The sequence below is a fragment of the Treponema primitia genome, assembly GCF_046533075.1.
Taxonomy (GTDB): domain Bacteria; phylum Spirochaetota; class Spirochaetia; order Treponematales; family Breznakiellaceae; genus Termitinema; species Termitinema primitia_B.
Window position 1 is genome coordinate 1 of sequence record NZ_JAJQRB010000034.1, and the last position, 57,671, is coordinate 57,671.

Sequence of the window (57,671 nt, forward strand, 5' to 3'; positions counted from 1 at the left end):
AAGATGAATCAAAACAGGGAAAGGTGGTGGACATTTGCCTCAAGGAAATTGAAAATACCACCCCCTTTTTTATCGGCATCCTCGGGGAGCGATACGGCTGGGTGCCTTCTCCGGAGGAGCGCCGCCTGATAGAGAAAAACACCGATGTTTTTACGGAATACCCTTGGGTAAACGGTGAATTGGACAAAGGTACCAGTATTACGGAAATGGAAATCCAGCAAGGGGTGTTGCGGGTAAACGGAAAGGTAAATTCTTTTTTTTACTTCCGTTCCCCAGAAATGAAAACAAGCGGAAAATTCCGGGAAAAGAGTGGGAGCGATGAGGAAAAAAAGCTGGCGGACCTTAAAAAAGCATTGCGAGAGCAGCAGGACTACCCGGTAAAGGAATACAGCTCCGGTGAAAACTTAGGCGACATGGTTGAAAAAGACTTTAAAGCCCTGGTAGATAAACTCTTTCCCCAAGGCGCCTTAACGCTTTTTGAAAAAGAACGGATGGAACAGCAATCCTTCTTAAAGAGCCGAACCCGGGTGTATGTTTCCCCCGGAGATCCTCAACGGAACTTAGATGATTTTGTAAACGCATCCGGGGACGAAGCGGACCGAATTGTGGTAGTTACCGGGGAAAGCGGTATAGGAAAAAGCGCCCTTATCGCCAACTGGATACAAAACAGAGAGAATAAAAGTGAAAAAATCTTGTATCACTTTATTGGCAATTCCGGTTCCGAAGGGGATTACCGCAAAATAATCAAATACCTGATCAATGACATTATCGAAGTATGCCGGCTTCCGCCGCTTGAGGAATCACCGAAAGGAAATAAGCTTACAGAGAATCTGCAAAATCTGCTCTGGACAGCGGCAAAAGCAACAAAACTTATTCTAGTCCTTGACGGCATGGATAAACTTGACGATATCGACAATGCGAAACTCCTTAACTGGCTCCCCGCCTTCCCGCCGAATGTCCGGGTTATTTTTTCTACCCAATCGGATGACAAAACCATGGAAGTTTTCAAACGCTGGAACTACCCCTGTATCGCAGTTGAACCCCTTCCGGTGGAAGAGCGGAAAACCCTCATCACCGATTATCTAGCGTCATTTGCAAAAAAGTTAAAACCTGATCAGATTGATCGCATTGTTCAGGACAAGGAAAATGAAAACACTCTTGCCCTGCGGACACTTTTGGATGAGCTACGGGTCTTTGGGGTACACGAGGAAATTGACGCCCGTCTTAATGCCTATCTTGCCGCACCGGATTTGGAAAGTTTCTACGACAAGGTCGTTGACCGTATAGAAAAAACGTACACCGCTGCCTCCGGTGATAACAAAAGCTTTGCAAGTAACGTTTTCGCCCGTTTGTTGTCTTCCCACGCCGGTACTAACCACAGTTTCGCGGGTGAAGTACTCGCACTCCTGGCGTCTTCCCGCGCCGGTTTAAGCGAGTCTGAGATATTGGGGATAAGCGGAGCCGCTCCGCTCTACTGGTCGCAATTATACAACGGTATGTCCGGGCATCTTACCAAACGGAACGGGCTCATACGATTCGATAACCGGTTTATACAAGAGGCAGTTACAAAGCGCCTGAAAGACGGTGGGGAGGAATATCGCCGCCGTATCGTTTCCTACATGGAAACAGCCTCGGATATTTCCCTCAAGCGGAAGTGTGATGAACTACCCTATCAGTATTTTGAGTTAAAAGAATGGGATAAACTCTACGCCTTCCTGCTTGATTTTGAGGTATTTGATTACATCAATAGAAAGAATGAATATGAGCTGGGAGAATACTGGCGTGCATTGCAAAAGGAGAATAAGGAAAAGTATTCGCCCGCAAAGTATCTTGACCTTGAAGGGGACGGTAAAGATAGAGAAGCTATTGGGGGATACTACAATGATATTGGGAATTTTGTCAGTGATGTATTGGCGGATTACGTTCTGGCGCTGGAATCCTGCCAAAAAGCCCTTACCATTAGGAAAGAAGCTCTTGGCCCGGAGCATCCTGACACTGCAACATCATATAATGATATAGGCATAAAATACTGGGGCATGGGAAACAATGAAAAGGCACTGGAATTCTACCAAAGAGCCCTTGCAATTAGGGAAAAAGTTCTTGGCTTTGAGCACCCTGATGCTGCAAGATCGTATAACAACATAGGTGTGGTATACATGGAAATGGGAAACCATGAAAAGGCGCTGGAATTTTTTCAGAAAACCCTTGCCATTAGTACAAAGGTTCTTGGCCTTGAGCATCCTGATATTGCAGCATCGTATAACAACATAGGCATGGCATACAGTGCCATGAGAAACAAAGAAAAGGCGCTGGAATTCCACCAAAAAGCCCTTGCCCTTAGGGAAAAAGTTTTTGGCCTTGAGCATCCTGGTACTGCAGGATCGTATTACAATATAGGCGTGGTATACCGCGAAATGAGGAACAAAGAAAAGGCGCTGGAATTTCACCAAAAAGCCCTTGCCATTAGGGAAAAGGTTCTTGGTCTTGAGCATCCTGCTACTGCAACATCGTACAACGACATAGGCTTGGTATACAGCGCCATGGCAAACTATGAAAAGGCGCTGGAATTCTCCCAAAAAGCCCTTGCCGTTCAAGAAAAAGTTCTTGGCCCTGAGCATCCTGATACTGCAGGATCCTATAACAGCATAGGCTTGGTATATAGCGCCATGGGAAACTATGAAAAGGCGCTGGAATTCCACCATAAAGCCCTTGCCCTTAGGGAAAAAGTGCTTGGCCTTGAGCATCCTGATAATGCATTGTTATATAACAACATAGGCTTGGTATACAGCGCCATGGCAAACTATGAAAAGGCGCTGGAATTCTACCAAAAAACTCTTGCCATTCGGGAAAAAGTGTTTGGTCTTGAGCATCCTGATACCGCAGCATCGTATGTCAACATAAGCGAGGTATACTACATCAAGGGAAACAATGAAAAAATGCTGGAATTCTCCCAAAAAGCCCTTGCCATTCAGGAAAAAGTTTTTGGCCCTGAGCATCCTTCTACCATTGCATCGTATAACAATATAGGCATGGTATACAGCAAGAGGAGAAACTATGAAAGGGCGTTGGAATTCTACCAAAAAGCCCTTGCCATTCAGGAAAAAGTTCGTGGCCTTGAGCATCCTGATACTGCATTATCGTATAACAACATAGGCGAGGTATGTTACGACATGGGGAACAAAGAAAAGGCGTTGGAATTCTTCCAAAAAGCCCTTGCCATTAAAGAGAAAGTGTTTGGCCTTGAGCATCCTTCTACTATAGCATCGTATAACAACATAGGCGTGGTATACGACCGCATGAGAAACCATGAAAAGGCACTGGAATTCTACCAAAAAGCCCTTGCCAGTAGAGAAAAAGTTCTTGGCCCTGAGCATCCTGATACTACAGGATCGTATAGCAACATAGGTTTGGTATACTGGAAAATGGGGAACAAAGAAATGGCGCTGGAATTCTTTCAAAAAGCCCTTGTCATTCAGGAAAAAGTCCTTGGCTATGAGCACATTGATACTGCAATATCGTATGATTCCATAGGCGAGGTATACAGCGCCATTGGAAACAAAGAAAAGGAACTGGAATTTTACCAAAAGGCCCTTGTTGTTTGGGAAAAACTTCGTGGTCTTGAGCACCCTGATAATGCAGCATTGTATAACAGTATAGGTGCGGTATACAGCGCCATGGGGAACAAAGAAAAAGCGCTGGAATTCTACCAAAAAGCCTTTACCATTCGGGAAAAGGTTCTTGGTAAAGACCATCCCAATACGGTGCAGATATTTCAAAGAATAGCGGAACTGCGTAAGTTAATGGGTACTACCTAAGAAGCAAATGACCATCATAAGGAGATTGAGCCGATGAGCGATAAGAGAAAACCAGACCCAATTGAAGAACGTCAAATCCGCGTATTCATCTCGTCCACATTTAAGGACATGCAAGCCGAGCGGGATTACCTTGTGATGAAGATATTCCCCGCCATACGCCGCTACTGTGAAGAGCGGGACATTTCCTTTCTGGAGCTTGACCTCCGCTGGGGCATCAGCGAAGAGGAATCAAAACAGGGTAAGGTGGTGGATATATGCCTAAAGGAAATTGAAAATACCACCCCCTTTTTTATCGGCATTTTAGGTGAACGCTACGGATGGGTACCTTCTCCGGAGGAACGCCGCCTGATAGGGGAAAACACCGATGTTTTTGAGGAATACCCCTGGGTAAACGATGAACTGGATAAAGGAACCAGTATTACGGAAATGGAAATCCAGCAGGGGGTACTGCGGATGAACAAAAAAATAAACGCCTATTTTTATTTCCGTTCCCCGGAAATGAAAACAAGTGGGAAATTCAGGGAAAAGAGCGGGAGTGATGAAGAAAAAAAGCACGATGCCCTTAAAAAAACACTACGGGAGCAGCAAGACTACCCGGTAAAAGATTACCGTTCTATTGAAAACTTAGGTGACATGGTTGAAAAGGACCTCAAGGCCCTGGTGGATAAACTTTTCCCCCAGGGCGCCCTAACGCTGTTTGAAAAAGAACGGCTGGAACAGCAATCCTTTTTAAAGAGCCGTACCCGGGTGTATACCCCCAGCGGAGATACCAGGCAGAAGCTGGATGATTTTGTAAAGACATCCGGGGAAGGAGCAGAGAGAGCCTTGGTAGTTACCGGGGAAAGCGGTATAGGCAAAAGCGCTCTCCTTGCCAACTGGATACAGAACCGGGAGAATAAAAGTGAGAAAGTCCTGTATCATTTTATCGGCAATTCCAGTTCCGAAGGAGATTATCGCAAAATAACTAAATACCTCATCAATGACATTATCAAAGTCTGTGGACTCCGCCCTGCTGAAGAAAAGTCCCGCATGGATAATGATGCGCCCAAAGGAGCGGATAACCTTAAAGACAATTTGCAAAATCTGCTCTGGACTGCGGCGGAAAAGGAAAAGCTTATTCTGGTTCTTGACGGCATGGACAAACTTGACAACATTGATAATGCGAAACTCCTCAACTGGCTCCCTGCCTTCCCGCCTGATGTACGGATTATTTTTTCCACCCAATCGGATGACAAAACTCTGGAAGTTTTTAAACGCCGGAACTACCCCTATATCGCAGTTGAAGCCCTTCCGGTGGAAGAGCGGAAAACATTTGTCACCGATTATTTAGCGTCCTATGCCAAAAAGCTACGGCCCGATCAAATTGAACGCATAGTCATGGACAAGGAAAGTGAGAATACCTTTGCCCTGCGGACACTGTTGGATGAGCTGCGGGTCTTTGGGGTACATGAAGAAATTGACACCCGCATTACCAACTACCTGGCTGCGCCGGATTTGGAAAGCTTCTACGGCAAGGTCGTTGACCGTGTAGAAAAAACCTACACCATCGCCTCCGGTGATAGTAAAAGCTTTGCGGCTAACGTTTTCGCCCGTCTGCTGTCTTCCCGGGACGGTACTAAGCAAAGCTTTGCGGGTGAAGTTCTTGCACTGCTGGCGTCTTCCCGCTCCGGTTTAAGCGAGTCCGAGATTCTGGGGATAAGCGGCGCCGCTCCGCTTTACTGGTCGCAGCTATACAACGGGATGTCCGGGCATCTTGCCAGACGGAACGGGCTCATTCGATTCGACAACCGGTTTATACAAGAGGCGGTTACCAAGCGCCTGAAAAACGGCGGGGAGGAATATCACCGCCGCATTGTTTCCTACATGGAAACCGCCCCTAATATTTCCCCCTACCGGAAGTGTGATGAAATGCCCTACCAGTATTTTGCGCTAAAAGAATGGGACAAACTCTACGCCTTCCTGCTTGATTTTGAGGTTTTTGATTATATCTTTACAAAAAATGAATATGAACTGGGAGAATACTGGCGCGCCTTGCAAAAGGAGAACAAAGAAAAGTATTCGCCGGCAAAGTATTTTAATCTTGAAGGGGACGGTACAGATAAAGAAACTATTGGGCGCTACTACAATAATATTGGAGTTTTTGTATGTAAAGTATTAGCGGATTACGGTTTAGCATTAGAATTCTCCAAAAAAGCCCTTGCTATTAAAGAAGAAGTCCTTGGCCCGGATCATCCTGATACTGCAGCATCGTATACCAATATAGGCTTGGCATACAGCAACATGGGAAACTATGAAACGGCGCTGAAATTTCAACAAAAAGCCCTTGCCATTCAGGAAAAAGTTCTTGGCCTTGAGCATCCTGATACTACGGGATCGTATAACAACATAGGCGGGGTATATTGGAACATGGGAAACTATGAAAAGGCGCTGGAATTTTTTCAAAGAGATCTTACCATTAGTGCAAAGGTTTTTGGACTTGAGCATCCTGATACTGCACAATCGTATAACAATATAGGTACGATATATGGGGACATGGGAAATTATGAAAAGGCGCTGGAATTTTTTCAAAAGGCCCTTGCCATTAGAGAAAGATTTCTTGGCCCGGATCATCCTGATACTGCAGCATCGTATGGCAGCATTGGTGGGGTATACCGCGACAGGGGAAACTATGAAAAGGCGCTGGAATTCCAACAAAAGGCACTTGCTATTCGGGAAAAAGTTCTTGGCCCGGATCATCCTGATACTGCAGCATCGTATAACAACATAGGCAATGTATACTTCTGCATGGGAAATTATGAAAAGGCGCTGGAATTCCAACAAAAGGCACTTACCATTCAGGAAAAAGTTCTTGGCCCGGATCATCCTGATACTGCAATACCCTATAACAACATAGGCAATATATACCACATCATGGGAAACCTTGAAAAGGCGCTGGAATTCTACCAACAAGCCCTTGCCCTTCGAAAAAAAGCTCTTGGTCTTGAGCACCCTGATACTGCAGGATCGTATAACGACATAGGCGTGGTATGCAACGCCATGGGAAACAAAGAAAAGGCGCTGGAATTCCACCAAAAAGCTCTTGTTATTAGGGAAAAAATGCTTGGCCTTAAGCACCCTGATACTGCAACATCCTATGGCAATATAGGCTTGATATACGAAGATATGGGAAACAATGAAAAGGCGTTGGAATTTCACCAAAAAGCCCTTGCCATTCAGGAAAAAGTTCTTGGCTTTGAGCATCCTGGTACTGCACATTCGTATACCAACATAGGTATGGTATACAGCAACATGGGAAACCATGAAATGGCGCTGGAATTTCACCAAAAAGCCCTTGCCATTAGGGAAAAAGTTCTGGGCACTGAGCATCTTGATACTGCACAATCGTATAACAACATAGGTGTGGTATACAGCAGAAATGGAAACTATGAAAAGACACTGGAATTCTTGCAAAAAGCCCTTGCCATTAGGGAAAAAGTTTTTGGTTTTGAACATCTTGATACTGCAGGATCGTATACCGGCATAGGCTTGGTATACCACTTTATGGGAAACTATGAAAAGGAGCTGGAATTCTACCAAAAAGCCCTTGTCATTCGGGAAAAGGTTCTTGGCCTTGAGCATCTTGTTACTGCAGCATCCTATAAAAATATTAGTCTGGTATACAGCGACATGGGAAACAAAGAAAAAGCACTGGAATTCTACCAAAAAGTCCTCACCATTCAGGAAAAAATTCTTGGCCGTGAACACCCTGATACTGCGACATCCTATACCACCATAGGCTCGGTATACCGGGACATGGGAAACAATGAAAAGGCGCTGGAATTCTTTCAAAAAGCCCTTGCCATTCACGAAAAAGTTTTTGGACTTGAGCACCCTTCTACTGCAGACTCCTTTAACAACATAGGTCTAATATACGGCGCCATGGGAAACTATAAAGCGGCATTGGAATTCTTCCAAAAAGCTCTTGGTATTAGAGAAAAAGTTTTTGGCTTTGAACATTCTGCTACTGCAGCATCGTATAGTAACCTAGGCTTGGTATACAGGGATCTGGGAAACAAAGAAGAGGCGCTGAAATTTGACCAAAAAGCCCTTGTTATTCAGGAAAAGATTTTTGGCAAAGACCATCCTAATACGATGTAGGTATCTCAACAAGTAGCCGATCTGCGTAAACTAATGGGTACTACCTAAGAAGCCAATGACCATCATAAGGAGATTGATCAAATGGACGATACAAGAAAAACAAACCAAACGGAAACGGCTTCCGATGGTTCTTCCAACCGGAAGCCTGATGAACTACCCCGCAAGTATTTTGAGCTAAAAGAATGGGACAAACTCTACGCCTTCCTGCTTGATTTCGAGACCTTTGATGCTCTCTATAAAAAGAATAAAGATGAGCTGGGTGAATACTGGCGCGCTTTGCAGAATGAAAATAAGGAAAAATATTCTCCGGCAAAGTATCTTGATCTTGATAATAATGGTACAGATAGAGAAACTATTGCGCGATACTACACTATTGGATTTTTTGTCAGCACCGCATTGGCGGATTACGTGCTTACACTGGAATTCTACCTAAAAGCCCTTGCCATTGCGGAAAAAGTTTTTGGCCTTGAGCATATTGCTACGGCATTATTCTACAACAACATAGGTTTGGTATACGGCGCCATGGGAGACAATGAAACGGCGCTGGAATATTTTCAAAAAAATCTTGCCGTTTGTGAAAAGGTTCGCGGCTTTGAGCATCCTGATACTGCAGAAGCCTATGACAACATAGGAATGATATACAGCGGCATAGGAAACAACGAAACGGCGCTGGAATTCTTCCAAAAAGATCTTGCCATTTGTGAAAAGGTTCTTGGCAAAGATCATCCGAATACGGTACAGGTATCTCAACGAATAGCCGATCTGCGTAAGTTAATGGGTACTACCTAAGAAGGAAAGCCAGAAGGAGATTACACAAATGAGCGATAAACGAAAACCAAACCCGATTGAAGAACGCCAAATCCGTGTGTTCATATCGTCCACATTTAAGGATATGCAAGCCGAACGGGATTACCTGGTTATGAAGATATTCCCCGTCATCCGCCGTTATTGCGAAGAGCGGGATATTTCCTTCCTTGAACTTGACCTCCGCTGGGGCATCAGTGAAGAGGAATCGAAACAGGGAAAGGTGGTGGACATTTGCCTAAAGGAAATAGAAAACACCACCCCCTTCTTTATCGGCATTTTAGGTGAACGCTACGGATGGGTACCTTCCCCGGAGGAACGCCGCCTGATAGGGGAAAACACCGATGTTTTTACTGAATACCCCTGGGTAAGCGGTGAACTGGATAAAGGAACCAGTATTACGGAAATGGAAATCCAACAGGGGGTACTGCGGGTAAACGGAAAGGTAAACTCCTTTTTTTATTTTCGTTCCCCGGAAATGAAAACAAGCGGAAAATTCCAGGAAAAGAGCGGGAGCGATGAGGAGAAAAAGCTTGCGGACCTTAAAAAAGCATTACGGGAGCAGCAAGACTACCCGGTAAAGGATTACAGCTCCGGTGAAAACTTAGGCGACATGGTTGAAAGGGACTTCAAAGCCCTGGTAGATAAACTCTTTCCCCAAGGCGCCTTAACGCTTTTTGAAAAAGAACGGCTGGAACAGCAATCCTTTTTAAAGAGCCGAACCCGGGTGTATATCCCCAGCGGAGATACCCAACGGAAGTTGGATGATTTTGTAAATGCATCCGGGGACGAAGCGGGACGCATTTTGGTAGTTACCGGGGAAAGCGGTATAGGGAAAAGCGCTCTTATCGCCAACTGGATTCAGAACAGAGAGAAGCAGGACGATAAAATCCTGTATCATTTTATCGGCAATTCAAGTTCTGAAGGGGATTACCGCAAAATAACTAAATACCTGATCAACGATATTATCGAAGTCTGCGGCCTTCCGCCGCTTGAGGAATCGCCGAAGGAAGATAAGCTGACAGAAACTCTGCAAAACTTGCTTTGGACAGCAATGGAAAAGGAAAATCTTATTCTGGTTCTTGACGGCATGGACAAACTTGACGACACAAACAATGCGAAACTCCTCAACTGGCTCCCCGCTTTTCCGCCGAATGTCCGGGTTGTTTTTTCCACCCAGACGGGGGATAGAACCATGGAGGTCTTCAAACGCCGGAACTACCCCTGTATCGCAATTGAATCCCTTACGGTGGAGGATAGAAAAACCCTGGTTACCGATTACCTAGCGTCATTTGGAAAAAAGTTACGACCCGATCAGATTGAACGCATAGTCCTGGACAAGGAAAGTGAAAACACCCTTGCCCTGCGGACACTCTTGGATGAACTGCGGGTCTTTGGGTTGCATGAAGAAATTGACGCCCATCTTAATGCCTATCTTGCCGCATCGGATTTGGAAAGCTTCTACGGCATGGTCGTTGACCGTATAGAAAAAACGTACATCGCCGCCTCCGGTGATAGCAAGAGCTTTGCGGGTAACATTTTTGCTCGATTGATACCTTCCCGCAACGGTACTAACCAAAGCTTTGCAGGTGAAGTTCTCTCGCTCCTGGCGTCTTCCCGCGCCGGCTTAAGCGAGTCTGAGATATTGGGGATAAGCGGAGCCGCTCCGCTCTACTGGTCGCAATTATACAACGGTATGTCCGGTCATCTTACCAAACGGAACGGGCTCATACGATTCGACAACCGGTTTATACAAGAGGCGGTTACAAAGCGCCTAAAAGACGGTAAGAAAGAATATCGCCGTCGTATCGTTTCCTACATGGAAACAGCCTCCGATATTTCCCCCTACCGGAAGTGTGATGAAATGCCCCACCAGTATTTTGCGCTAAAAGACTGGGAAAAACTCTACGCTTTCCTGCTTGATTTTGGGGTATTTCATTATATCCATAGAAAGAATGAATATGAGCTGGGAGAATACTGGCGCGCTTTGCAAAAAGAAAACAAGGAAAAGTATTCGCCTACAAAGTATCTTGACCTTGATGATGGTTCAGATAGAAAAGCTATTGGGGGATACTACAATGATATTGGAGTTTTTATCATTAAAGTATTGGCGGATTACGGTTTAGCATTGGAATTCTCCCAAAAAGCCCTTGCCATTAAGGAAGAAGTTCTTGGCCCTGAGCATCCTGATACTGCAGATTCGTATACCAACATAGGCCTGATATACAGCGATATGGGAAACTATGAAAGGGCGTTGGATTTCCAACAAAAGGCCCTTGCCATTAGAGAAAAGGTTCTTGGTCATGAACATCCTGATACTGCAGCATCCTATAGCAACATAGGCGGGGTATACAGCCACATGGGAAACAATGAAAGCGCGATGGAATTCTTCCAAAAAGCCCTTGCCATTGAGGGGAAAGTTTTTGGCCTTGAGCATCTAGAAACTGCAATATCTTATAGCAACATAGGCGTTGCATACGGGGGCATGGGAAATAAAGAAAAGGAGTTGGAATTCCACCAGAAAGCCCTTGCCATTCGGGAAAGATTTTTTGGTCTTGAGCATCCTGATACTGCAGCATCCTATAGCAACATAGGCGGGGTATACAGGTACATGGGAAACAATGAAAGGGCGCTGGAATCCCACCAAAAAGCCCTTGCCATTCGGGAAAAAGTTCTTGGTCTTGAGCATCCTGATACTGCAGTATCATATAACAACATAGGCTTGCTGTACAGCGATATGGGAAACCATGAAAAGGCGCTGGAATTCTACCAAAAATCTCTTGCCGTTCAGGAAAAAGTTCTTGGCTTTGCGCATCCTGATACTGCACATTCGTATACCAACATAGGTATGGTATACAGCAACATGGGGAACCATGAAAAGGCGCTGGAATTTTTGCAAAAAGCCCTTGCCATTCGGGAAAAAGTTCTTGGCCTTGAGCATCCTGATACTGCAGCATTGTATAATAACATAGGCTTGGTATACAGCGGTATAGGAAACAAAGAAAAAGCGATGGAATTCTTCCAAAAAGCCCTTTCTATTCGGGAAAAAGTGCTTGGCCTTGAACATCCTGATACTGCAGGAGCGTATGCCAACATAGGCATAGAATACCGCGACATGGGAAACTATGAAAGGGCGCTGGAATTCCACCAAAAAGCCCTTGCCATTAGTGAAAAAAATCTTGGCCCTGAACATCCTGATACGGCAAGATCCTATTCCAGCATAAGTTCGGTATACTGCCACATGGGAAACTATGATGCGGCGCTGGAATTTGACCAAAGAGCCCTTGCCATTAGAGAAAAAGTTCTGGGCCTTGAGCATCCTGATACTGCAACATCCTATAACGACCTGGGCCTAGCATACAGGGATATGGGCAACAAAGAAGGGGCCTTGGAATTTTTGCAAAAAGCCCTTGCCATTAGGGAAAAAGTTCTGGGCCCTGAACATCCTGAAACTGCAGCATCCTATAACAACATAGGTGTGGTATATAGTAACATGAGAAACAATGAAAAGGCCCTGGAATTCCATCAAAAAGCCCTGGCCTTTAGGGAAAAAGTTCTGGGCCCCGAGCATCCTGATACTGCAGGATCGTATACCAACATAGGGTCGGTATACCTCAACATGGAAAACGATGAAAAGGCGTTGGAATTCTTCCAAAAAGCCCTTGCTATTGATGAAAAAATTTTTAGTCTGGAGCACATTAATACTGCAAGATCGTATAACAACATAGGCGCGGCATACCACATCATGGGAAACCATGAAAGGGCGCTGGAGTTTTACCAAAGAGCCCTTGTCATTCGGGAAAAAGTGTTTGGCTTTGAAAATCCTGATACTGAACAGTCGTATAACGCCATAGGCCGGGTATACAGGGACATGGGAAACAAAGAAAAGGCATTGGAATTCTCTCAAAAAGCCCTTGCCGCGCAGGAAAAAGTGCTTGGCCTTGAGCATCCTGAAACTGCAGCATCCTATAACAACATAGGCTTGGTATACAGCCACATGGGAGACAAAGAAAAAGCCCTGGAATTCTCCCAAAAAGCCCTTTCCATTCGGGAAAAAGTGTTGGGCCTTGAGCATCTTGATACTGCAGCATCCTATAACAACATAGGCACGATATACAGCGGCATAGGAAACAAAGAAAAGGCCCTGGAATTCTACCAAAAGTCCCTTGTCATTCGGGAAAAAGTGTTGGGTCTTGAACACATTGATACTGCAACTTCGTATAACCTCATAGGCTTGGTATACATGGACATGGGAAGCAATGAAAAAGCGCTGGAATTTTTTCAACAAGCCCTTGTTATTAGAGAAAAAGTTTTGGGCCTTGAGCATCCTGATACTGCATTTTCGTATAGAAACATGGGACTGGAATACAGACGGATGGGTAACAAAGAAAAGGCGCTGGAGTTCTACCAAAAAGCCCTTGCGTTTAGGGAAAAAGTTCTAGGCTCTGAGCATCTTGATACTGCGGCATCGTATAATACCATAGGCTCGATATACGAAGACATGGGCGACAAAGAAAAGGGGTTGGAATTCTCCCAAAAAGCTCTTGCCATTAGGGAAAAGGTTCTTGGCCTTGAACACATTGATACTGCATCATCATATAACCACATAGGTTTTGTATACAGCGACATGGGCGACAAAGAAAAGGCGCTGGAATTCTTCCAAAAGACTCTTGCCATTCGGGAAAAAATTCTTGGCCTTGAGCATCCTGATACTGCAACATCGTATTACACCATAGGCTTGGTATATCGCGACATGGGAGACAAAGAAAAGGCGCTGGAATTCTCCAAAAAAACTCTTGCCATTAGGGAAAAAATTCTTGGCTTTGAGCACCTTGATACTGTCGAATCGTATAACAATGTAGGCTGGGTATACAGCGTCATGGGAAACAAAGAAAAGGCGCTGGAATTCTACCAGGAAGCCCTTGTCGTTAGGCAAAAAGTTCTAGGCCTTGAACATCCCGATACTGTAAAATCATATAACAACATAGGGTCGATATACATCGACATGGGAAATAAAGAAAAGGCGCTGGAATTCTACCAGAAAGCCCTTGCCATTAGGGAAAAAATTCTTGGCCCTGAGCACCCTGATACTGCAGCATCGTATAACACCATAGGCATGGTATACCGCGCTATGGGAAATTATGAAAATGCGTTGGAATATTTCCAAAAACTACTTGCCATTAGGGAAAAAGTTCTTGGCCCTGAGCACCCTGATACTGCAGCATCGTATAACACCATAGGCATGGTATACCGCGACATGGGAAATAATGAAAAGGCGCTGGAATTCTTTCAAAAAGCCCTTGTCATTCGGGAAAAAGTTCTGGGCATAGAGCATCTTCATACTGCAGGATCGTATAACAACATAGGCTCGGTATACAGTGCCATGGGAAATAATGAAAAGGCGCTGGAATTCTTCCAAAAAACCCTTGCCATTCGGGAAAAGATTCTTGGCAAAGATCATCCCAATACGGTGCAGGTATTTCAACGAGTAGCAGAGCTGCGCAAGTTAACGGGTACTGCCTAAGAAGCAAACTGACAGAGGGAGATTTACCGGATGGACGACATAAACGAAACAAAAGTGTATATCCCCAGTGGATATCCCTCCAATACAGAAACCCTGCGGGAGCTAGACGATTTTGTAGACGCATCAGGAGAAGACGCAGACCAGGTTTTTATCATTACCGGGGAAAGAGGTATGGAGAAAAGCGCCCTTCTTGCCAACTGGCTGCAAACCAGGCGGAATAGGGGTGATAAAGTCCTGCATCACCTTATCCGCAATGCCGGTTTCGAAGGGGATTCCCGATACATATGCGGAAGCCTCATCAGCAAAATTACGCAGCTCGCCGGGCTTCCCCCTGCCGGGGACCTGTCCATCCTGGATGGAGGTGCGCCAATAGGAACCGATGCGCTTACAGAAAATCTGCAAAACCTGCTCTGGGCTGCAGCGAAAAAAGAAAAACTGATTCTGGTCCTTGCGGGTATTGATAAAATTGACGATACGGACAATGCAAAACTCCTCGACTGGCTCCCCGCCTTCCCGCCCAATGTGCGGGTTATTTTTTCTACCCTGGCGGGGGACAAAACCATGGAGTCCTTCAACTACCGGAACTACCCCTGTATCGAACTTGAACCCCCTCTGCGTACCACCCTTTCTGACGCGCCAAATTTGAAAAACTTCTACGGCACGATCCTTGACCGTATAGAAAAAACGTACAGCCTCGATACTAACAAAGGTTTTGTTGGTGAAGTTCTCGCGCTCCTGGCAGCTTCCCGCGCCGGTTTAAGCGAATCGGAGATTTTGGGGATAAGCGGCGCCGATTCACTCTCCTGGTCTCAATTATACAACGGTATGCCGGAGTATCTTGCTGAACGGAACGGGCTCATAGTATTCGACAACCGGTTTATACAGGAGGCTGTTACAAAGCGTTACCTGAAAGAAGGCGGGGAGGAATACCGCCGCCGTATCGTTTCCTACATAAAAACAGCGCCCGATATTTCTTCCGGCCGAAAGTGTGATGAACTGCCCTATCAATATTTTGAGCTAAAAGAATGGGCCCAACTCTACACCTTCCTGGTTAATTTTGAGGTGTTTGATTATATCTATACAAAAAATGAATATGAGCTGGGAGCATATTGGTCTGCTTTGCAGAGGGAGAACAAAAAAAGGTTTTCACCGGAAAGGTATCTTGTACTGTATTATGAAGGGGACCCTGAAGATAGAAAAACTGTTGGTGGATACTACCATAAAATCGGATGTTTTGTCCTTAATACCTTTGAGAATTATGTTCTGGCGCTGAAAATTTTCCAAAAAGCCCTTTTTGTTCGGGAAAAAGCTTTTGGCCGTGGGCACCTTGATACTGCACTATCCTTCAACAGCGTAGGGTTGATATACAGCAAGACGAGATACTATGACGAGGCGCTGGAATCCTATCAAAAAGCCCTTGTTGTTTTTGAAAAAATTTTTGGTCCCGAGCATCCTTCTACTGCCATATCCTGCAACAACATAGGCTTGGTATACAGGGATTTGGGAAATTATGAAAAGGCGCTGGAATTTTTCCAAAAAGCCCTTGCCATTCGGGAAAAGAGTTTTGGCTTTAAACATCCTTCTGTCGTTGATTCATATAACAACATAGGTATGGTTTACAGGGACATGGAAAACAATGAAACGGCCCTGGAATTTTTCCAAAAAGCCCTTACCCTAAGGGAAAAAGTTTTTAGCCCCGGGCATCCTTTTATCGTAGATTCGTATATCAACCTGGGGGGTTTATACCGTCTGGATAAAAACTATGAAAAGGCATTGGAATACTTCCAAAAAGCCCTTGCCCTAAGGGGCAAGATTTTTGGTCTTAACAACCCTTCTGCGGCACTATCCTATACCACCATAGGGGAGCTATATTTCGAGATGAAAAATTATGAAAAAGCACTGGAATTTTACCAAAAAGCCCTGGCCATTAATGAACGATTTTTTGGCCCTGAGCATAACGAAACCGCATCTTTGTATATCAACATAGGCGTGGCATACAACAAAATGGGAAACAATGAAAAGGCGCTGGAATTCTACGAAAAATCTCTTACTTCGAGAAAATGATTGTCAAAGGGAGATTTACTAGATGGGAAACATAAGAGAAGCAAATCCGCATTGACAGAGAATTATTGATAATATATTATTGTCAATATGGAACGGGAAACATTAAAGAAATTCGCTTTGGATGAATTCAAGAAACAAGCTCCGGAGGAAATTGCAAAGGACGAAAAGAGGTTGCATGAATTTATATTAAAAAGTATCAACGAGCCGCTTTTGGATAAATTGGTGGATGAGTACTGTCAAAAGAATCCGGAAGAGTTCGCCGTATTGAATGTACTTAGTATCAGCGATGAAAAGTTAAAAGAAATTACAGAGAAGACTAATACGGCAGGTGCGCTTGAGAGAATTAAATACATAAAAATCATCAACAATGCGGGGCTTGCATATCAGGGAGATGTTCTGACTAAGTTATTGATGACATGACGATGCCATTTCTGGACGGCGCTTGCGGGATTAAAGACCAGCATTGGGTAAGGCGGTACTCCCCATAGCCTAAACGACTTGACAGATAATTATTGATAATGATAGTATTATCAATATGGATAGTTTACTATTAAAAGAATTGCTGATTGACGAGTTGGCCAGGAAGGTTCCCGCAGAAAAAATTTCGGACAAATCAAAGTTACGGGAATTTGTGTTGGCGAATATAGACAAACCTCTGGTCGATAAATTAGTTGCCGAATTTTGCGGAAAAAATCCAGAAGACTTTGCGGTGCTAAATGTATTTAGCTTTAATGATGCGGAACAAAATACGGACGAAACGCAGGAAAGTATTAAATATAAGTTAGCCATAAACCGGGCAGGACTGAACTACAGGAAAAAGGAAATAGACAGCGCCTTCAACAAACTTGATACCTTAGTTAAGGGCTGCTAATTCGGTTGGTGTGTTTTGTTGAATTAATGGGTGTGTCAGGATACGCTCATTTTTTGTCCAGGGGGTGTAAAAGATGGGTGATACAAAAGAAAACGACCAAATTGATACCCGTCTTAATGCTTATCTTGCCGCGCCGGATTTGGAAAGTTTCTACGACATGGTCGTTTACCGTATAGAAAAAACGTATACCGCCGTTTCCGGTAATGGCCAAAGTTTTGCGGGTGAAGTTCTGGCGCTGGAATTCTACCAAAAATCCCTTGCCATTCGGGAAAAGGTTCTTGGCAAAGATCATCCTAATACGGTGCAGGTATTTCAACGAATAGCCGATCTGCGTAAATTAACAGGAGAAAAATAATGAATACAGAAGCCCTGGTCAGCCAAATCGCCATCGCCCTTATCCTGTTTGGCGCCCTTTTTTACCGTTGCTGTAAACCGGTAAAGGATGGTACAAAAGAACTTCCCCGTATAGTATTTTTTACTGCCGTTTTTATTGCAGGGTTTATACTTAATTGGATAGGGAGCAGCCGCATCTATAGCGAAGGCAGTGATCCGGGGGAAATCATAAAGATCGGTTCGGCAATTATCACCACCTTACAAATGTTTGTTCTTAATACGGGAATGGATAGAATTGAAATTCTGTCTGTAGGAAATTTATTGTATGGCATTGCTTACATCCTCTGTTATCTTGCCGCGGTGATTTGTACCGTGCTGTTTGCCGTACATCTATTCTTTAAAAACCTTTGGAACACCCTATCCCTGTTCTTCCTTAGACACTCATCAAAGAAAACATGGATCATCGCCGGAAAGGGTATCCATCAGGAAACCCTCCTTAACAGCCTTACACCGGAACAAAAGGGGAGTACTATCATTATCCCCAATGAGAACAATGAGGAAGTAAAAAAAGAGTATATTGACCGGGGTTTTCTTGTCATCAATGGGAAATTTGGTATAGGGATACTTAAAAAAGCAGGGTTCCTTAATTCAAAGGAAACAATCCTTATTGCTATTTCCGATGATGATGTTGAAAATCTTGAAATAGCCAGGACCATAACAGAATACCTTAACGCCCCTTCGGATAACGCCGGTGAAAAGCTGCATTTTTCCGCCCACATTATGTATACCAATATTGAAAGGGTGGAACATTTTAAATTTAGTGAAAACGCAGGCGGGAAGATTCAATTTTTTAATCCCTACGAAATAACAGTGCGTTCCTTTTTGTTTGATAACCCTATTACCAAATTTATTCCTCTTGAACGTATAGACACCGAAAAAGCCCGCTTAAAAGACGATTTTGATTTTCTGCACGTCTTTATAGGTTTTGGAAAAATAAACCGTGAATTTCTTAAACAGAGCATCGCCGCAAACCAAGTTTTAGGGATTGATTATCATGCCCTGGTGATTGATAAAGATATAAAGGATAGTCAAAGCACTTTTATGAACCAATGCCGGGGAATTTTTTCCGGCGGAGAGGAGTGGGACAATGAAAAGTATTTTCCGGCGCCCCGTGAAAAATACAGAATTGATTTTATGGAATGCAGCGCCTTTTCAAAAAAAATGTATGATACGATAATAAACCGTGTCAAAGACGCCGGTTCTTCATCGGTGGTTGTTGCTTTGGGGAATGTCCAGTTAAGCGCGGAAATTGCCATGGAATTTCGTCAGCGATGCTACGAGGAGAGTATAAAAGAAGGTATAGCCATCTTTATCCACGCGAAATATTTTTCCCCCATTATTGCCGAGGATGTACTCAATGGTGATGCCGAAATCAAGATAGAACCCTTTGGTTTTGAAGATGCAATTCTTACCCTTGACCATATTGAGAATAGGGACATGGACATCCTTGCAAAACACATTGCGGTAAATTATGCAGGCGCCGGTACTAAAGAACCGGCTGAAAAAATGGATGAACTTATCAACCTCAAATGGTGTAAAATTGGTAACTTCAAGCGTGAATCAAACCTTTCCGCCGCTCTTTCAATCCGTATAAAACTGAACATGATGAACCTTGACCTGGTTTATGACAAGCCGGAAATGCAAGATGCGGGGGAAGAATTCAGACGTGTTTACGGATTTGAACAGGCTCAAAAACTACGGGCGGCGGAGGTATTGGAACGCGATGCTGACGGCAGCATTGTAGATACCACCCGCAATAACCTTGCCCGGCTTGAGCATCAAAGGTGGAATGCCTTCCATTTTGTAAAGGGCTGGATACCAATGCCAAAAGATATGGTTCGTGGGAAGAACTTACGGCAAAGCGAACGTACAAAAGAACACGCTTGTTTAACTACCTTTGAAGGTTTGGACGAATTAGCTAAACTGCAGGCAGAGCTGAAATGCAAAGATGATCCAAATTTAGATTTTTCGACCGCTCTTAAAGAAAGTGATACCATGCACTATGATTGCGACCAAATGGATTGTCTTGAAGGTAATATTAAAGACACAAAATACCGGATTGTAAAGTGGGATAGATCGTAGAAATATTGACGTATTTAGTCGGTCTTTTCCGTAATATCTGCGGCATACTGTTCCGCCAGTTCCGCATACGTGGGCGCGCCGCCGGTATCTCCCCGGGCAAAATAGTGGGTGATGGGGAAATCCGTACCCGGCAGAATTCGCGGGGCAAAACCCGCCGCGGCAATGCGCCGCAAATCCGCTTTCGGCACAAAGGCGGTGTCGCAGTACACATTGGGATATTGCCCCAGAAGTCTGATGGTCTGATCCAGCGGGCGGCAGTGGGCAAGAATACTCCGAACAGCGGGATATTGCTTGAAAAACGGCTCGAATTTTTGCGCTTCGTCCAGCGTATCGTAACCCGTGTGGATCAACACCGGGAGGCTCTTTTGGGCGGCGCAGGCAAAAAGTTCATCCGCAAGCGCGAAAGTTTTTGTATTGCCCAAATCCCACAGATGAGCGCGGGGGTGGATTTTGAAACCACGGTAAGGCAGCGTTGCAAAAGCTGTTTCTACGGTAAGCCCCTGACGCGCATAATCCGGATTGTACCATAGGTAGGGTTGTATCCGCAGGGGATCGTGGCAGGAAACCACGGCGGTAATTTCCCTTTCAATCTCGGTGTACAAAACGCCATCCTTGCAGCTGGTGGTGGATGTGTAGACCGCTTCATCCACACCGGCGGCGGTAATAACAGCCATAACCGTGAGGGGGTCGTAGTAAACTTCTTCAAACTGTCCGATGTGGATGTGGGTGTCGATCATGATGTAGCCAAAGGCGCCGCCAAACCCCGCCGTTTCAGCGGGTGGTCCTCAATCAACAAAACCCTGATTTTATCTTTATTCATCCTTATTTATACCATACAATGATAGCGGTGAACACTTGACAAAATATGAGTAATTCTTCATTATTAAATCACATATTAAGGATTGTTAGTGAAGACATTCCCCTTTTATGGGATGTCTCTACGCATAACCTAAATCTTCGATAGCTGTGGGCTAAGCGGCTTTCCAGGGATTTAGGTCTTTTTTTGACTTTTCCCGGGGCAGGCCATGCAATCTATCAGGAAGTACAATAACAAACATATCTCGGGCGGGCCGGCAAAGTGAGCCGCAGGATAGTGTTTTTAGACTTTGACGGTACAGTGGCGGACCGTAACGTTATACCCTTCTCCGCTTTCTGCGCCTGCTGCAGGGCAAGGAAAAACGGGCACATCCTTTACCTCGCCACGGGGAGGTCGCCGGTAGAGCTCAATTCTTCCCTACTTAAAACAATGTTTGATGGTGTGGTATATTCTTCGGGTGCGTATATTGAGGCTGCGCCGGAGCTGCGGGGCGGCAGACGAAAGCTTATCTACAGTACGGCCATGGACATCGGTCTGGTAGATCGGCTCATCGGCTTTTTGGATAAGCATGAAGCCATCTATATGCTGGAACTACCGGATCGGGTAATTGCCGGTCCCGGCTTTGATGCGTATTTCAAGGCTCTTTTCGCAGGCAGAAGGTGGACCCCGGCTTTGGCTCTGGAGAAGCTTCTTACCGGGGCGGTTTTTCGCAGGAATCTCAGCCGGAATGAATCAACGCTGCATCGAAAGGATGTTCTCAAGCTGGTCTTCATGACCCAACGAGGCATTACCTTTGAGGATATACAGAAGGAATTCGGCGGGGAGTGTGAAATGGCCCGCAACTCCATCCCCATTATGGGTATGTCCGGGGGTGAGGTTAGCCCAAAGGGGGTAAGCAAGGGAGCGGCGCTGCTCAGGATGCTTGCTTACCACGGCATACCGCGGGAAAACAGTATTGCCATTGGGGACAGCGACAACGACCGTACCATGATCGAAGCTGCGGGAGTCGGTATTGCCATGGGCAACGCGGATGAAAAGCTGAAGGTCATTGCGGACGATATTACGGACACACTCCATCGGAAGGGTCTGGCCAAGGCGTTCAAAAAATATGCTTTAGTGTGACGGTATTGTATAGGACATAGAATATTTATATTTTGGAGGAAACTATGGCAAAGGATTTTGCAAAGACAGCACAGGGTGTTCTTGAAGGCGTGGGCGGAAAGGAAAACATCAAAAATGTGGTTCATTGCGCCACACGTCTGCGTTTCACCCTTGTAGACAATGCCAAGGCGTCCGATGCGGCGATAAAGGGCGCCGTAGGTGTGCTGAGCGTGGTAAAGGCGGGGGGCCAGTATCAGGTTGTCATCGGGAACGATGTACAAGAGGTCTATGCCGAGCTGGAAAAGCTAGGCGCTCCCAAAGGCGGGCAGGTAGCGGATGCGGGTGATGAAAAGAAGCCCGTAACGCTGAGTTCAGTCGGCAATAGCCTTATCGGCACGATAAGCGGCGTGTTCGCCCCGATTTTGCCCGCATTGATGGGCATCGGCATGATCAAGGGCGTGATTGCCATCCTGACCGTGGTATTTCCCGGATGGGCCGCATCCGGCGATATGTCCTACACGGTGATCTATACGGCGGGAGATGCTCTCATGTATTTCCTGCCTATATTAATTGCGTTCACTTCGGCGCAACGTTTCGGCCTGGACCCGATAGTCGGTATGGTTATAGGATCATCCCTTGTCTACCCCGAAATCGTGGCTCTGTATCCTTTTGGTCCATGGGGTGTGCATAAGTTCTTCAATGCGGATATCTTCGTTATGATGCGCTACTCCGGTACGGTGCTTCCCTCGATTTTTGCGGTGTACGGCGCGTCAGTACTGTACAAATGGTTTAGAAAGGCGTTGCCTTCGTCCATAAAGAATTTTGTGGCGCCCTTTGCCACACTGCTTATTGTAATTCCCCTGATGTTCCTCATCATCGGTCCTATATTCGGCGTGGTGGGTCTCGGTATTCAGAACGGGATTAAAAGTATTGTGGCAATCAACTTTATCGGGCCGGTTATTATCGGATTGATTATGGGCGGGTTTTGGCAGGTGCTGGTAATCTTTGGACTGCACTGGGCAATTGTGCCGCTTGGCCTTCAGGAAGCGACGGTGCCGAATCCTATTTTCGCGAATAACCACGTGGGCGTCATCCTGGCTTATGTGCAAATTGCCGTTATCGCGCAGATGGGTGCGGTGTTCGCCATGGCGCTCCGCATGAAAAACGCCGAGCGCCGTTCCGCCGCCATTGCCGCAGGGATAGCGGGCATATTCGGCATCACAGAGCCGATTATTTATGGTTTCACACTGCCCAAAAAAAAGCCGTTCATCCTTGCCTGTATTTCGGGTGCGGTCTTTGGCGCACTTGCGGGACTTCTGGGCAGCATCAACACGGGCGGTTACGGTATAGCCGCGCAGATGGGGGCGCTGGGTGTCTTTACCTATCCCAGCTATCTTTTGCCCGGTTACGCCGGGTCCACGATGAACTTCCTTATCGCGTTTGGTATGAGCCTTCTTTCGTTGGCGGCCGCCTTCGGCCTTGTCTACGCCACCTACAAGCCTGACGCCGCCGAACTTAAAGAGGAGGAGGCGACGGTGATCGATACTTCGAATGTAAACAAGGCCGCGGCGCTCAAAATCCTCTCTCCCGCAAAGGGGCGTGTGATGGCGATCAAGCAGTCCGCCGACCCCGCTCACCAGGAAGAAGTATTGGGTAAAGGAGTGTGCATTATGCCCTTGGGCGGCAAGATTTTTGCGCCCTTTGACGGCACGGTGGATATGGTGTTCGACACAAAACATGCGGTAAACCTTAAATCAAACGATGGTATTGAACTTCTGATTCACTGCGGCATCGACACGGTGAAACTTAGCGGCAAGGGTTTTACGATGCACATCAACGAAGGCGATGTAATCAAGGCGGGGCAGCTTTTGTTTGAGTACGACAAGGACGTGATAGCCCGCGCCGGTTACAGCCTGGAAACCCAGGTGGTAATCACCAACACTGAAAGCTATAAGAAGATCACCCTAGCCAAATCCGGCGAGGCCGCCGTGGGCGATGTGGTGCTGTATCTGGAATAAAAGGAGTTATCAATATGGCATTTCCGAAAAATTTTTTGTGGGGCGGCGCAATTGCCGCTCATCAGGCTGAGGGGGCTTACCTGGAAGACGGTAAGTCGATCGCAACGTGCGATGTTATTCATGGCGGCAAGGGACGTATCGCCGAGATACTCGACCCGGCCGCAATTAAAAAGAATATTGCAAAGCCGGAGGGCTACTTCCCCGAGCACATCGCCGTGGATTTTTATCATCATTACAAAGAGGACATAGCCCTCTTTGCCCAGATGGGCTTTAAGGTGTTCCGTACCTCGATATGCTGGGCGCGGATTTTTCCGAACGGTGATGGCGATCCTAACGAGGCCGGTCTGGCGTTCTACGACAGTATGTTTGACGAGCTTGCAAAATACGGCATTGAGCCCCTTGTTACCCTGTCGCATTGGGAGGTACCGGTAAGCCTTACCACGAAGTACAACAGCTGGGCAAGCCGTGAGGTCATCCCCCTGTTTGAGCGCTATGTCCGCACCGTCCTGGCGCGGTACAAAAATAAGGTGCGGTACTGGCTTACCTTTAACGAAATTAACATGACACTGCACATGCCGTTCCTGGGGGCCGGCGTCATAGTGGATAATCCTGCCCAGAAAAAACAGCTATCCTGCCAAGCGGCGCACAATATGCTTGTGGCAAGCGCCCTGGCGGTTAAGGCCTGCCGCGAAATCAGTCCCGCCGCAAAAATCGGCAGCATGGTTGCTTCAATGGCGGCTTACCCTTACTCAAGCAAGCCGGAGGACACCTGGGAAAAGATGCGGATGGAACGTGAAAACTATTACCTTACCGATGTTCAGGCACGGGGCAGCTATCCCCCTTTTATCTTAAAGCAGCTTGAAAAAGACGGTGTGAAGCTTGATATCACGGCGGATGACAAAAAGCTCTTTGCCGAAAACATCGTAGACTTTGTGTCGTTCAGTTACTATTCTTCCACCGCCGTCTCCACGGATGCTGCCCTGGCCGGCGATAAGGGTTCCGGTAACATCTTTGGGGGTATCAAAAACCCGCACCTCAAATCTTCCGAATGGGGCTGGCAGATTGACCCGCTGGGTTTACGCGTGGCGCTCAACTTCCTCTACGACCGCTATCAGAAGCCCGTGTTCATCGTAGAAAACGGCCTGGGCGCGGTGGACAAGATCGAACCGGACGGCAGCGTGAACGATGATTACCGCATCGAGTATCTCCGTGAACACGTCAAGGCGATGAAGGCGGCAATTGAGGAAGACGGCGTAGAACTATGGGGGTATACCACTTGGGGCTGTATCGATATCATCAGCGCATCCTCCGGCGAAATGTCTAAACGCTATGGCTTTATCTATGTTGACCGGGACAATGATGGCAACGGTACATTAAAACGCAGTAAAAAGAAATCATTTGGGTGGTATAAAAAAGTCATAGCAAGTAACGGAGAAGAATTATGAAAGAATTTAACTACACTATTAAGGACCCGGTGGGTATTCACGCACGGCCTGCGGGTTTGCTGGTCAAAAAGTTAGCGGCTTTCTCCAGCAATGTCACCATTCACCGGGGCGAAGACTCCTGTGACGGAAAAAAACTGTTAGCTTTAATGAAGATGCGTGTGAAACAGGGTGAGGAAATTACCATAAAGGCAGAAGGTACGGACGAGGACGCTGCAAGTGAAGCGGCAAAAGCTTTCATCGAATCTACTCTGTAGGGGGGCGTCATGATTACACTGCAAGGGAAAGGCGTATCAGATGGTATAGCTGTGGGGCGGCTGGTGTTCTTTGAGCGTTCAAACCTTGTGGTTGAAAAAAAGCCTATCACCGATGTTGCGGGTGAGCTTGAACGCTTGTATGCGGCAAAACGCACCACAAGCGACCAGTTGGATGGGTTGGCAAACAGTATGGTGGAAAAAATCGGCAAGGAAAACGCGCTGTTGTTTGAAATCCACCGGATGATGCTTGACGACTCGGACTATATCGACCCGATTATCAAGATGATCGAAACACAGAAAGTCTGCGCCGAATATGCGGTGGAGACCTGCGGCAAGCGGCTTGCTCAGGAATTTGCCGATATGGACGATGCGTACATGAAGGAACGCGCCGCCGATGTTGATGATGTTTCCGGACGGCTCATTGGGGTACTGTACGGTACACAGAAAGCCGTAGGCATTGGCGAAAAGCCGGTAATCTTCGCTTCGGACGACTTTAGTCCAAGTGAAACCGCTCAGTTTGACCGCAGTCATGTGCTGGCGCTTGTGTCCCAGCAGGGAGCGGCAAACTCGCACACGGCGATCTTCGCCCGCACTATGGGGATACCGGCAATCATCGGCTTAGGCGCAACCCTCGCGCCGGGATTCGGCGGCAAGAACGTGGCGCTTGACGGTGAAACAGGGGTTCTCTACATTGAACCGGACGCGGCTGCCATAACTGCCATTGAAGAAAAACGAAAAAAGCTTGAGCATAAAAAGGATAGCCTTGAAAAGTTCCGGGGTAAGCCCACGCTTACTAAAAGCGGTAAAAAGGTAAAGTTATTCGCCAACATCGGTTCGGTAGCGGACGTGGAGGCAGTTATTGCCGGTGATGCCGAAGGGGTAGGATTATTCCGCAGCGAATTTTTGTACCTGGGCCGCAGCGATTACCCCAGTGAAGATATTCAGTATGAAAGCTACCGTAAGGTAGTGGAGAATTTGCAGGGCAAGCAGGTAATAATCCGCACCCTGGACATCGGCGCAGACAAACAGGTCGAATATTTTGCCCTGCCCCACGAAGAAAACCCCGCTTTGGGTATGCGGGCTATTCGTATTTGCCTGACCCGTCCGGAATTATTTGAAACCCAGCTAAGGGCAATTTACCGGGCCTCGGCGTACGGCAACGCCGCAATCATGTTTCCCATGATTAGCGATATTACCGAACTGCACCGTGCCAAAAAGATTGCCGCAGGGGTACGGGAAAAACTTGCGGCAGAAAATATTCCATTCAACCCTGAAACACCTATCGGTATCATGATTGAAACCCCGGCCTCTGCGATGATTAGTGATCTTCTTGCTAAGGAAGCGGACTTTTTCAGCATCGGTACCAATGACTTAACCCAATATACGCTGGCGATAGACCGGCAAAACAATTCGCTTAACGAATTCTGTAACACCCACCACGAAGCAATACTCCGCTTTATCCGCATGACGACGGAGAACGCCCACAGGGCAGGTATCTGGTGCGGCATCTGCGGTACACTCGGCGCAGACAGCGAACTCACCGAAAAATTCGTGAATATGGGTATTGATGAGCTTTCGGTGGAGCCATCCTGTATCTTGAGCCTTAGAAGCCGGATTGCGGAATTAGCGTAGATAACGGCGGTTTACAGGCTATAGATTGATTTTTCAAATTTTTGTATAATCCTTCTGAGGTGGTTTATGCCGGAAGAAAACGGGGAATCGGAAGTTTTTAATGGGGAAAAATATCTCGTATTTACGATTTTGGGGAAATTCTATACCTTCCCGTCACGGATAATCAGCGAAGTTACCGCCTTTGATACGGTCTACCCCCTGCCGCTGGTGCCGGAATACGTGATGGGAATCATAAACCGCTATTCCGCGCCCTATGCCCTGGTGGATATAGGCCTCTTGATACAAAAAGTCCCCACCCCCCAATCCAAGGTTGTGGTCTTGAAGGAGTCGGTGGAAAAGATAGCCTTCCTGATCGACGATGTGGTGGACATTGTCGATGTGGCTCAGTCCGATTTATTAAAGATCGAACAGGGAACCGAGACAAACGACACCACCGATATCATCGAATCCTCCTTTGGGTGGCATGAGACCAATGTATTTGTTCTTAATATCCGGCAGATTATCAGCCGGGTGGTAAGCGAATTCAGGGTTTAGGGGCGTTTATGCGGTTTTTTTTATGCGCATTTGGAGCTTTTTCCCTGGGAGTTCCGGTATACGCCGTTTCTTCCCTCATTACCGTGCCCTGGGAGGTAAAACAGATTATTGACCGGGACCGGGATGAGCATACGTATTTTTCGATACCCCATTTTTTCAAGGAAGCGGACCGGGAAATACGGCACGGCTTTATCCTTAAACCTCAAATTCAACAGGTTCCCCTTATTGGCGATGGAAGCGGGGAAAATAACGGTCTTTCTATGGAAGCGGCCATGGAGAAAGACGGTTTTACGGATAGACGGAATGTATTATTGGTAACCGCGGTAGAAAAGGAAGTGGAAATTAACCAGGAAGATATACAGCCCCTGCCCGCCATACTTGGGGTGGGTAATATGGTTTCTTTCTTTTCGGGAATCAACTTTCACGGTCCTTTGATGAATATTTTTATTGATCCGGCCGTACTTATTCCCCGTATGCTTCTGGCCGGGGAATATCCGGAATCTCCTGACGGAGAAGGGTAGGTGAGGCCGGTGATAAAAACACTGATTGTAGATGACAGCAGCTTGGTACGTTCGATTCTCAGGGATTTTCTGGAAAGCGATGGTGATTTTACCGTGGTTGGAGAAGCGGCGGATGGTAAGGAGGGGCTTGAAAAAGCCCGGATGCTTAACCCGGACCTTATCACCATGGATATCGAGATGCCCGTCATGGGCGGGCTTGAGGCGACACAGGAAATCCGCAAGATACTGCCCACCCCGGTGGTGGTGATCAGCACCCATAGTACGGCAAAAATGGCCTACGAGGCGACGGTGAAGGGGGCCCTGGAATTCTACTCCAAGGACAATTTTACCACCGGAATGAATCCTCTCAAACGGCTGCAGATCCTCGAAGCCCTTAAGCAGATTGCCGGGACCAGAGGCCGCCGTCTTTTGGCTAAAGAGCTTTCCGATGGTGAAGAAAAAAGGACCGTGAAAAACCGGGCGATCCTCGCCGTGGTTATCGCTTCTTCTACCGGCGGTCCAAAGGCCCTTACCCAGCTTTGCGCCGCCCTTCCCGGGAACTTCCCGGTACCCATAATTTTAGTTCAGCATAATACATCGGGCTTTGATAAGGGATTTGTCCAGTGGCTTGATTCCTATACGTCCCTGGGGGTAAAGCTCGCCGAAGCGGGGGAGCTTCCTCTTAGCGGAAAGCTCTATGTGGCTCCCACGGATAAGCATCTCCTCCTGGAGTCCAAGGGATTTACCTTTAATGACGGAGCAATGGTAAACAACCAGAAACCTGCGGCGGATCTTCTCTTTCAAAGCGCCGCCGGACTACTGGGCCAGGGCCTTATTTCGGTGGTGCTTACCGGAATGGGCGCCGATGGCGCCGAAGGGACCCGGTGTGTAAAGAACGCCGGGGGCATTACCATTGCCCAGGATGAGGGGACATCGCTGATCTACGGCATGCCCATGGCCGCCTTTAGCACCGGTTGTGTGGATATGGTCCTTCCCCTGGACTGTATAGCCCCCCGGCTTATTGAATTAACAAAACTATGAGCGACGACGTGCTGGAAAAACTGTCCTCTTGGACGGAAAAAGCCCTGGGGATAAAAGCGGCGGAGGATGCCCTGCTGCAACTGAAGGGCTATCTGGAAAAAAATACCAATCCGGATATTTTTAATTTTCCCGGCACATTGGAGCGGTTCCTCTCTTCTCCGGAAGAACGGTTCAATATCGCCCGCTTTCTTACGATTAACGAAACGTACTTTTTCCGGGAGGAACCTCACTTTGATCTTTTGCTCAAGGAAATTCTGCCCCGGTTTGCCCGTAGAAAAAGGCCTTTGCGGGTCTGTTCCGCAGCAACTTCCATGGGCTGTGAGGCCTACAGTCTGGCCATGCTGATGGACTATTACAGCCGGACCGTGGAAAAGCTGGATTTTCAAATCGAAGCCTTTGATGTGAGCCGGGATATGATAGAAATTGCCAAACAGGGGCGGTATTCGGTAAACGCCTTTAGGAATGATGGAAACCGCTGGAGATATATCCTGGACCGATACCTTACAAAAGAGGGGGAAACGTATATTGTCAGCAGCAGCTTAAAGAAACGGATACATTTTTTCCCCCATAATATTATGGATGGTATCGAGCCCCTTGCCTTTGATCTCATCCTCTTCAGAAATGCGCTCATCTATTTCTCCGCCGAAGGCCGCCGGAGGATACTCGATTCCCTGGTAAAAGCCCTTACCGAAGAGGGAGTCCTGCTCTTTGGTATATCCGAAATCCCTTCGGTGAACCATCCCTTCCTGCAAAACAGGCAGAGTCCCGATGCGTTCTATTTTCAAAAAATATCCGCCCTGACTGATCCGGCGGTAGAAATTCTTTCCGAAATTCCCTGGGAACCCCGGCGGGCATCGGATCGGAGGGCCGCAGAACGGAGGATCTTTAACTTGGCCAGGAAACCCGTTGCCGTAGAGCGGAGGGCCCAAAGCTCGGACCGAAGAACTCTGGGTTCAGACCGAAGGTATGATACGTGCCTGTCCCGGCCCGAGACTCCCCATTCGGCGGCATTTTCGCCGCCCCCAAGGCCATCCTCCCGAATAGCGCCTTCCAGAACTGCGAAAAATATCTCTTCTCTCCTTGAACAGGGCGAAGCTACGGCGGAGCGGGTTCTTAGGGCCATTAAGTCGCGGACGGATAAAACGGCGGAACCCGGGGAGGACGAGCTTATCGCGGCGGCCGTCTGCTTTCTCAGTCTGGAGGATTTTGCCGGGACGGAAATTGTCCTTACTTTTGCCGAAGAAAAACAGGTATCGGCCTTTACTAAATTCCTCAGAGGTGAATATAATTATCTTTCGAACAAACCCGGCGAGGCGGAGGTATTTTACAAGGAAGCCGCTTCTTTGGACGGCGCTTTTTGGCCTGCTTTTTATAGAGTAAGCCTGTTAGCGGCTGAGGGGAACCGCACTCTCTATGAAGTAAAAATAAAAAAAGCTCTGGAAAGTATTGAACTTGGTAAGGATCTTTCGTATGAATGTTTTATTGGCGGATTTTCGCCGGACTATTATCGGCGCATCCTCGAAAAACGCCTAAGCAAATGATGGGCTTTATAAGGAGTGGATATGTTTTATAAAAACTTGAAGATTACCACCAAGCTGGTTTTTTCAAGCGCCGTATTTATTCTACCCATCGCGTTAATGTTGTTTCTTATTGTCTCCAGCGCAAATTCGTCCATACGGATCAGCAGTAATGAGCGGGTGGGTATTGGGCACCTGCGTCCCATTGCCGGCCTACTGCGGATGGTGCCAATGCACCTCAGGATGGTTTTGGAACAGAATACGGCTGCAACAGATATCGACCGCATTGAGCAAGATATAACCAATCGGCTTGACGAGCTAATCGAAAATCTTGGAGAAACCGATGGTGAGCCGGAATTAGGAATCATCCCGGGACGGCGTTATGTTTCCGGCGCCCAGTTCCGGCGCAACTGGAATACCCTAAAGAAAATACAGGGGAATCCGGCGCTTATCCTTACAAGTTACAATGCCTTTATCCAGGACTTGTACGATCTTTTATCCTACATCGGCGATGCATCCCGTCTTATGGTGGATCCTGAACTGGGAACGTATTACTTTGCCGAAATCTCCCTTATTGAGCTTCCTGAAATCCAGCAGCAACTTATGGGGATAAGTAAACTGACTTATGCGGCCAATGACAGAAAAATGGTAACGGGGGCGGATCGGGAGGAATTACGGGCATATATGACCCTCCTCAGCCGGTACTATACCCCCCGCTTGCGATCGGCGACCTATGCGGCATTGGCGAATCTCAGGACTGATCCTTCCCTGGAAGCCCTGCTTTCCCAGGAGCTTATTTTAAAAAATAATGTTTATATTTCCGCTGCGGGAAAGCTTTCGGGAATCCTGGAGTCTTTTCTTACCGTAGAGGATACCACGGAGTTTTATTATACCGAAGTCATAAACGCTGCCGCCCAGGCCAATAACGCCTCCTACGATCTGTGGCTTGCGTCCCTGGATCAGCTTGACATACTCCTGCAGCAGAGGATCGCCGGATACCGGGATTCGCTGTACCGGTCCCTTATATTCGCGGTCCTTACCGCCATCATCGCTTTTATCATTGTAATTATTACCACCGCTAATATAACCAAATCTACCGCGAGCTTAAAACAGCTCTTTAAGAGCCTGGATAACAACGATCTTTCCCTGGAACTGGATGTCCTTTCCAAAGATGAATTCGGGGAATTGATGTCCGCCTTTAACCGCTTCCTGGGTAAACTGCGTTCCGTCTTTGTTTCCTTTAGTCAGGATGCCTCCAGGGTTTCAACCTCCGTGTTTGATCTTTCCGCCTCCGCCAGGGAGATTACCACCACCGCCAATGAACAGTCCGCCAGTGTTTCGGAGATCGTCAGTACTATGGAAGGCAGCAAGGAAATGTCCGAACAGGTAGCGGCAAAAACCGCGGAGGTGGCGGAGCTTGCCGTCAAAACCCGGGAACTGAGCCAGCGGGGAGCGGAACTGCGGGAAGCGAATCAGGAGATGATGCAGGATATCCGGGACCAGAACAATAAAATTATTGATGAGATTAAAAATCTCGCGGAAATGCTCGGCCGGATCAGCGAGGCCATAGGCATCATCGACAACATAGCGGATCAGACCAAACTTATCGCCTTTAACGCTTCCCTGGAGGCTTCGTCTTCCGGTGAGGCAGGCGCCCGCTTCGCCGTGGTGGCAAGCGAAATACGGCGCTTTGCCGACAATGTGGTGGATTCCACCGGGGAGATAAAACAGCGGATCGAGGAAGTCCAGGCCGCCTCCCAGAGCCTGATTACGGAAGCCAATAACGGCTCAATGCAGATCGATGAAGGCTATGACCATATGGTTGAACAGAAAGAGGTGTTTGAAAACATCTTGGAGAATTCCAAAAGTGTGGCGGTCAATTCCCAGCAGATTTCGGATTTGAGCCGCAAACAGGAATTCGCTTCAGCCCAGATTTTCACCACCCTGCAGGAAATATCCGCCGGGGTCAAACAGTTTGTAATCGCCATGTCTTCAACTTCAAAAATAGCGGACAACCTCAATGTCATGTCCAAGGAACTTCGGGAAACGGTGGGGCTGTATGCCACCGGTGATGATAAACTTGAGAAAACGGGAAAAACAGGAGATTCTATATGACAAGCATGGACGAACGTATAAGCCGGGATGAACGGGACGGAGAGGTTATCATCAATTATTTCCGCTTTTCCCTGGCGCTCATCTGGGTGATAGGGCTGGTAGTAATTTCCATTGTCAGACATAAAAACGGTTTTGGATTTACACCATGGCGCGGCCATTTAGGCACCTCGGAGTATCTGGTTTTTTCAATAATACTTTTTTTCTATTTTCGGAAGAAGGAACTGCTGTCCCCCTATTTTAAGTATATCTGCGTTGTCCTTGACATGCTTTTTATCTCCATAGCCATCTTCATCACCGCAACCTACCCTGAACATTCCCTGCCCATATCCTTTCTTTCCATTCAGGCGCTTTTTTATGTACTCCTGGTTGCCCTGGGCGCCTTCAGGTACAATGTGCGGTGCGCCATTTTTTCCGGAATTTTGGCCGGTTTCTTATACTCCGTGGTGATCATCTACCACCGTAATATTATTGATATTCCCTATACGGCCATATACAAAGGCGAGGTACACGAGGTTGCCTTTCCCCTCTACAATGAAGTTTTCAGGGTGATGGGGGTTATTATGGCCGGCGCCGTTACGGGCATAGCCTGCAAGAGGCACATAGCCCTGTTTCAAAACATGATAAAATCCGAATCCGATGCCGCGGAAGCCGCCTCCCGGACCGTAATTCAAACCAAGGAAATCGCCGGGACCATTCAGAGATCCACGGACGAAATTTTTATTTCCTCCAAGGATATTTTCACCACCGCCAATAACCAGGCAGCCAGTGTGCAGGAAATCGAAAGCACCATTAATGAAAACGCCCAGATCGCATCCTATATTTCAGAGATGACCGGCAGCGTTGCTACCATCGCCACCAAAATGGAAGATGATGTCATCCAGGGCTTTTCGGTCCTTGAAAGTAATGTTAACAAGATGGGGGATATAAAAGAAAAGAACGATGCTATTATTGCGGGTATCATAAACCTGGGAAACAAGATAGCTAAGATACGGGATATTGTCAAAACCATCAACACCATCACCGACCAGACCAAGGTAATCGCCTTTAACGCCGCATTGGAAGCGGCAAGCGCCGGGGATAAGGGTAAACGTTTTGCCGTGGTTGCCAGCGAGGTAAACCGCCTGGCGGACGATATTGCCGCCCTGACCAAACAGATACGGGACCAGGTGGAGGAAATACAGGATTCCTCTTCCTCCCTCATCGTTTCCAGCGAGGAGGGGGCGGATAAGATCACCGAAGGGTACAAGCTGATTAAAGCCCTGGAGGATGTTTTCAAGGAAATACGATCCGGCGCGGAGATAACTTCCAACCAGGCTCAGACCATTACGGTATCCACCCAGAAACAGCAGAAATCTTCGGAGCAGATCAATATAGCAATTATGGATATATCAAAGGGTTTAAGCAATTTTATTCACTCAACAGAGGTTGCCACATCCTCTGCGGAAGGACTCACCCAGCTGATCAAGGAACTGGAGATTATCCTTGAAACAAAAAACATAAACAATTCCGGTAAGACAGCCGGTATAAGCGCCGGATCGGCCAATAGTGCGGTCAACGATCTTGTAAGCGTTTAAGGTCTTTTATGGCAATAGATAAGGGAAAGTACATCGGTAAATTTATCGATGAGGGAATCGAAAACATCAAGGTTGTAGAAACGCTGCTCTTTGAAATAAAGGACGGTGTTTCGGTGGATGATGATCTTGCAACTCTGCTGCGGGCTCTCCATACCCTGAAAGGTTCCTCCCGGATGCTGGAATTTAAGCGTATCGAATCCCTAACCCATGCTCTGGAGGGAGTTTTTGTGGCGGTCCGGGAACAGCGCATCGGCCTGACCGATAATGCCATGCGGCTTGCCCTGGCGGCTCTGGATACCCTTAAATCGGGGCTTGGGACGGTACAGAAGACCCAGGATGATGATATTGATATCCTTGCCTTTGAAAAAGAACTTGCAGCCCTGGCATCGAACGAAGAATTCCTGGTGCCCGTAAGCCCCGATGCGGATAAGAAAACCACAGAAGCCGATACCGTTCATGAGCCTTCACCGGGCGGAAAAAAAAGAAAGAAAAAGGGTGAAGAGAATCTTGTGGTCAGCGGCAGCCGGGCCATTGAAAAGCAGGGCGACCGTTCCGTAGAAAAGACGAACACGGGAGAAACGGCAGGGCAGGTGGCAAAGCGGGAGAAGCGGCAGGATGCAAAATCGGAAAGCATCCGGATTTCCCTTGCAAAGATAGACGCCATAATTAAAAGCATAGCCTCCCTGCAGTCCCTGGAGATAGCTTCAAAGACTATTTCAATGGAAACAGAAACACTGCATGAGTTGATAAAAGCTTTCTCCCGGGTCATTAAAACATCAAAGCTTGTGGATCCCGCACTGGTAAACCGGTTTAGAAAAATAGAGCAGATCAGCGGTAAAGTGAATTCACGGCTCAGAAATTATTCCATCGATGTGGGAAATAATACCCGGAACGCCTATGACGGGGTAATATCCCTGCGTATGCTGCCCCTTTCTACTATTTTGGACGCCTATCCCCGGTATATTTTTGAGATGTCCGCGGAGCTTGGAAAAAAGGTACAGCTTACCATTGAGGGAAGTGAAAACGAGATAGATAAAAATATTATCGAAATACTTTCCGATGTTTTTCTCCACATGATCCGGAATTCCGTGGACCACGGTATTGAGTCGCCGGAGGATCGGATTGCCGTAGGAAAGGACGAAGTGGGACAGCTTATTATCAATTGCGCCCGGGAAAGCGGTAATATGAAAATCACCATTTCCGACGACGGCCACGGTATTGATCTGGAAGCTATCCGGAAAAAAGCGGTGTCCCAGGGCTTGGTAAGCGCCGATGTAGCCGCTTCCCTGGGCCAGGAGGATCTTACCGGTTTTATATTTCAAAGCGGTTTTACCACATCGGAAAAAATTAACAATATTTCCGGCCGTGGTGTAGGCATGGATGCGGTACGCGCCAGTATAGAGCAGCTCAAGGGAAGTATTCTGGTGGAGAGTGTTCCCGGTAAGGGAACGATGTTTACAATCCTTGTTCCTCTTTCCATTGCTTCCCTCATGGGCTTCCCCATAGCCAGCGGAGAAATGAAATTTATAATCCCCTCAAATTTTGTGGATACCATCCTTCTTATAAATCAGGAAGATATTATTACGGTTGTTGACCGGCCGGGAATTAAATTTGAAAACCGGATAATAAAACTGTATTATCTTAACCAGATACTGCATCTTAAAACCGACGGAGATCAGAATAACCAGCGGGCTCTTTTTGTGGTTATCATTCATGCCTATGACGATGTTATTGCCCTGGTAATCGACAGCATAAGCAGTATGCGATCGGTAATTCTTAAATCAATGCCTACCTTTATGGAGAATATCCATGTTTTTTCAGGGATGGTATTGAGTGAAGACTATGAAATGGTGCCCGCGCTTCATATGCCGACGGTAATACGGATGGCAAAACACCTTAAAACCATCGATATGAAAAAACGGCATATTGAATATGAAAAAATGCGAAAATCAGTACTGGTGGTTGACGATTCTCTTCCCACCAGGGAAATTGAAGGTGAAATTCTAAGGTCCGAAGGCTATAAGGTTGATACCGCTGCGGACGGCGCAGAAGCCCTTGCGGCGGCAAAGAACAGCTCCTATGATCTTATATGTACGGATCTCAATATGCCCATTATGGATGGCTTTATGCTAACCGAAAATGTGCGAAAAAATGAATCCCTGTCCAAGATTCCTATTATTGTTATTTCTTCAAGGGAGAGCGAGGAAGATAAAAAAAAGGCTGCCATGCTTGGGGCAAACCGCTATATTGTTAAAAATTCCTTTAATAATCATAACCTGCTTACTGCGGTTAAGCAGCTGATTGGAGAAGCGAATGGCTAGTATAGAAACACGGGATAAAAGAATCCTGCTTTTTGAGGACTCGGATATTTTTGCCGATATGGTTTTAGAATTTCTTGATGCCCTTGGATACCAAACAAGGCGGGCAGTAAATGGTTTTGAAGGAATTAAAACGGTATTCAGTTTTATGCCCCATCTCATTATTACCGATGTGGAAATGCCCCTCTTTAAGGGTTACCAGGCTACCCGCCTGCTGAAATCCCGAAAAAATACTAAGAATATCCCTATTATTATGTTTACAAGTCTCAATGAAATTAAAGATAAATTCTGGGGAAACCAGGCCGGAGCAGATTTTTATATCGAAAAATCGCCGGAGAATTTTACTGAACTGCAAAGCAGCGTAGCCAAGCTTTTGGCGGAGGCTCCGGAACCGGATTTTGCGGCGATTGAGCATGAAGGAAAACGGATTGACGATAATGCTTTGATAGAAACGGTAAACAATCTTCTGGATGCAAAGCTCTTTCAGACCACGGTGATAGGGATGTTGGCGGAGCTTTCCGCCAAACTCGGCTCCCTGGAAGATATAGTCAGGGGCTTTTTTGATCTGCTTAATTATATCTGCGAAGCGGAGATTGTAACGGTGATGATAAAAGGCCAGGATAATTCTCTGGTTGTATATTCCGCGAATCGTGTGGGTTTTAATGAACCGATTGCTGAAGATTTTAACGCCATCAGCATTGCGGATTTTAATAACCTGTTTCCAGACTTTCAGGTTGCAAAAAGGGAAACAGAGGATTTTTACCCCCCGGGGGATAAAAAAAAGCGCATCGAATCATACATCATGGTTCCCCTATTGGTCGGCGGCCAGAAATTTGCCACCGTGCATATTGGCAATTCAATCAAGGAATATTTTTCCCCCGTCATTATGGAAAACCTGGATGTTTTTTTAAACGCCGCTTCCCCGATTATTTCAAACGCCCTTTCGATACTGGAAATGGAGGAGCTGCAAAAGAAAACAAGGATAGCCTTTGCCCGCTATGTTCCCTCGGATGTGATTGATGAAATTATCCATAAATCATCGGGAACTTCGATCCAGAGCGAAACCAGAAATGTGGTGATTTTTTTTCTTGACATACGGAATTTTACCAAGATATCCGAAAACTCAAGCGCCCAGGATCTTGTAAGTTTTCTGAACGCCTTCTTTTCCATCATGGGAAACGAAATAATCGCCGAAGGTGGGCACATCGATAAATTTATCGGCGACGCCATCATGGCCATATTCGGCGCACCCCGGCCCCTGCCCAATGCCCAGGCCTGTGCAATCCGCGCGGCGGTAAGGATGATTAAAGCCCTGGCGAAGGTGGATACCTCCCAGCTCACCCTGCCTGAAAAGGGCTTTGCCGTGGGAATCGGTATCAACAGCGGTGAATGCGTTGTGGGGAATATCGGCTTCCAGGACCGGATGGACTATACCGTAATAGGGGATAATGTAAACCTCGCTTCCCGGCTTGAGGGGGTTACTAAGATGTATCACCACCCGATCATTGTATCGGAAAATATGTACGAAGCCGCACGGGATCAATTTATATTCAGAAAGGTTGATACGGTTAGGGTAAAGGGAAAAAATAATCCTGTGGGACTCTATGCGGTATATTCAGCCTTTGCAGGTGAAGCGGCTGCGGCGGATTGCCAGGGCCCTGCAGCCGCATCCCTGGTCATTGACCGGGAACTCCTTGATTGTTACGAAAAGGGGCTCCGGCTTTTTTCTATGAAGGAATGGGAAACCGCAAAAACCTACTTCAACAATGCCCTGCGGATAGATGAGAATGATTATCTTTCCAAGGTTTATCTGGAACGGATAGAAGAGTACAGCCTCCTGGGGGAGCCTGTGGACGACGCCATAACCCTAACCGAAAAATAATTACTGCAGCACCAGGGATACTGCGTCAGGCAGCACCGTGATGGGGGTATTTTCCCTGCCTATAATTTTATCCGCCATAGCCAGCGCTTCATCCAGGTTTGCCGCATGGCGCATATGCAGGTCCTTTATGATATCCGGCGTAACGGAGGACACAAATATGACCGTCCTTTTACGCAGTATCAGTGCGGTTAGCTGGATTACCCATTGGTCCGGAACCGTTTCCTCCCGTCCCCGTTTTTCAATCTCCCCCAACAGCGTATCCAGTGAAGGAGACTCCTTAAAGATGCGGTAGAAGGATTCCGATCCATGCCCATCCCTGCATTCATTGGCGGCGATAATAACCCCTCCATCTTCGCAGACCAGATCCGCCTGCATGATCGACTTGGTGGACTGATAGACATTCTGATCCAGGGGATACCCTCCGTTGGCGGTGATCACCACGGGCGTTGCCGGAGACTTTACTCCACAGTGCTTTAAAACAAAATCGCACCCAGATAGGTGGGCCTTTTCCGTATCTCCCGCGAAGGCGGCGATAACCCGCTTGGCCGGGGAAAGGGCTACGTTCAGGATAAATGCCAGCTTTGCCTGCCGTGCGGCGTAGAGCATATCCTGGTGGATCAGGTTGCCCTCCAGGCTTCCTGGCCGGGACTTAGGGTGAACCGTAAATTCGGCGTTGTGGCTGGCAAGTACCGTAGTAAAGCTGGCGATACCCGGCAGGACGCTTTTACGGCCGCCGCTGAAACCCGCAAACTGGTGGGGCTCGATAAAGCCGTCCGCCACCAGGAGATCCGCCTCTGCGGCGAGGCGGTTTATCACCAGTTCCCCCCCGGAAGGCAGTCTGCCCAGGGATACCAGGGAAGCCGGGTCCTCTGAATTGTGGTTTATGATGGTTTCCCGTTTACATAATTCGGCGCCGAATTTTTTTTCCATCTCCTCCCGGCTTGTCGCCCGGTGACACCCCGTACCGATAAGGATGGTGATCCTTGCCTCCGGAGAAAAGCGGCGTATCTCCCCAAGCATGGCCGGCAGGGTAAGGTGGCTCGGTACGGGCCGTGTATGATCGCTGGTCAGGATCACTATATTTTTTTTACCCCGCGCAAGTTCCGCAAGGGGAGGGGAAGCGATGGGCGCCGCCAAGGCCTGCTTGATTATATCAAGTTCCGATCCCCCATTCTCCGCCGGCGGAGCGGGACGGAGTACCCGTACAATCCGATCCGCGGGAACCGTACAGGAAAGTTTCTGGGTACCGTAGGGTACCTCGATAAGCGTTGTATTAATATTCATCAAACCACTATATCATGGTTTTATATTTTTTCAAGGCGGTTCCCCATTCCTAATTCCTAATTTGAAATCCCTGTTTCTTAGTTGCTCCTTTTGGGTAAAGCGGGTATACTTTATCCATGATATCTATAGCCTTTACCGGAGGCGGTACCGGTGGGCATATATACCCCGGTTTGGCTGTGGCCGCGGCCTTGAAAGAACTTTTGCCATGCCGGATTTTCTGGGTAGGCTCCGCCGCCGGAATGGACAGGTCTATTGTAGAAGGGGCGGGGTTTGAGTTTTTCGGCGTCCCGTCGGGAAAGCTCAGGCGGTATTTTTCTCTTAAAAATATTTCGGATATTCTGAAAATAAACGCCGGGTTTTGGGCGGCCCGGCGTATACTAAAAAAAGAAAGGCCCGCCTTGCTCTTTTCAAAGGGCGGCTTCGTCAGCGTTCCCCCCTGCGCCGCCGCAGCTTCCCTGGGTATCCCGGTGTTTACCCATGAATCGGACTATAGCCCCGGGCTTGCTACCCGGATTAACGCCCGGTTTGCCCGGCGTATATTTACCGCCTATGAGGACACGGCGTCCTTTTTTGCCCCGGCTTTTCGGGAAAGGGTGGTGGCCGCCGGTAACCCCGTACGGTCCGGCTTCCGTAATGCCGATGCCGCCATGGGAAGGGCTTTTCTTGGGGTTGGGCCGGAAAAGCGGATACTTCTGGTTTTAGGGGGAAGCCAGGGCGCCCGGGAGATCAACGAACTGGTCAGGGAATGTTTGCCCACCCTTACCAAATATTATACCGTGGTACACCAGACCGGTCCCAACCAGGGCTGGGATGTACCCGCTTCGGAACGGTACCGGCCCTACACGTATATCCGGGAGGAGATGCCCCAGGTATTGGCCGCGGCGGAACTGGTCCTGGGACGCAGCGGCGCCGGTACGGTCTGGGAAGCCGCTGTTGCGGGGAAGCCCATGGCGCTCATACCGCTCCGGGGTTCAGGTACCCGGGGGGATCAGGTGGAAAATGCCCGGGTTTTCGAAAAGGCCGGCGCTGCGGTGGTTATCGGCGGCGCAGGGGACTTGCAGGAAACTGCATCTGCCTTGGCCGGCGCCGTGGCTAATCTGGCGGAAAATGGGGAGATACGGAACACCATGGCCGCTTCTGCGGCGCGTATGGGGAACCGGGACGGGGCGGCTCTAATCGCCCGGGAAATACTTTTGGCTGTTACAGGAGAAATATGAACATAGCGATCATCGACATCATCTTTATTGCGCTTATTTTTATTCTGATCATCCGTTGTGCCCTGCGGGGGATTATCAAGGAAGTCCTGTCCACGGCATCGGTGGTCCTGGGCCTTCTGGCGGCTTTTCTCTTTTACCAACCCGGAGCTGTTTTTGTCCGAACTAAGATTCTGGCGGATGTGGCGGTATTGCCGGAGTTGATTGCCTTTGCCGCCATCATGGTAATCGTTTTTTTTGTTATTAAAATACTGGAGCGTATCATCCAGGATATTATCTCCAGGGTTAATCTTCTGAGTGGGATTGATCATGCCCTGGGACTCGTCTTTGGTCTGCTTGAGGGGCTGCTTCTGGTAAGTCTGATCCTCTTCGTTATCGGTATACAGCCCCTGTTTAACCCCGAATCTCTTTTAGAGCATAGTTTTTTTGCGAAGTTCCTCGGGCCTCTGGTGGGGGAGCTGAAGCTGCCCGCTTTGGGGGCGGGAAATAATGTTTGAGAATGTATTAGGCCAGCCGGTAATAGGTCTGCTCTCATCGGATATCAGCGGGGGAATTCTGGCGCCTTCCATGCTGTTTTCAGGCCCGGTAGCTTCTGGTAAAGGCAGCGCCGCCCTGGAGCTTGGGCGTGTCCTTTCCTGCGAACAATCAGGCGCCTGGAACTGTTCCTGCCCGGCCTGTGCCCGCCATCGCCGGCTTATGCATCCGGATCTTCTCCTCCTGGGACCCCGGAACTTTTCTGCGGAGATTGCCGCCTCCTCCGCAGCTTTTTTGCGGGATCCCCCGGTCCCGGCAACACGGTTCCTGTTTATCCGATCGGTCCGCAAACTCCTGGCCCGTTTTTCCCCGGTCCTGTGGGAAGACGATCCAAAAATCACAAAACTAAATCCCCTTATTCAGTCCCTGGATGAGGATCTGGATGAATTAGACGCCGTTGATCCGGAGGCCCTCACTAAAACTGTGGATTCAATTTTAAAAACCGGTTTTAAGCTGGAAGCCGAAGGTATTGGCGACCTTATACCCGTAGCCCAAATACGCCGGGCCGCATGGTGGAGCCGCCTGGCGCCCCAGGGAAAGCGGAAACTCCTGGTTATTGAAAACGCCGACCATATGCAGGATGGCGCCCGCAATTCCCTGCTCAAAATACTGGAAGAACCACCGGAAAGGGTAACTATTGTGCTTTCCACCGCACATTATGAAGCGCTGCTCCCCACTATTTTATCCCGGGTCCGGCCTTACCGTTTTATCGCCCGGGATAAAACGGTAGAGACAAATGTGATACGCAAGATATTCCGTGATCCCCGGGAAGAGATGGATTCGATCAGCGTATATCTTGATTCCTTCCTCCCGGTTTCCGGGGAAACCCTCTATCCCCTGGGAGCCCTCTTTGTCGCCTCAATTGCCATGGGATCGGTGATTACCCTAAAACGATCCGGCGCGCCGCTGGATGACCCCTTGGTAAGCCTGGGAAAATATACCGCCCCTATTGCGGAGGCCGCCGGTCTTGGACGGCCCCTGGAGGATATAAAGTCCCTGGTATCCAAGGTTCTGGGTGGCGCCGATAATTTTGAGCTCCGCAGCCGGTTCAGCCAATTTTTGCAGTCCATCCTCACCCTGATTGGGGAAAGTCTGAATTCGCAGGACCCGGGCGCCATTGCCTATCGGGATATATGGCGCGCTGCGGTTCGGGAAGCGGAGACCGCCGTGGGTACCTACAACCTGAGCCCCGCCCTGGTCCTGGACCGGCTTGCTTCGGAACTCAAGCGGGGCATGGTCAGTTACGGATCTCCCCTCCTCATTAAGGGAACAGAGTAATGAAAAGCCTGAAAACGCGTTTTTTCATTTTTATAAGCGGCTTAGGTATTATTGTTTCCCTGGGCGTCGGGGTTTTGATGTATTCCCGGTATCACAGGTATATAAAAAACAGCTATCGGGAAACCCTCACTAATGTGGCGGCTTTGATACAAAAGCAGATGCCCGAATTAGCCGACACGGAATCTCTCTTTAGGGAAGCCCGGGAGCGATCCCCTGCTTTTTGGGCTAAGGTTGAACTGTTTAATCAGACCGCAATTTCGTTTAATATGATGTATATCTATTATATGGAAAAGGTAGGGGACCGGTACCGGTTTTTATTGGTCTCGGATTTTACCCCGGAAATGGATGAAGATTTCATCGATATTCTCTACGATCCGGATTATATCGGAAAAGATATGGATATCGCCTATAAAACACAGACACTGCGGATTGCGGACGAAATTGTTGTCAATGAATACGGCTCCGGCATTTCCGCTTATTTGCCTATTATGAAGGATGGCGCTGTTTCCGGTATTTTGGGCCTGGATTTTGAAACAAGCTTTGTAAACCGGCTGGAGCAAAATGCTATTATCGCACTTTCCCTGTCGCTTATTCCGGTACTTATCCTGGCGGGGATTTTTTCCTTTATCCTTGCCCTGTCCCTGACAAAGCCCATTGCCCGGCTTGCAGAAAATGTACGGCGTATCGGCGACGGGAACCTGGACAGTAAAATTATCATAAATGGAAAGGATGAAATAGCCGAGTTGGGCAATACATTCAATAAAATGACCGCAGATATAAAAGCCCACATAGAAAATATCAGCAGAATAACTGCCGAAAAAGAACGGGTAAATGCCGAGCTTTCTATCGCCTCGGAAATCCAGAATGATATGCTGCCTAAAATATTTCCGAAATTTACCAGCCATAAGTGGCTAATGCTGTTTGCGAAGATGATCCCCGCGAAACAGGTTGGGGGCGATTTTTATGATTTTTTCTATCTGAACGATGAAGAGACCAAAGCGGTATTTGTAATCGCCGATGTAAGCGGAAAGGGTGTTCCGGCTGCCTTATTTATGGTGATCGCAAAAACGCTTATTAAAGCAAAGATGCTCCGCGGCCTTGATCCGGCTTCCGCCCTTAGGGAAGTGAATGATCAGCTCAGCGAGGATAACACCCTGAGTATGTTTGTTACCGTGTTTCTTGTATACCTTGATTTGGAAACCGGGAAGATGGCTTATGCAAATGCGGGGCATAACAGGCCGCTCATTTCGCAAAATAACGAACCCTACCGTTTTATGGAACTTAAAAAAGGTATTCCCCTGGGAATGCTGGAAGGTTCGGAATACCAGCTTTGCGGGATCGACTTTCATTCCGGAGACAGGCTTTACCTGTATACCGATGGGGTCAACGAAGCTATGAATACCCTTGAGGAACAATGGGGCAACGACCGTTTTTTTGAATCCGCTAATAAACACCGCGGTTTATTGCCCGAAGAATTTGACACTGCCATACGGAATGACATTGCCGGGTTTGTATCAGGCGCCGAACAGTCGGATGATATTACCACCCTGGCTATTTACTACAAATAATTGTTTATGCCGGTACTATTGGCGGCGGCGGCGGGGGTCGTAACACGGTCAATTTGCTTTTTTTCTCTATTTCCCGTGTAATTTCGAATAATTTTTCTTCAAATTTCGGGGTGGTGGTAGCTATCCCGGTCATGTCAAGTACGAATTCTGTGATCCCCCGGGCCTGCAGTTCCTTTATATGGTCGCTAAGGTCCCGGCCGGACTTCAGATCAGGATTGCCTGACATGGTTAAAACCGCTTTTGTTTCTGATTTTTCCTTTACCACAATGACATATTTTTCATCCTGAACAAAAAGGTCTATAAGGCCGACCACATTAAAAATTTCCCGCACCTCGGGGCTTATTTTACTAATGGTGAATGTGCCCTTCTTGGCGTTCATTTCTTTCATAATAGTAATAATTATCCGGATTCCCGCGCTGGAAAGAAATTTCAGTTCTGAAAGATCAAGGGTCAAATCGGTGGTCATAATTTTAATCTGTTTGAACCGTTTTTGTAACAGATCCCCCTCATTGGCATCCAACCTGCCTCTTATAGTGAGAATAAGTTTCGTTCCTTTTTGAACCTCTAGTATTTCCATGTTTTATCCCTGCTCCTTGTTGGAAATTAATTTTCGCAGGGTAAGAATATTCTTCTTGTCTATTCTTTCGTAGGTAACCGAATCCATCCATTTCCTTACTATATAGATGCCGAGTCCGCCAATCCGGCGATCCTCCATGGGGGCGTTTATATCAGGCGCACCCTGTTCCAGGGGGTTAAAGGGAATGCCGGAATCTTCAAACTGCATATACAGAGAGTGATCCTTAAAAGCAAGCCGGATAAGCGCCTGTCCCACCGCAGCGCCGTAAGCATAATCACAAATATTTATGAACAATTCTTCCGTGACTACCGCAACATGATTCTGCATTTTCCGGGGGCAATGCTCATAATCCATTTTCTCCGTAACCCAATCTATTACCGCGTCAAGGCCTTCGCGGGAAGCCGGCAGGCGTAATTCGGAATCGAAGGCAATCGCCATAATCCCGCTCCTTATAATTACTATATTATATGTTAAATAAAAATGCAATCCGGGTGAATACGGATTGCAAAAAACACCAGGAATGGTTATTTTTAGGGAAGATACCATGAGAGAATTTATTAAGCGGGCCTTACAAAAACTCAATAAGATGACCGGGGATCAGGTTCGGGGCCTGCTTTTTTCCGCCGCCGCCGAAATAGACCGCCTGGAAACGGTACTGGATTCCATCACCGAGGGTATCCTGGTTTGCGATACGGAAAACAACCTGGTATTGGCCAATAAATACGCCGAACGGATGCTTCCAATCAGCTCTTTCGAGCAGGGGAAGGTTCCCCTGTGGCAGGTGGTACGGGATGAAAAGATCCGGGATTTTTTTGAAATTACCCTGCAAAATGGCGACCGGGTGGAAGAGCGGGAATTCGATGTGGAGATAAATGGAACTAAAATTCCCGGGGTCTCCCGGCTGCTCAGTATCAGCGTTCTTCCCCTGGTAAAGGATCATCAAGTTACGGGTTCCCTCATCTATATTGAGGACATCACCGAAAGACGGATCAAGGAAGCCCAGCTCCGGCGGGCGGAAAACCTTGCCAGCCTCACCACCCTGGCTGCCGGTGTGGCCCACGAAATCAAAAACCCCCTGGGCTCCCTTTCCATACATATTCAGCTGATCCAGAAGGCTATGGCGGCGAACAAGGAAATATACTACAACGCCCATCCCAGTGGTATAGACGCCCTGGGCCAGGATCCCCGTTCGCATTTTGCAAATTTGGATAAGTATATTGGTGTGGTAAACGAAGAAATCGATCGTCTCAACCGGATCGTGGTAGATTTTCTGTTTGCGGTCCGTCCCATGAATATGGATTTCCGGGAAGGGGACCTCAATGTCCTCATAGAAGAACTGGCGGAGTTTGTCCGCTATGAGCTGGAAGAATCGGACATCAAATGCATTTTAGAACTTGATAAGAATCTTCCCCGGATCGGTTTTGACGAACGGTACATGAAGCAGGCGCTGCTCAATCTTATTAAGAACGCCCAGGCTGCCATGGAGGGGGGGGGAAAGCTTACCCTAAAAACCGAATTTCTGGATGGGGAAATCCAAGTCCTTGTGTCGGATACCGGTATAGGGATACCGGATGGAAATATTTCTAAAATATTTGAACCCTATTTTACCACCAAGGAAACAGGTTCCGGCCTTGGACTGACCCTGGTCTTTAAGATAGTTCGGGAACACCGGGGGGAGATCTCCGTAAAATCAAAGGAAGGGGGGGGAACCATTTTTAAAATCACCCTGCCCATACCTCAGAAGGAACGGAAACTCATCACCTTTGAAGGCGGAGAGGAATAATGCAATTTAGGATCCTCGTTGTAGATGATGAAAAAAATATCCGGGAAGGGCTCGCAGCATCACTGGAGATGGACGGGTACCAGGTTGAAACCGCTGCCGATGGGGATGCGGGGTTTAAACGCTTCCGGAAGGGCGACATCGACCTGATCATCACCGATTTACGTATGCCCGGCCTCAGCGGAGAAGAACTGCTCAAGAAGGTAGATTCGGAAACTCCGGGCATCCCGGTGATAGTCCTTACCGGTCATGGCACGGTGGAAAACGCCGTGGCTGCCATGCGGAACGGCGCCTACGACTTCCTCACAAAACCGGTGGACCTGGGCCATCTCTCCCTGCTGGTAAAGCGGGCCCTCCAGAGCCGGGAACTGCTCCTCAAACACCGTCGGCTCGAAGAAGAACTGGCCCACGAAAAACAGTTCAGAACCATGGTGGGCACCAGCGCCCCCATGCGCCAGGTCTTTGATACCATAAGCCGGGCCGCCCCCTCCAAAGCTTCGATTCTTATCACCGGAGAATCCGGCGTGGGGAAGGAACTGGTGGCGGACGCCATCCACGATCTTTCCCCCCGTAAAGGCAAGCCCATGATCAAGGTCCACTGCGCCGCCCTTGCCGCCAGCATCCTGGAGAGCGAACTCTTCGGCCACGAGAAGGGCTCCTTCACCGGCGCAGTATCCCGAACCCGGGGCCGTTTCGAGCTCGCCCATGAGGGGACCCTCTTCCTGGACGAGATCGGCGAAATCGATCAGAACATCCAGATAAAGCTTCTGCGGGTACTCCAGGAAAAAAAGTTTGAACGGGTAGGGGGAGAGGAAACCATCGAAGTTGATGTCCGCATCGTTGCTGCGACCAACAAGGACCTCAAGGCGGAAATTGAAAAGGGCAATTTCCGGGAAGACCTCTACTACCGTCTCAATGTGGTCAATATCCTGGTCCCCCCTTTACGGGAGCGGAAGGACGATCTTCCCCTGCTTATTACCGCTTTCCTCAGGGAGTTTGCCGAGGAAAACGGCAAAACCCTGGAGGGTATAGACGACAAAGCCCGGGCAGCCCTTTACGCCTACGACTGGCCCGGTAATGTCCGGGAACTGCGGAACTGTATGGAAAGCGCCGTGGTTATGACTCGCGGTCAGGTGATTACCGCGGAGGATCTCCCACCCACGGTCCGTACCCAGAACGACTCGGGTTGGATCAGGATACCTCTTGGAACCACCATGGAAGAGGCGGAGAAGATCATCATTCGGGACACCCTTTCCGCCCACAAGGGCAACAAGAGCAAAGCCGCGGAAATCCTGGTCATGGGCCGCAAGACCCTGCACCGGAAGTTAAGCGAGTGGGGGGAGGATGACGGCGGGGAGTGAAGAGGCTTCTGTAAAAACTAGGAGCTATTCCTTGAAGTTGCAAAATATGGGCGTTTAGTAACCTTAAGGCTAGAAAATTCTAATTATGTAAAAATTTATCGATTTCTTTGTCAAGAATTGACAGGATCTTCTTTTTTTCCCTTTGTATTTCATCTTCCCTTTCCTTGCCCAGCTTTTGGGGCGCTTGAAAGAAAACAAGGGGCTCCACATCTAAGGCTTCCGCGATTCGCGCGATCGTGGAGAGTTTAGGCACATTCCGGTAGATTTCCATTAATCCGATATAGCTTGTTGCGGTATTACAGGCTTCCGCAAGCTTTTCCTGTGAAATTCCTTTTTCTTTGCGAATCCGCTTGATGTTATCAATAACAAGCCGTTCTAAATCCATCTCTATATTACTATTGATATAAAACTATAATGATTATTGACATAATTGATATAAGACTATATTATATTTGATATAATTATTTTCTGAGATTTTAAGGAGGAACCGGTAATGAAAAAACGTGTTTTGATTTTGGTTCTGGGAATCATGGCCATTGCCCTGATAGCCAGTTGTAGCTCAAGCCCTAATGTTGCCCGGGTTAATTCCGATACCCAGATCGATTTAAGCGGTCGTTGGAATGACACGGATGTACGGTTGGTATGTGAAACTCTCATCAATGCCAGTCTGGAATCACCGCGGGTGGCCCAATACATCCAGCAATATGCAAAAGCCCACCAGGGTAACCTTCCTACGGTAATCGTTGGGGCTTTCCGGAATACTAGCAGCGAACATATCGATACATCGATCATTTCCAAAACAATGGAAATTGCCATTGTAAACTCCGGAAAGCTTGATTTCGTTGCCGGTGGAGATACCCGTAACGAACTGCGGGCCGAACGGGGGGATCAGCAGTCTAACGCAAGCGAGTCTACCGCATCGGCGTTGGCTAACGAGACCGCCGCCAATCTTATGCTCACCGGTTCGGTGAAATCCATGGTTGATAGGGCTGGGAACACCTCGGTACGTTCATATTTTGTCAGCGCCGAAATGACCAATATTGAAAATAACACCCGTCTATGGATGGGTGAAAACAACGATATAAAAAAAGTCATTAAACAACCTAAGGCGAAAATCTAGTTCGGTGATGTTATCCATTTTAATGGTGGAAAAATTTATATTAAAGGAAGGAACCGATGGAATTACTAAAAACGGTAAAACGGGTTTTCTTTGTGACTGCCTTGAGCATTGTGCTCTTTGCATGCGCCACAAAGTCGGATGTGTATAAGGACATTGACAAAGGGATTACCGGTGGCAACTACGATAATGCCCTTGCTTTTATTGTCAAGGGTCAGGAGAACACAAAGAAGCCCATTTACCCTGCGAAAAATGCAATCATGCTTTATCTCGACAAAGGCATTATTGAGCATTATGCGGGGAAATATAAAGATTCAGCCCAGGATCTTGAAGAAGCGGAGCGTCTTATTCAAGAAGCGTATACAAAAAGTGTGACCGCGGATATTACCTCCTATATTGCGAATGATAATACCAAGGACTATCCGGGCGAGGATTATGAGGATCTCTATATCAATGTCTTTAGTTCTCTGAACTATTATCACCAGGGAGATCTCGAAGGCGCGGGAGTTGAAATCCGCAAACTTACTGAAAAATTGGTTTCCCTGTCCGATAAATATGCATCAGGTGGCTCTAAGGTGATAGACTGGTTGAAAACACAGCTTGACGGTTCAATTAATCCGGTTTTCCCCAAAGGCAAGCCGGTTAATTTTTCTAACTCCGCTCTAGCCCGTTATTTAAGCGCCATAATCTATCGCGGCGAAGGGGAAGCAGACCACGCCAGAATTGATTTTGTCGAACTTACCAAGGCATATGCAGCCGCTCCGGCGATTTACTCAACTCCTCTTCCCGCTTCTCTGAAAGTATCCGGTGAACCGGGCTATGAAACCAACGAAGAATTATCAATATCTCAGGGCAAAGCGCGTCTCAATGTTATTGGTTTTGCGGGGTTAGCTCCGGTAAAAGAAGAGGGTCTTTTTACGGATGATTTTAGTTTCTTAAAGTACAGTGATTTGCAGACTCCGACTTTTAAGATACCCATTATTGTCAAAAGACCAAGCACTGTTAGCCGCATTGAAGTAACTATTAATGGGGGAAACACATTTAATCTTGATCTGCTCGAAGATATGGGGGCCGTTATGGAAGAAGCCTATAACGCTAAATTTACCTCTGTCTTTTTTAAGACCTACATTCGCACCTTGATTAAATATGTTGCTGCCGATGCGGCGGCGCAAGCCGCTCAAGATAAAGCCCCGGCAGCCTTGGGACCCAAGGCTGGGGCGGCTGCTGCGGTGGGAGCAAAAAAAACTGCGGATGCTACGGAAGGCGCAGATATTCGTTCAGGGCGTTATTTTCCGGATAAAGCATTTGTTGGTGGTGTAACGCTGGACCCCGGTACTTATACTATTACACTAAACTTCGGAACTGAAAAGGTCACCCTTGAAAATGTAAAAGTTGAAGCTGGAAAACTCAATTTAGTTGAGGCAGTGAGCCTAAAATAGTTGTTGAGCCATTGCAAAACCAATTGGTTTTTGCAATGGCTTTGTAATGTACCTTTATTCCGCCTTCCCCGTTGTCCGCCATTTTTCTATCCGGTCATAGGCCGCGTTTATCCTGGCTGATTTTTCCGTAGCCTTTTTCATGTTCCCCTCATGTCCTGCGTGCCGGTCCGGGTGGTGCAGTTTCAGGAGCCGCTTGTAAGCAGCCTTACACTCCTCTGCGGAGGCGCCAAAGGGAACCCCCAGGGCATCAAAATCCCCCCTAAGGCTCTCTGGCGGAGTCTTACTGTCCACATTTCCGGCGCTGCCTCTCTGGCTGAAACTGTTTTCCCAGGTATCCGTCCGGCCGTCGGCCTTATCCTTCCCGTCCAGGAAATCGTTAAGTTCCTCATACGCTGCATCCAGATCCGGATCGGCGTAACGCCGTCCCGCAGAAGGACCGGCGGAAAAACCAGGCCCTGTATCATTGAGATAGCTTTTTATAACATCGCTTAGACGATCAAAAATCCCCACGGACTCACTATACCCTTCCCCTATATCAAAAACAAGAACCCCATTCCACCGTAGACGCAGGTATATTTCCGGGTTAAACTAGTTTTATATTTCTTCAAAGGGGAAGACCCATGAAAATTAGTAAAAAGACCTTCGGCGTACTTGCTTCCGGAAAGAAGGTACGGCTCTATACCTTGAAAGCAGGAGATTTGTCCCTATCTATCTCTACCCTGGGGGCAACCTGGACATCCCTATTGGTTCCATCGTCAAAAAAAAGAACCGACGATGTGCTCTTAGGCTTTTCCACGCTGGCAGGGTATGACACCCCGAAAAACTATGTGGGGGCAACCATCGGGCGTTTTGGCAATCGTATAGGCGGGGCGCGATTTGCCCTGAATGGTAAGGTCTACGATCTGTATAAAAATGATGGGGAGCATAGTCTCCACGGCGGTTGGCGGGGGTTTGACAAACTTCTTTGGAAGGCCGAAGCCTATGAGGAGCAGGACGGTGTCTTTGTCCGGTTTGAATTGGAAAGCCCTGATGGTGATGAGGGTTACCCGGGGAACCTAAAAGCGGTGGTAAGCTACGGTCTTACTAAATCACAGGAACTGGTGGCGGATTATCAAGTCCAGGTGGATACCCAATGCCCGGTAAATCTTACAAACCATGCGTATTTTAACCTTGCCGGGGAAGGCAGGGGGAATATCCTCGACCACGAGCTGCAAATTCATAGTTCTTCCTACGTTGATGTGGATAAAAACCTCATCCCAACGGGAAAATTGCTTCCCCTCCGGGGCGGTTCCGGAACCACCGGTCCCTTCGATTTTACGGTCAGAAAGCCCATAGGCCGGGATTTTAAGGGTACCCTGGGAACCAATGGGACCAATGGACCCGGCTATGACCATTGTTTTGTTTTGGACGGCGATCCGGGCAAGCTGCGGCCCTGTGCGGATGTTTTTGAACCTCTTTCCGGCCGTTCCATGCGGGTTTTTACCACCCAGCCGGCGGTTCAGTTCTATACGGGGAATTTCCTGGATGGGCTTGTCGGGAAGGAAGGTTCGGTATACAACAGACATACCGGGTTTTGCCTGGAGACCCAGTATCTGCCGGATTCTCCGAATCATGATGAATTCCCTTCCTGCATCTTCGGACCCGGCCGGGATTACCATGAACGGTCTATTTTTTCGTTTGGTTGGTAATTTTGTATTTTTTTTTTGATTTTTATTTAATGGCCTTGCATATTTCACTTGTAGCCGATACAATTTCATTTGTTGTTATTTAAAGAGGAGCTTATGGAAATTCAACTTCAAGAACTTATTGATAAGATAAAAAAGGACGGAATTGTTTCCGCTTCAGAAGAAGCCGCCCGTCTAAAGTCCCAGGCCGATTCCGATGCCAAGCGGATAGTGGAATCCGCCCAGCGGGAAGCCGAGGGGATCATCGCCAAGGCGAAGACGGATTCGGAGCGCTTCGAAAAGGCCGGTACCGCCGCCCTGGAGCAGGCTTCCCGGAACCTTGTCCTTGCTTTTAAAGGTGAAATTGAGGCCTTACTGGGCAAGATTATTACCGCCAAGACGGCTTCCTCCTACGGCGAGGACACCCTTAAAGCGATAATTCCGGAATTAGTAAAAAGCTGGGTCGCCAAGGGCGCCGATTCTTTGGATCTCATCCTGAGCGAAGATAGTCTCAATAAACTCCGGTCCTATTTCAATGATCAGCTCGCTTCTGAGATAAATAAGGGTGTTGAGTTAAAATCAGACCGTAATTTGGGCGCCGGTTTCCGCATTGCCAACAAGGATGGGGCCGCATATTACGATTTTTCCGCCGAATCCGTGGCGGAATTGCTTTCGTCCTATCTTAATCCCCGTTTAGCGGAGATACTTAAGACCTCAGCAAAGGGAAACTAAGCCGTGGGTTCCTACTATTACTTAGCAGCCCAGCTCCCCAACCTCGTCTATGGTCAGAGCGCACCCATGACTTCCGTATATTTTCGGGAGTTGGCCAAGTCTTTGCTAAATGCCGAAGACGGCGCCCTGTTGGATGTGGTCAACCTGGACCCGGAACTTCCGGGGAAAAATGCTGCAGGCGATGGACGGCCCTCCTATGCGGAGAACGCCTCCGCTTCGGGCAGTGATTTCATCGACCGGTGGCGGGAATGGGAACGGGCTCTGCGTCTTAACGTAGCCCGGTACCGCGCTCAGCGGACGAAACGGGACAATGCCGCCCCGGTGGAGCCCCCCATACATCCGGCGGATGCCGTAGCTGCCGCGGTTAAAGCCGCTGTGGCCGTGGAATCCCCCCTGGAAGCGGAAATGGTTCTGGATAAGGCCCGGTGGGAAGCCATCGGTTATTTACAGGGATTAGATAACTTCAGCCGAAACGTTGCGTACGCCTATCTGCTCAAGCTGCTCATCCTGGAGCGGCGTGCGTCGTTTAAAACGGAAGAAGGATTTAAGGAATATAAAGCACTCTACGCCGCCATATTGAACGGCGCACAGTCGAGTGTACTCGGACCGCTAGGTCCGTCCGTGGGAGAACCTAAATGATCGGAACAAAAGGTACAGTGGAAGCCGTTAACGGCAATATGGTGAGCGTCCGTTTTGACGGGCCTGTCTCCATGAACGAAGTAGGCTTTGTCAAGGTTGCGGACAAACAGCTTAAAAGCGAGGTCATCCGCATCAGGGGTGATATTTCCCAGCTCCAGGTCTTCGAGGTTACCAAGGGTATCGCCGTGGGCGATACGGTGGAATACACCGGGGATATGCTCTCGGTGGAAGTAGGCCCCGGTCTTTTAGGCCAGGTTTACGACGGCCTTCAGAACCCCCTGCCCAAACTGACGGCGGTGGCGGGTATGTTCCTGGAACGGGGCATCTATCTGGACCCCCTGCCCTCAGATGTGGCCTGGGAATTTACCCCGGTTGCGAAAGTAGGCGATACGGTTGAACGGGCGGATACCCTGGGTACGGTGCCGGAAGCGGCCTTTACCCACCGGATCATGGTTCCCTTCGGCCTGTACGGTACCTATACCGTGGTTTCCATAAAAGGCCCCGGTTCGTATAAGCTTCGGGACACCATTGCGGAGCTCAAGGATGAAAAGGGAAATACCGTCCCGGTAAGTCTCTCCTTCCGCTGGCCCGTAAAGCGCCCCATAGACTGTTTTGTGGAACGGTTTAAGCCCACGGAGCCCATGGTTACCCGTGTCCGGCTTATCGACACCTTCTTCCCCGTAGCCCGCGGCGGTACCTACTGTATCCCCGGACCCTTCGGCGCCGGCAAGACCGTTCTCCAGCAGATCACCAGCCAGAATGCAGACGTGGACATCGTAATCCTCGCCGCCTGCGGTGAGCGCGCCGGTGAAGTAGTGGAAACCCTCAAGGAATTCCCCGAATTAAAGGATCCTAAAACCGGTCACTCCCTGATGGAGCGGACCATCATTATTTGTAATACCTCTTCCATGCCCGTTGCTTCCCGGGAAGCTTCGGTATACACCGGGGTGACCCTGGCGGAATATTACCGGCAGATGGGGCTTAACGTCCTGCTCCTGGCGGACTCTACCAGCCGTTGGGCCCAGGCCATGCGCGAAATGTCCGGCCGCTTGGAAGAAATCCCCGGTGAGGAAGCGTTCCCCGCTTACCTGGAATCCACCATCGCCAGCTTCTACGAAAGGGCCGGTACGGTCCGGCTTCGGGATGGGAACATCGGGTCCGTAACCATAGGCGGTACGGTCAGCCCCGCGGGCGGTAACTTTGAAGAGCCCGTTACCCAGGCAACCTTAAAGGTCGTCGGCGCCTTCCACGGTCTTTCCCGTGAACGTTCCGATGCCCGTAAGTTCCCCGCTATTCACCCCCTGGATTCCTGGTCCAAGTACAAGGGCATTATAAACGCAGAAAAAGTGAGCTATGCCCACAGCTTTATGCGCCGCGGCAGTGAAGTAGAGCAGATGATGAAGGTCGTCGGCGAGGAAGGAACCAGTATTGAAGACTACGTAATCTACCTCAAGGGCGAGCTTATCGACTCGGTGTACTTTCAACAGAACTCCTTCGACGCGGTAGACGCTGCGGTCAGCCCGGAACGGCAGAAGCACAGTTTTGCTTTGCTTCTTAAGATAATGGCTTCCCAGTTTAGCTTCCCGGATAAAAACGAAGCCCGCAGTTGGTTTAACCGGCTCAGGCAGAAATTCTTGGATTACAATGGATCGGAATGGCAGAATGATAAATTCAAGGCCCTGGAAAAGGAAATTGAATCCACCGTGGCCGAACAATCCAAGGGCCTGGATAAAGCGGCCGAAAAAATACTTGCGTTATAGGACGGAGTCATGAACAAAGTATATAGTAAGATCGAATCCATTACCGGAAGCGTTATCACCGTCAAAGCCGAGGGTGTCCGTTACGGGGATCTCGCCGAGGTGGACACCGTATTCGGCACTTCCCTGGCGGAAGTTAACCGCCTGAATGGGGATCTGGTTTCCCTCCAGGTATTCGCCGGAGGCCGGGGTATTTCCACCGGCGATACGGTCCGTTTCCTGGGCCGGCAGATGCAGGTACCCTTTTCGGACAACCTCATGGGCCGGGTATTCTCCGGTTCCGGAACCCCCCGGGATAACGGACCTGCCCTGCATGATAATCCCATACCCATAGGCGGACCTTCGGTTAACCCCGCCAATCGTATTATTCCCCGGAATATGATCCGCACCGGTATCCCCATGATTGACCTCTTCAACACCCTGGTGGTGTCCCAGAAGCTGCCTATCTTCTCGGTCTCCGGTGAACCCTACAACGACCTCCTGGCCCGCATCGCCATGCAAGCCGAAGTAGACGTTATCGTTCTGGGTGGTATGGGTCTTAAATACGACGACTACCTCTTCTTTAAAGATACCCTGGAAGAGGGAGGCGCCCTTTCCCGTACGGTGATGTTCGTGCACACCGCATCGGACCCCACCGTAGAATGTTTGATGATTCCCGATATGTCCCTGGCCGTGGCGGAACAGTTTGCCCTCCAGGGCAAGGACGTTTTGGTCCTCCTTACGGATATGACCAACTTTGCGGACGCCATGAAGGAAATCTCCATCATCCAGGAGCAGGTTCCTTCCAACCGCGGTTACCCCGGAGACTTGTATAGCCAGCTCGCCAGCCGCTACGAAAAGGCGGTCGACTTTGAAAGCGCCGGTTCTATCACCATCCTTGGGGTAACTACCATGCCCGGCGACGACGTCACCCACCCGGTGCCGGACAATACGGGGTACATCACCGAAGGTCAGTACTACCTTAAGAATGGCCGTATCGAACCCTTTGGTTCCCTCTCCCGGCTTAAACAACAGGTTAACGGTAAAACCCGGGCGGACCACCGGGCTCTCATGGACGGTATGATCAAACTCTACTCAGCCTACCGGGATACCCTGGAAAAGAAGGCCATGGGCTTTATCATGACTCCCTGGGATGCAAAGCTCCTCAAGTACGGGGAACTCTTTGAAAAGAAGATGATGGACCTTACGGTCAACATACCCCTGGAAGGGGCCCTGGATCTGGGTTGGGAAATCCTTTCGGATTGTTTCAGCCCCGAAGAAACGGGACTGCGGACCGAACTTATTACGAAGTTCTGGCCTAAGAAGGACTAAGCGGACCTATGGCAAAGATAAAGCTGACTAAGAATGAGCTTAAAAAGCAGAAAGACTCACTCAAGATGTATCAGCGGTATTTGCCGACCCTGATGCTCAAGAAGCAGCAGCTTCAGGGTGAGATTCGTACCACCGAAATTCGGATCAAGGAACTGAGGGAAGAAAAGGACCTTATGGACGAGTCCTTTAAAAACTGGGTAGGTGTTTTCGGTGAAACCGGTGTTTTTGTTCCGGCGCTCTTGAAGATTACCAGCCTCAGGACTTCGGAAGGAAACATTGCCGGTGTGTCCATACCCATATTCCAGGGCGCGGATTTTGAGGTCGCCCCCTACGACTTAGCCCGCACGCCCCTGTGGCTTGATGTGGCGGTGGAGAAGATGGAGCAGGTAATACTCCTGGATTTGGAAGCGCAGATCCTGGAGGAACAGCGTAAGCGCCTGGACCACGAGTTACGGGTTACTACCCAGCGGGTGAACCTCTTTGAAAAGATTAAGATTCCTGAGACTAAGGGAAGTATAAAAAAGATTGGCGTCTATCTTGGGGATCAGCAGACCTCTGCGGTAGTGCGGGGCAAGATCGCCAAGAGCGGATTGGAGAAGGCAGCGAAATGATCGTACCTATGAAGAAAGTGTCCCTGGTTATCCAGGATAAGACACAAATTGAAGCCCTTACCAAGCTGCGGGAACTAGGGGTGGTGCATCTGGAGCGGAAAAACGTTTCCTCCGATTCGCTGTCCAAGGTATTTGAACGGAAGACCAGGGTGGAAACCGCTCAAGGCCTTCTCCGGCAATATAAGGCGCCTCCTAAGAAAAAGCCCGATACGAGCAAAGGGTGGGTGGATCGTAAGCCGGTTGCCGGCGTTTCCAGAGGCCGGCGGGCTGCGGATATACTTGGAAAAGAAGATTCGGAATTTTACTCCATAGATGCGATCAATGCCCCCGAGCGGCCGGATCTGGTGAATTTGCTGGTGGGTTGGGG

The 57,671-nt window shown here is 48.3% G+C and carries 43 protein-coding genes (1 of these 43 running past the window's edge); 37 read left to right on the top strand and 6 right to left on the bottom strand.

The window, feature by feature from the left end; all coding sequences use genetic code 11:
• The 9 genes from LQZ19_RS06270 to LQZ19_RS06310 all read left to right on the top strand — a co-directional run.
• Positions 1–3,815: tetratricopeptide repeat protein (locus tag LQZ19_RS06270; RefSeq protein WP_411046807.1), on the top strand; the 3,815-nt coding region annotated here is incomplete at its 5' end.
• Between the two features lie 33 nt (positions 3,816–3,848).
• On the top strand, positions 3,849–7,952 hold the full coding sequence (locus LQZ19_RS06275; RefSeq protein ID WP_411046808.1) for a tetratricopeptide repeat protein: 4,104 nt from the start codon (positions 3,849–3,851) through the stop codon (positions 7,950–7,952).
• A gap of 81 nt (positions 7,953–8,033) precedes the next feature.
• On the top strand, positions 8,034–8,741 hold the full coding sequence (locus tag LQZ19_RS06280; protein WP_411046809.1) for a tetratricopeptide repeat protein: 708 nt from the start codon (positions 8,034–8,036) through the stop codon (positions 8,739–8,741).
• A 28-nt stretch (positions 8,742–8,769) separates the two neighbouring features.
• Positions 8,770–14,280 carry a tetratricopeptide repeat protein gene (locus LQZ19_RS06285; RefSeq protein WP_411046810.1) on the top strand — a complete coding sequence of 1,837 codons (5,511 nt, stop codon included), beginning with the start codon at positions 8,770–8,772 and terminating at the stop codon, positions 14,278–14,280.
• A gap of 30 nt (positions 14,281–14,310) precedes the next feature.
• Entirely contained in the window at positions 14,311–16,344 is a 2,034-nt protein-coding gene (locus LQZ19_RS06290; RefSeq protein WP_411046811.1) for a DUF2225 domain-containing protein, read from the top strand.
• 87 nt (positions 16,345–16,431) lie between these two features.
• Entirely contained in the window at positions 16,432–16,764 is a 333-nt protein-coding gene (locus LQZ19_RS06295; RefSeq protein ID WP_411046812.1) for a hypothetical protein, read from the top strand.
• Between the two features lie 115 nt (positions 16,765–16,879).
• Positions 16,880–17,215, top strand: a complete 336-nt coding sequence (locus LQZ19_RS06300; protein ID WP_411046813.1) for a hypothetical protein — start codon at positions 16,880–16,882, stop codon at positions 17,213–17,215.
• Positions 17,216–17,288: 73 nt separating this feature from the next.
• Entirely contained in the window at positions 17,289–17,570 is a 282-nt protein-coding gene (locus LQZ19_RS06305; protein ID WP_411046814.1) for a tetratricopeptide repeat protein, read from the top strand.
• Positions 17,570–19,690, top strand: coding sequence for a Rossmann-fold NAD(P)-binding domain-containing protein (locus LQZ19_RS06310; protein ID WP_411046815.1), 2,121 nt, complete (start codon positions 17,570–17,572; stop codon positions 19,688–19,690). The genes LQZ19_RS06305 and LQZ19_RS06310 overlap by 1 nt, the downstream gene beginning before the upstream one ends.
• Positions 19,691–19,704: 14 nt before the next feature.
• Here LQZ19_RS06310 and LQZ19_RS06315 read toward each other — a convergent pair whose 3' ends face one another.
• A complete protein-coding gene (locus LQZ19_RS06315) occupies positions 19,705–20,427 on the bottom strand; it encodes an amidohydrolase family protein (protein WP_411046816.1) in 723 nt (240 codons plus the stop codon).
• A 341-nt stretch (positions 20,428–20,768) separates the two neighbouring features.
• Between LQZ19_RS06315 and LQZ19_RS06320 the strand changes: the two genes are divergently transcribed.
• The 13 genes from LQZ19_RS06320 to LQZ19_RS06380 all read left to right on the top strand — a co-directional run bounded on the left by LQZ19_RS06320 (position 20,769) and on the right by LQZ19_RS06380 (position 38,438).
• Entirely contained in the window at positions 20,769–21,629 is an 861-nt protein-coding gene (locus LQZ19_RS06320; protein WP_411046817.1) for an HAD hydrolase family protein, read from the top strand.
• Positions 21,630–21,673: 44 nt separating this feature from the next.
• On the top strand, positions 21,674–23,626 hold the full coding sequence (locus LQZ19_RS06325) for a glucose PTS transporter subunit IIA (protein WP_411046818.1): 1,953 nt from the start codon (positions 21,674–21,676) through the stop codon (positions 23,624–23,626).
• Positions 23,627–23,640: 14 nt separating this feature from the next.
• The gene (locus LQZ19_RS06330) at positions 23,641–25,071 is read left to right on the top strand and encodes a 6-phospho-beta-glucosidase (protein ID WP_411046819.1); all 1,431 of its coding nucleotides are present in this window, start codon (positions 23,641–23,643) and stop codon (positions 25,069–25,071) included.
• On the top strand, positions 25,068–25,325 hold the full coding sequence (locus LQZ19_RS06335) for an HPr family phosphocarrier protein (RefSeq protein WP_411046820.1): 258 nt from the start codon (positions 25,068–25,070) through the stop codon (positions 25,323–25,325). Before LQZ19_RS06330 ends, LQZ19_RS06335 begins: the two co-directional genes overlap by 4 nt.
• 9 nt (positions 25,326–25,334) lie before the next feature.
• Positions 25,335–26,957, top strand: a complete 1,623-nt coding sequence (gene ptsP, locus LQZ19_RS06340) for a phosphoenolpyruvate--protein phosphotransferase (RefSeq protein WP_411046821.1) — start codon at positions 25,335–25,337, stop codon at positions 26,955–26,957.
• A gap of 66 nt (positions 26,958–27,023) precedes the next feature.
• Positions 27,024–27,491, top strand: coding sequence for a chemotaxis protein CheW (locus LQZ19_RS06345; RefSeq protein ID WP_411046822.1), 468 nt, complete (start codon positions 27,024–27,026; stop codon positions 27,489–27,491).
• Positions 27,492–27,499: 8 nt separating this feature from the next.
• Complete coding sequence (locus tag LQZ19_RS06350; RefSeq protein ID WP_411046823.1) at positions 27,500–28,012, top strand: hypothetical protein; 513 nt, start codon at positions 27,500–27,502, stop codon at positions 28,010–28,012.
• 9 nt (positions 28,013–28,021) lie between these two features.
• Entirely contained in the window at positions 28,022–29,032 is a 1,011-nt protein-coding gene (cheB, locus tag LQZ19_RS06355) for a chemotaxis-specific protein-glutamate methyltransferase CheB (RefSeq protein WP_411046824.1), read from the top strand.
• The gene (locus tag LQZ19_RS06360) at positions 29,029–30,573 is read left to right on the top strand and encodes a CheR family methyltransferase (protein ID WP_411046825.1); all 1,545 of its coding nucleotides are present in this window, start codon (positions 29,029–29,031) and stop codon (positions 30,571–30,573) included. Before cheB ends, LQZ19_RS06360 begins: the two co-directional genes overlap by 4 nt.
• Positions 30,574–30,594: 21 nt before the next feature.
• Entirely contained in the window at positions 30,595–32,664 is a 2,070-nt protein-coding gene (locus tag LQZ19_RS06365) for a methyl-accepting chemotaxis protein (protein ID WP_411046826.1), read from the top strand.
• Positions 32,661–34,238 carry a methyl-accepting chemotaxis protein gene (locus LQZ19_RS06370; RefSeq protein ID WP_411046827.1) on the top strand — a complete coding sequence of 526 codons (1,578 nt, stop codon included), beginning with the start codon at positions 32,661–32,663 and terminating at the stop codon, positions 34,236–34,238. The genes LQZ19_RS06365 and LQZ19_RS06370 overlap by 4 nt, the downstream gene beginning before the upstream one ends.
• An 8-nt stretch (positions 34,239–34,246) precedes the next feature.
• A complete protein-coding gene (locus LQZ19_RS06375) occupies positions 34,247–36,559 on the top strand; it encodes a hybrid sensor histidine kinase/response regulator (RefSeq protein ID WP_411046828.1) in 2,313 nt (770 codons plus the stop codon).
• Positions 36,552–38,438 carry an adenylate/guanylate cyclase domain-containing protein gene (locus LQZ19_RS06380; protein ID WP_411046829.1) on the top strand — a complete coding sequence of 629 codons (1,887 nt, stop codon included), beginning with the start codon at positions 36,552–36,554 and terminating at the stop codon, positions 38,436–38,438. The genes LQZ19_RS06375 and LQZ19_RS06380 overlap by 8 nt, the downstream gene beginning before the upstream one ends.
• Here the strand turns inward: LQZ19_RS06380 and larA are convergent, their stop codons facing one another.
• On the bottom strand, positions 38,439–39,722 hold the full coding sequence (gene larA / locus LQZ19_RS06385; protein WP_411046830.1) for a nickel-dependent lactate racemase: 1,284 nt from the start codon (positions 39,720–39,722) through the stop codon (positions 38,439–38,441). It lies immediately after the preceding gene.
• 116 nt (positions 39,723–39,838) lie between these two features.
• Here larA and murG point away from each other — a divergent pair, with 116 nt between their 5' ends.
• The 4 genes from murG to LQZ19_RS06405 are packed head-to-tail and all read left to right on the top strand — an operon-like array spanning position 39,839 to position 44,316.
• Entirely contained in the window at positions 39,839–40,939 is a 1,101-nt protein-coding gene (murG, locus tag LQZ19_RS06390; protein WP_411046831.1) for an undecaprenyldiphospho-muramoylpentapeptide beta-N-acetylglucosaminyltransferase, read from the top strand.
• A complete protein-coding gene (locus LQZ19_RS06395) occupies positions 40,936–41,433 on the top strand; it encodes a CvpA family protein (protein WP_411046832.1) in 498 nt (165 codons plus the stop codon). The genes murG and LQZ19_RS06395 overlap by 4 nt, the downstream gene beginning before the upstream one ends.
• A complete protein-coding gene (locus tag LQZ19_RS06400; protein WP_411046833.1) occupies positions 41,426–42,748 on the top strand; it encodes a DNA polymerase III subunit delta' in 1,323 nt (440 codons plus the stop codon). Before LQZ19_RS06395 ends, LQZ19_RS06400 begins: the two co-directional genes overlap by 8 nt.
• Positions 42,748–44,316: a PP2C family protein-serine/threonine phosphatase gene (locus LQZ19_RS06405; RefSeq protein WP_411046834.1), complete on the top strand. Its 1,569-nt coding sequence runs from the start codon at positions 42,748–42,750 to the stop codon at positions 44,314–44,316. The genes LQZ19_RS06400 and LQZ19_RS06405 overlap by 1 nt, the downstream gene beginning before the upstream one ends.
• Positions 44,317–44,320: 4 nt before the next feature.
• On the opposite strand, the gene LQZ19_RS06410 is transcribed toward LQZ19_RS06405, so the two are convergent.
• Positions 44,321–44,893 carry an STAS domain-containing protein gene (locus tag LQZ19_RS06410; RefSeq protein ID WP_411046835.1) on the bottom strand — a complete coding sequence of 191 codons (573 nt, stop codon included), beginning with the start codon at positions 44,891–44,893 and terminating at the stop codon, positions 44,321–44,323.
• A gap of 3 nt (positions 44,894–44,896) precedes the next feature.
• On the bottom strand, positions 44,897–45,331 hold the full coding sequence (locus LQZ19_RS06415) for an ATP-binding protein (protein ID WP_411046836.1): 435 nt from the start codon (positions 45,329–45,331) through the stop codon (positions 44,897–44,899).
• A 106-nt stretch (positions 45,332–45,437) separates the two neighbouring features.
• Here LQZ19_RS06415 and LQZ19_RS06420 point away from each other — a divergent pair, with 106 nt between their 5' ends.
• Both LQZ19_RS06420 and LQZ19_RS06425 read left to right on the top strand, forming a co-directional pair.
• Entirely contained in the window at positions 45,438–46,676 is a 1,239-nt protein-coding gene (locus tag LQZ19_RS06420; RefSeq protein ID WP_411046837.1) for a two-component system sensor histidine kinase NtrB, read from the top strand.
• Complete coding sequence (locus LQZ19_RS06425; RefSeq protein ID WP_411046838.1) at positions 46,676–48,034, top strand: sigma-54-dependent transcriptional regulator; 1,359 nt, start codon at positions 46,676–46,678, stop codon at positions 48,032–48,034. The genes LQZ19_RS06420 and LQZ19_RS06425 overlap by 1 nt, the downstream gene beginning before the upstream one ends.
• A 79-nt stretch (positions 48,035–48,113) precedes the next feature.
• On the opposite strand, the gene LQZ19_RS06430 is transcribed toward LQZ19_RS06425, so the two are convergent.
• Entirely contained in the window at positions 48,114–48,419 is a 306-nt protein-coding gene (locus LQZ19_RS06430; RefSeq protein WP_411046839.1) for a helix-turn-helix domain-containing protein, read from the bottom strand.
• Positions 48,420–48,527: 108 nt separating this feature from the next.
• Between LQZ19_RS06430 and LQZ19_RS06435 the strand changes: the two genes are divergently transcribed.
• Positions 48,528–49,154 (top strand): penicillin-binding protein activator LpoB, encoded by a 627-nt coding sequence (locus LQZ19_RS06435; protein ID WP_411046840.1) that lies wholly within the window; start codon positions 48,528–48,530, stop codon positions 49,152–49,154.
• A gap of 56 nt (positions 49,155–49,210) precedes the next feature.
• Positions 49,211–50,590: a COG3014 family protein gene (locus LQZ19_RS06440; protein ID WP_411046841.1), complete on the top strand. Its 1,380-nt coding sequence runs from the start codon at positions 49,211–49,213 to the stop codon at positions 50,588–50,590.
• Between the two features lie 54 nt (positions 50,591–50,644).
• Here the strand turns inward: LQZ19_RS06440 and LQZ19_RS06445 are convergent, their stop codons facing one another.
• A complete protein-coding gene (locus LQZ19_RS06445; protein WP_411046842.1) occupies positions 50,645–51,100 on the bottom strand; it encodes a J domain-containing protein in 456 nt (151 codons plus the stop codon).
• 110 nt (positions 51,101–51,210) lie between these two features.
• On the opposite strand from LQZ19_RS06445, the gene LQZ19_RS06450 reads away from it, so the two are divergent.
• The 7 genes from LQZ19_RS06450 to LQZ19_RS06480 all read left to right on the top strand — a co-directional run.
• Positions 51,211–52,278, top strand: a complete 1,068-nt coding sequence (locus tag LQZ19_RS06450) for an aldose epimerase family protein (protein ID WP_411046843.1) — start codon at positions 51,211–51,213, stop codon at positions 52,276–52,278.
• A gap of 93 nt (positions 52,279–52,371) precedes the next feature.
• Positions 52,372–52,986, top strand: coding sequence for a V-type ATP synthase subunit E (locus tag LQZ19_RS06455; protein ID WP_411046844.1), 615 nt, complete (start codon positions 52,372–52,374; stop codon positions 52,984–52,986).
• Positions 52,987–52,989: 3 nt separating this feature from the next.
• The gene (locus LQZ19_RS06460; protein WP_411046845.1) at positions 52,990–53,625 is read left to right on the top strand and encodes a hypothetical protein; all 636 of its coding nucleotides are present in this window, start codon (positions 52,990–52,992) and stop codon (positions 53,623–53,625) included.
• Positions 53,622–55,385, top strand: a complete 1,764-nt coding sequence (locus LQZ19_RS06465) for a V-type ATP synthase subunit A (protein ID WP_411046846.1) — start codon at positions 53,622–53,624, stop codon at positions 55,383–55,385. Before LQZ19_RS06460 ends, LQZ19_RS06465 begins: the two co-directional genes overlap by 4 nt.
• A 9-nt stretch (positions 55,386–55,394) precedes the next feature.
• Complete coding sequence (locus LQZ19_RS06470) at positions 55,395–56,693, top strand: V-type ATP synthase subunit B (RefSeq protein ID WP_411046847.1); 1,299 nt, start codon at positions 55,395–55,397, stop codon at positions 56,691–56,693.
• Positions 56,694–56,701: 8 nt separating this feature from the next.
• On the top strand, positions 56,702–57,304 hold the full coding sequence (locus tag LQZ19_RS06475; protein WP_411046848.1) for a V-type ATP synthase subunit D: 603 nt from the start codon (positions 56,702–56,704) through the stop codon (positions 57,302–57,304).
• A protein-coding gene (locus LQZ19_RS06480) for a V-type ATP synthase subunit I domain-containing protein (RefSeq protein ID WP_411046849.1) crosses the window boundary here: on the top strand, positions 57,301–57,671 show its beginning. Its footprint extends 1,588 nt past the window's final position; the window shows 371 of its 1,959 coding nt (coding positions 1–371); its start codon is at positions 57,301–57,303; its stop codon lies off the right edge, out of view. Before LQZ19_RS06475 ends, LQZ19_RS06480 begins: the two co-directional genes overlap by 4 nt.

Coding starts and splice junctions, on each gene's coding strand:
- LQZ19_RS06395 (WP_411046832.1), top strand. CDS start 40,936: ATGAACATAGCGATCATCGACATCATCTTTATTGCGCTTATTTTTATT.
- LQZ19_RS06440 (WP_411046841.1), top strand. CDS start 49,211: ATGGAATTACTAAAAACGGTAAAACGGGTTTTCTTTGTGACTGCCTTG.
- LQZ19_RS06425 (WP_411046838.1), top strand. CDS start 46,676: ATGCAATTTAGGATCCTCGTTGTAGATGATGAAAAAAATATCCGGGAA.
- LQZ19_RS06295 (WP_411046812.1), top strand. CDS start 16,432: ATGGAACGGGAAACATTAAAGAAATTCGCTTTGGATGAATTCAAGAAA.
- LQZ19_RS06455 (WP_411046844.1), top strand. CDS start 52,372: ATGGAAATTCAACTTCAAGAACTTATTGATAAGATAAAAAAGGACGGA.
- LQZ19_RS06470 (WP_411046847.1), top strand. CDS start 55,395: ATGAACAAAGTATATAGTAAGATCGAATCCATTACCGGAAGCGTTATC.
- LQZ19_RS06330 (WP_411046819.1), top strand. CDS start 23,641: ATGGCATTTCCGAAAAATTTTTTGTGGGGCGGCGCAATTGCCGCTCAT.
- LQZ19_RS06370 (WP_411046827.1), top strand. CDS start 32,661: ATGACAAGCATGGACGAACGTATAAGCCGGGATGAACGGGACGGAGAG.
- LQZ19_RS06380 (WP_411046829.1), top strand. CDS start 36,552: ATGGCTAGTATAGAAACACGGGATAAAAGAATCCTGCTTTTTGAGGAC.
- LQZ19_RS06325 (WP_411046818.1), top strand. CDS start 21,674: ATGGCAAAGGATTTTGCAAAGACAGCACAGGGTGTTCTTGAAGGCGTG.
- LQZ19_RS06335 (WP_411046820.1), top strand. CDS start 25,068: ATGAAAGAATTTAACTACACTATTAAGGACCCGGTGGGTATTCACGCA.
- LQZ19_RS06365 (WP_411046826.1), top strand. CDS start 30,595: ATGTTTTATAAAAACTTGAAGATTACCACCAAGCTGGTTTTTTCAAGC.
- LQZ19_RS06420 (WP_411046837.1), top strand. CDS start 45,438: ATGAGAGAATTTATTAAGCGGGCCTTACAAAAACTCAATAAGATGACC.
- LQZ19_RS06405 (WP_411046834.1), top strand. CDS start 42,748: ATGAAAAGCCTGAAAACGCGTTTTTTCATTTTTATAAGCGGCTTAGGT.
- LQZ19_RS06475 (WP_411046848.1), top strand. CDS start 56,702: ATGGCAAAGATAAAGCTGACTAAGAATGAGCTTAAAAAGCAGAAAGAC.
- LQZ19_RS06300 (WP_411046813.1), top strand. CDS start 16,880: ATGGATAGTTTACTATTAAAAGAATTGCTGATTGACGAGTTGGCCAGG.
- LQZ19_RS06410 (WP_411046835.1), bottom strand. CDS start 44,893: ATGGAAATACTAGAGGTTCAAAAAGGAACGAAACTTATTCTCACTATA.
- LQZ19_RS06430 (WP_411046839.1), bottom strand. CDS start 48,419: ATGGATTTAGAACGGCTTGTTATTGATAACATCAAGCGGATTCGCAAA.
- LQZ19_RS06345 (WP_411046822.1), top strand. CDS start 27,024: ATGCCGGAAGAAAACGGGGAATCGGAAGTTTTTAATGGGGAAAAATAT.
- LQZ19_RS06435 (WP_411046840.1), top strand. CDS start 48,528: ATGAAAAAACGTGTTTTGATTTTGGTTCTGGGAATCATGGCCATTGCC.
- LQZ19_RS06350 (WP_411046823.1), top strand. CDS start 27,500: ATGCGGTTTTTTTTATGCGCATTTGGAGCTTTTTCCCTGGGAGTTCCG.
- LQZ19_RS06280 (WP_411046809.1), top strand. CDS start 8,034: ATGGACGATACAAGAAAAACAAACCAAACGGAAACGGCTTCCGATGGT.
- LQZ19_RS06290 (WP_411046811.1), top strand. CDS start 14,311: ATGGACGACATAAACGAAACAAAAGTGTATATCCCCAGTGGATATCCC.
- LQZ19_RS06360 (WP_411046825.1), top strand. CDS start 29,029: ATGAGCGACGACGTGCTGGAAAAACTGTCCTCTTGGACGGAAAAAGCC.
- LQZ19_RS06375 (WP_411046828.1), top strand. CDS start 34,247: ATGGCAATAGATAAGGGAAAGTACATCGGTAAATTTATCGATGAGGGA.
- LQZ19_RS06310 (WP_411046815.1), top strand. CDS start 17,570: ATGAATACAGAAGCCCTGGTCAGCCAAATCGCCATCGCCCTTATCCTG.
- LQZ19_RS06285 (WP_411046810.1), top strand. CDS start 8,770: ATGAGCGATAAACGAAAACCAAACCCGATTGAAGAACGCCAAATCCGT.
- LQZ19_RS06450 (WP_411046843.1), top strand. CDS start 51,211: ATGAAAATTAGTAAAAAGACCTTCGGCGTACTTGCTTCCGGAAAGAAG.
- LQZ19_RS06275 (WP_411046808.1), top strand. CDS start 3,849: ATGAGCGATAAGAGAAAACCAGACCCAATTGAAGAACGTCAAATCCGC.
- LQZ19_RS06415 (WP_411046836.1), bottom strand. CDS start 45,331: ATGGCGATTGCCTTCGATTCCGAATTACGCCTGCCGGCTTCCCGCGAA.
- LQZ19_RS06465 (WP_411046846.1), top strand. CDS start 53,622: ATGATCGGAACAAAAGGTACAGTGGAAGCCGTTAACGGCAATATGGTG.
- LQZ19_RS06305 (WP_411046814.1), top strand. CDS start 17,289: ATGGGTGATACAAAAGAAAACGACCAAATTGATACCCGTCTTAATGCT.
- ptsP (WP_411046821.1), top strand. CDS start 25,335: ATGATTACACTGCAAGGGAAAGGCGTATCAGATGGTATAGCTGTGGGG.
- murG (WP_411046831.1), top strand. CDS start 39,839: ATGATATCTATAGCCTTTACCGGAGGCGGTACCGGTGGGCATATATAC.
- LQZ19_RS06400 (WP_411046833.1), top strand. CDS start 41,426: ATGTTTGAGAATGTATTAGGCCAGCCGGTAATAGGTCTGCTCTCATCG.
- LQZ19_RS06315 (WP_411046816.1), bottom strand. CDS start 20,427: ATGATCGACACCCACATCCACATCGGACAGTTTGAAGAAGTTTACTAC.
- larA (WP_411046830.1), bottom strand. CDS start 39,722: ATGAATATTAATACAACGCTTATCGAGGTACCCTACGGTACCCAGAAA.